Source organism: Pseudomonas abietaniphila (genome assembly GCF_900100795.1).
Classification (GTDB): domain Bacteria; phylum Pseudomonadota; class Gammaproteobacteria; order Pseudomonadales; family Pseudomonadaceae; genus Aquipseudomonas; species Aquipseudomonas abietaniphila.
Genome location: NZ_FNCO01000023.1, coordinates 1 through 53,727, shown reverse-complemented (window position 1 = coordinate 53,727; position 53,727 = coordinate 1). Strand labels below are relative to the sequence as shown.

The following is a 53,727-nucleotide window of genomic DNA, read 5'->3' as shown; positions in this document are numbered from 1 at the left end:
GGAAAGCGATTTGGTGAACTCTGGCTCAATGTTTTCCGCGAATGATGAACCATCCAACCCCGTCACCACACCAAAGGCATATGCCGAGGATACTGATAGCAATTGGCCAAGCATATCGGGTAGAGGTGACCGATTGGAATACGTGACCAGAGCTTTTTGAATGCTGACTGGGAATTTCCAACGTTTGAGGAGCTCCGCTCCAACCTCTGCATTATCAAATCCAAGGATGGATTGTTCTACGCTGCGACGGCCCGCAAAGTCGAAGACATCTACGGTTTGGACAACCTGGGCAGCTTCGTCGGGCATGATGAGGTGGATAAGCAGCACGCCTAAACCTTGCATCAAACCAGTGGTAAAAGCCTCTTCGCGATCATGCCCAACTTTTTCCGCTAACGCCGAAGCCATGAAAGCTGTGTGCATTCCCATTTTCCAGTAACTCGGCATCACAATGCCTGGTGCATCCGGAAGCGCTTTCAACAGACCGTTGGTGATGATCGTAGTTCTGAAGTTGTGAATGCCTATAGTAGAAATGGCATCCTCCAGGCTGGAGACCGTGCCGCTACGACCGAAATAAGCTGAGTTCGCGGTACGAAGCACCTTAGCCGCGAGCACTTGATCCAGGCTCACTGCTTTCGCGATGCTTGAGAGCTGAACGGACGGGTCCCTGGTCATCGCAAGCAATTCCATAACCACCGATGAAATCGTAGGCAACGCCGCGGGTTTATTGAATATTTTTGCCAGGGGTTTCATCTAGAAAACTCTCAAGAAGGTATGGTCAATCCATCACACAGAACCTGCCAAATTGTAACGATTTGATGTGGGCGGGTCATTAGCCATTCCGGCTTTGGCCAATGCCTACGGGCGTAGAGGTCTAACTGTATTCAGAACGAGGCCCATTTAACGACTCGGTTTACCTGTTCAGTATCTGTTCAATTCCCGCTGAATTCAGCCTTATGGGTGCATGTTTCCAGATTTTCTGGGAATTTTGTTCTTACACACTCGTGTGACACATCTCTCTTTGCAAGGCGGTTAGGCGAAAAGCCTTAACAGCATACTCTTTCAGGAGATTCACACATGATCCACCAACCACAGCTCACCCAGACCAATACTCGCGCACTACTTATCTCTGGCCTTTTCCCCAACGGGGAGATGTTCTCAGACGTCGTGCACGCTTCTACTTCCTATGAAGCTCAGATCCGCTTGATCGCTCAGTGTCGCTACAGTGACGCTGGTGGTGATTTGGAAGTGACCAGACTCGCTGACGCATCCACTGGATCGGCTGTTCCGGACGCTCTCCTTTCTGCTGATCAAGACCTGCTGACAGAGGTTGAAGCCGTCGAGTATGTGCTGTACACCGTTCAAAACTCCCTCGACACCGGGCGCAGAACCTCGACAGATCCAGCATCTGTCACACTGCGTTCGTACGTTGAGTTCTTCGATATCGTTCTGTCAGAAGCTCCTCAAGTCTTTGAGGCACTCAGCTCAGGAGATCCGCTTTCATCCGATGATGATATTGGCTTGATGTTCGAAGATTCCACAGGCTCTGAAAACGAGCTGGTGCCGGCGGATGCGTTATACGCATTGGCGATCGCTGCACTGGAGGAGGGGAGGGTGGCGGCGGCCTATCAGGTTTTGACGATGGCCAACGTCACCCGTGTTGCGTTGAGTAAAGCTTGCATCAAAGCTTTGACTTGAGAGAGAAGCCTTCTGGACCCTGGTGGTTCAGAAGGTTTTTTTTCGTCTACCAAATCATTGTCACAGGAACCAGCTCGCTGATTTGGGCTGTTACCCCTTGCTCATCATTCATGATCCGACCCTGTAAGTGCAGCCTCTGGGCTTTAAACATTTCCCCTTTTTGCCAACCAGCACGCTGCCTGGTGATGACGCAACGGATCGCGCCGGTGAGATCCGAAGCAACGAACTCGAAACATTCTTGATCGTCGACCAAGCAGGGGAGTGGGGCCTCTTTTATCAGGTATATCCCCTCGAAGTGATGTCCAGCTTCCAAAATAGCTACGTGATGGTGTCGACCGGTGGCCAAGTACTCATCGGCATTGCAAATCATGTTCGGCTCCTAGAGCGGGTTGGAAGATTTGAGTTCATCGAGCAACGAAGGATCAGGGCCACAAACCTCTGGAGGAATGGAGGCTCGATTGTTGATCCATGTGCTGCATCTCTTTGGGTAAGGCAAGCGCCTAAATTTATGGCCACCCATCCTGGAGTTAACGATGACCCCGATTTTGATTTCTATTGTCCTTTTCGTGATCGGATTTCCGTTTGCGGACAAAGCCTGCATTGGCACGCCAGCGCGCTAATGAACCACCCAAACCGACAGATCATCTGTCGGTTTTTTTTTGCTGAAAAAAAACCCGCATCTCTGCGGGCTTTTAAAGTTCTCGGTTACGAACGTTCGTCTGCGAGCCGCTGCTCAACGGCTTTCTCAATGCGACTTTGGAAGTCATCGATCCATTGCTCGTACCGGCCTAGAGCTGTGATGTCTGGCTTGGTATCGTCATTCCGCCACCGGTAGATGGTCATTTTGGTGACCCCGAGCAGCTTGGCCATTTGCTCATCACCTGTAGTTTGCAGCCGCTCCTCCCATTCCTTGAGGATTGCCGACATGGGACGTTTGAACCTGTCGAGACGAGATGTCATATGAGGTTCTTCAGCACGCAGATCTCGTGCTTTCTTCATGACTTCAGCAGGTACTGATGCGGTACGCCCGTAAATGTATGACGAGAGCCTCGGGAGGCCGATGCCAAGCGCAAAAGCATAATCCTGGTTGCGCAACCCCAGTTCTTCGCCGATTTTTACAAGTTCCGATTGATCGGAGGAGAGTTCTGCCCGACTGCCAGCCCGCGGGCGTTTTTGGGCTGGAGAGGAGTTTCCTGTCTGCCTCTGGGTAGCTGCGGCAGGCTCAACGTCGATATCGGACATTGGCTGTGTTTTTTTCATCGATACCATGGGGTCTTGGTCCATGTGGAAAATGCCCGAATTAGCCACTATTTGTTCTCCGTTGATCACCCGTTGAAGTGCTGCCGCCATTTTTCGTTTGGCAGCTTCAGTATCTATATCTCTGTCGTGGTCTTCTTCCACCTGTTCAGCCAAGGTAGCTTGCTCAAGCTCCTCTCCCATCTCAAGCATGTCTTCGATGGAGCGGTGGTTTGCTACCATTTTCTGCCGATCTCGATAGACCTCACGGCTGACGTTGCTGGCCACCGCATATACCACTGCGTACACAGCATCAGCGTCGACCGTCTTTGCCAGCATAGACTTGAAGAAAACCTCCAAAACGCGTTGCAAAACGTCTTCGAAGTCGTCCATGTCGCAATGATGTTTTTTGAGATTGACTCGGCAGATCTTCCGGACACGTTCGTCCCGGTTCATCTCGAACGCGATTCGATTAACAAATGCAGGGGATCGATCCGTGGCGGAGATGTATCTCTCGCACAGGAGTTCGAAAGTCGAGGGGGGGCCGCTTGGCTTGGATGAAGAAGAATCGACGGTGGTATTTTCTGCAAGCCTTGGAGGTTTCGCGGTCTCCAAGGCCTGAATCTGTTCTACTGCCATAAGGGGCTCGTTGGTTTACAAAATCCTACGAAGCCACGAAGTCCACAGAGCGATCGAGTCGGGGTAGAACAACGTCTCTAAAATGTCCGATGCTTGAGGACACCTTCAACAGAATCGACATTCCGGCAGCCAAGATCTCAATCTTGATCTCGGGATACGAAATCATCGCTTGTTCTATCCGCTCGCTAACGACTTGTTCCTGGCAAGCTTGGTCCTTTCCTTCGAGCTCAAACACAGCAAGAGGGTTTTGACCAGGTTCAATACCGAGAGCATCAAGGCCGATCTCGATTGGGGAGTATTCGTGGATCATGAAACATTACCTCTACTCGCAACCTGTTAGGTCGCTGATTTTGATTATACGTACGTGACAGACCACGTCAATCGAATCCATAACGCGTAACTGGAAGATCGCGACGATACTGTCAGTGTACTGTGCATTACGCAGGCGCTATTTTTGGTGGAGGCGAGTGGCCATCTTCAGAAGGTAGTGACCTGGATTGCTCTTTCAAAGCGGCCTAGTGCACTAATGACTTGAGCAGTATCAGATGCAAACCCGGACGCAATCTGGATACCCGCTAGAAGTATTTCAGCTTTCGCTTCAGGAAAATCGGTCATTGCTTTGATCATGCATTTTGTGGCGCAGGATACTGAGCAGTTCTTATTGAAGCGAGGGCAACGCGGACGGCCTTCAGTGGAGAGGCACCCCAGAGAGGACAGGCCAATTTCTGTTGCGCCTTGAGAGTTGTCTAAACCATATGACATGTAAGTATCCCTAATTCTCAATTCCGGTGATCGGATCCAAGAATCAAATTATAGGGACCTGTAGATAAACGGGTCAACAAACTGACGTCAAAAAAGTTCAACTTTTGTTACACTTTAGTGCCTGCAAAATTTGGTATGCAGAAATTTACGTATGCAAAAAATCGATTAGCTAAGTGCGCTCAGGATTGTAAGACAGTTTTCAGAAATAAAAAACCGCCGCTCATAAGGAGCGACGGTTTGTGTGATGCAGTTAAAGAAATACGTCCATCGGAGCGATGAGTTTATCTTCAAAGTCCGCTTCCTCTGATGAAGGCTTGCGTTGAGGCAAACCTTCGCAGGAGGGGACGGCAGCGCCCGTCGGGCCTGTGTGCGCCGGTGTTGAAGGCTTCCGTGAAAGGATTGCGCATTCTGGTGCTTTCAGTACATTGGATTTGGAAGTACCTAGCCCATTGCTGCTCGGCAGATTTGCCAATTGCTTGGTGACGCGTTTCGGCGGGTAAGGAATGTCATCCAGGTTGTAGGTCTTCTGTACGGTCACCTTGTTACCGATTTGGTTGTTCTCTCTTCGGAACGGTTTCTCCCGTACAGTTTTAAACTTCTCGATTGGAGCTGATTCAACCGCTGGCCAGTATGTGAAGTTACCAGTTTTGAACAGTGCCCAAATGGGCAGGTTAATAGCCACTCCCAAGATGAGCAAAGCAACCTTTCCCGCGTAGCCACTGCATATCAATGCAAGTGTGCCTATCAGGATAACTATCCATGCGATGTGATGCCCATTAATGCGCTGTCTCATGATTACCCCGTTGATGTCTTGATGCTCGGAGATGTCGAACACAGACCCCTAACTCTATTTTCGACGAAAAAAAACCTCCCCTTATGAGGGAGGTGGTTGAGCGTTTAGAAAATGAGATCGATTTTCAGATCTACGTCGACCATGGAATCGAACGGTTTTGATGACTTCGTCCCAGGATGAAGAGCCGGAGGAGTGGCACTGCTACCAGGCACGTTGGCTGACGGGATGTTTGAATTTCCTTGTGTGTCCCTGACAATCGCATTTTCCGTTGCTGGTTTGCGGTAACGGTCAATTTGATCTTCAGAGATTTTGATTCCTTTGTCAGCGAGCAGCTTTCGCCAGTCCACTTGCCCCTTGCGCTGTGATAGCAGTACAGAGACTCCATTCCCCTCATGTCGTTTTCGTCCGAGCGGCATCTGAGTAAGAAGTACGTTTCTCGCTTGCTCCTCACGAGCGAGGGCTTCTTGCAACTCGCGATGCGCAGACTGCCAAGCAGTTGCCGCCGCTACCCATTCATCAGAGGCCCATTTCCCTGTTTGCAGCCGGTGCCAGAATTCATGATCACCTCGTAGGATCTGATCGATCCGTTTCTGATTTCGAGGCACCTTCAGCAGTACTCCTTTCTCCCCATCAAACGAGTAGTAATGAGCGAACTGCGCCTCTGCCACAAAGATTTGTTGTTGGACCTGGTCAACGTACTCAGGTGGAACGATGCCTTTCATTGCCAGAGCATGAGCGGTATCTCCTGGGCACTTGATCTCGACAGGTATCGCATCAAACGCGTTGTAGCCGTCGAAAGAGGCACGGATGAACGGGTAGATGCTGCTCTCTGCAATGATTGGTGTAACGGTTGTCCCGGTATGCCTTTCATATGCTCGACGTGCAATGGGTTCCAACAGGTGGCCCCTCGCACGAATCCTGTCCAGAAAAGGGTTAGGTGGTGGGGGAGGGCCGATGCCCCTTCTAAGCCGAAACAGCTCGTAAGCGGTTCGGAACTTCGATGTGCCCATGATTGCAGGTGCTTCACTGGCGCCGATGCCGTTGGCACGCCACGCCAGCCATGCTGCGGTGTTTTGCTGCGTCGCAGGGCCTGTGATGATACGCATGGTCATTGGATACTCCACAAAGGCAGACCTCGCCGACAAGATGTCGGTGCTAGTCCTGATGAGTAGAGATGCGTAACGTCTCCAGTGAAATTCGTTTGTAAGGGCGTGTACGACATATCCCTCTGTCACGTCTAACACTGAAGGCCTACTGTATGAACGACCTAGAAAAACGAACCGCAAGCTTGTGCCGGCGTTTGGCAGAGATGGGGATACTGGCAATACCGGCCGCGCCTTCTGGCATGCAACGCTTCCACCTCTACGCAATGGAACCTGCATCCGCCCGCTCTTTGGCATTGCACTATGATCAGGACGAGTTTGAGTCCACGAATACTCGGCTGATCACCCTGTTTGAAAGCGAATCAGGCGACAACGAGGTTTGGCGATCAGAAGAAGCTGAAGTGCTGGTGCGTACCAGCCACCCTGCGTCTGCGCCTGGTCTTTTGTCAGCCCTGCCTTCGAGAACGTCAGTGCAGCAGCATGGCGCTGAACATCTGAGCGTAGAAGGGTACTGGGATAATGTTGGTGCTGACAGAATTCTGTTGACCCGATGCCCGCTGGCCGCAGACATAACCTCCCGAGCTTGGCGATCTGCCTGAGCTCACACCCGGCTACTTTGCGTAGCCGGGTTTTCTTTTGCCCTGATTATTCTCCCAGGCGCATCGTGATTGGAAATCCCCGCACGGCGTTCGCCGTTCGCAGATCATCCAGAGTTACGGATGGATCGGAGGACGCTGCTGCCGAGCTCGCACAACCCATTCCGGTCATGCAAATGCTGTGGATCACTAGGCTGACCGCTTTCAGGTCACTCACATTCTGACCATTTGAGTTTTGCGCTGCGTCAGAGGCAGACGTAACGCCTGATGTGACTGTGTTACCGACCACACCTGCATCATTGCATGAGCGAAGTAGTGCGCACGCCGCCACTGAAACACCCACCGATGCGCTTGTCGCCAAGACATTGCCTGTGGTGGTGTGTGCCTCCTTATAGTCGGACGCCGGCCCTGCATAGATTTCAGTGATGGAGTATGTGAGTTTCGCATCACCTGAGGTCAGGTTGTAGCCACCCTTTTTAAGCGATTGGTTGGCATAGTCGGCAAGTTCCTGATGCCCATCCTTGGATACAGCTTTCACGGTCCAGCCTTCTCGGATTCTGCCGTTAATCTGGGCGGACTGAATGCGAATTGGGCCGTCTTCGACCGTGATAGGTTTGGCAGCACAACCGGTGAGGGATGAGAGGGTGCAGGTAGCCGCGAAAATCGCAAACAGATGTTTGATCACGGGAAGGACTCTGGTGGATAACATGTAGCAATAATACTGGTTGGTCTGCGTGGTTGGCTACAGCAAATTTTCAGAAGCGATGGTCAAGCAGGCGGAAGAGCATAGAAAATGAGTGGAAGGCTGGTAGATCCGGAAGCACCGATGGAGGTCGGCTCAAGGTATAAAAAAACTGGGTCTCTTTTGACATGCAAAAGAGCCCAGTCCTGGTAACCACAGCTGCCGCGGCGCTGTAGGTGGAATCCACCGTTACCAAGACTGAGCTCACCTCTTTTGTCGCCATTAGGAGTATCGATAGCAATACGACTCCTGCTTGGCTAGCTTTGCGAATCCCCACCAGTTGCACCTGGTTGCTATGTAAAGGACGCGAGTCCGGGGAAGTCATTGGCGCTTGTTCACGTATTGGTGAACGACCTGAAGGTTTACCGCTGCGACCTAATCGTCCAGCTGCGTTGTCTGTTCCTGGGAGAAGCCCGGACACGACTATTGATCTGATCTCAAAACTGGCGGTGCATCACCGAGTCGAGAACACAGAGCAAACACAGGGGATGCATTAGGGAGCGGTAGTTTCAAGGGGTATTTGGGTAATGCGCTGACCCTTTACCGTGTTTCTGACTACAAAGGAGGCTTCGCGACCTCGGACCTAAACTGGCTTCTCCAGTAACAGTATCCGTTAACTTTGCAAGAGGTTATGGTCAACACGGGTTGATAATCATGATGAGAGAAAAAAAAACCGGCGCGGTGGCCGGTTCATAAGTGAGGGTGATTCAGGTCGTGCGTGGGATTACGGCGGTCGATGCCACAAAGTCGAACAGGGCTTGCGCTTTCACAGTGAAAATGGGCAGTGCTAGGAAGGCTAGAAGTGCCACCACCAGGATCAAGGGCTGTCCGATACTCAGAAGCAGGACGACGGACAAGATTTTCAACGTCGTGCGGAACAAACACTGCCAGATGGTTAACTGCCCGGATAATGAAGACGTGCGAAGCCGGAACAGGACTTTCCCAATCGTCGCACCGTTCCACGTTCGGGTCAGCCCTACCTCGTACACCAACCAGGCAAGTGGGAGGAGAGCAAGAAAGAAGGGTGCGAGGCTTAACGCTATACCCTCGAACCATCCCATAGTGCTACCGGGTACTGGCGCTAGACCAGTGGCTGCGATGGGGTTGAAAACTACAGTCAGGTAAGCAGTCAATGCCAGAATGCCTGAAAGGGTTGCGGCGATCACAATCAGGTCGATTGCCATCGCCCCAATCCTTTGAAGCAAGAAAGCAGATCGTCTGTAAATACTCATGCTCGATTGTCCTTCTGGTGTGACGCATGCCCGGCTCGACTTAACCGAACATCGCGCCCATGGAGTTCAGAACGGCCATTTGGTCCGCGTCCGGAATAGGTGATTCAGGAGGATTGGGTTGCGCCAACTCCTCTTCTCGATCTTGCAGTAACCCGGGTTGTGCGGCTGTAGGTCCAGCGTTTGTCGCCGCTTCGCCGATCGACGGGGGAAGAGGGGCGGCCACCACCTGATCGAGAACTGGAGAGTGCGCACTTTCAGTTGCCATGCTCCCCACGGTTTCAGCTGGATGGCTGTCACCACCTTTCGGCTCAAGGGCATCCAAACCTCTTCCGGTTGGTTGATGACCTGGTGATGTCTGGTCATCAGAGTGAACGCCAGCAGAGGGCGACGTACCGGTAAGTGCTCTTGCCGTCACCTCACGCTGCCGAGGCATACGTTTTTTTCTCGATGGTTGCGGAGCGGCTTCTCGACGGGATTGCCTTCCCGTTGGAATCAGCCCTCCCGGCCCCGCCAACACCTCATTCAGGGCTTCATCCAGAGTGCCCGCCTCAAGGTTGCGCAGATACCACTGGTAGAAAACGCCACGGATCAAGGGGGTATCATTTCCATACGGAAGTTCTGACATGAACTCCAGAAGGCCAGGGCATGCATCCTCGGGAATATTAAGATTTATTTTCCGCTCTTTTTCGTTCGGGTCATAAACCCGTATGAGCTTAGCCATTTACGGCGGCCTGGGAGTTTGCATTGACGGATGCCCGGATCAGTTGTCCGAGAGCATATCTGGCGAAGCCGTCCGCGACTGCCCATCGAGAGTTCGGTAGGAGGATGCTGTGTTTCCAGGTCTGGGAAGTGACATTGTAAATTGCACCAGCGCTACCGCCCGCGATAAGAATGCCGGTAAGCGAGCGTGCGTCATCCGCGAAGAGAGAATTCGCCTTTGCGATGATCTCCTGAATGACATGACCTTGTCCTTCGCCAATTTCTTCCTCAATGTTCAGTTCGGTACCGAACTGATACAAGCACTTAGAAGTGAAGGACTCTTCGCATTCGACAAGACTGGCCTGAATCTCTTTTTTCGCGAGAATATGGCGTAGTCGCTCAGCTGCGGTACTCATCCCAGAACAAGAGTCAGCACCCCGTTCGATATATTGCCCCTCTTTCATCAACAAAAAGTCGGTGGAGAAATGTCCACCTTCAATGACGCCATAGGATTTCAATTTCCCGCCTTGGCCCATTAACTTTTCTTTGATGGGCATTCCTGATTTATCAAGAATGTAGTCACAGTAAGCACCCATAGGCTGAGGAAGAGCTTTCAATTCAACCCCCGCAGGAAGAGCTTTACTTGTGCGGGCTACAAGACTTTCTTGGCGCGATCCGAACAGCCTGGCAGGAGTACCGATTACGATCAGTGCATCATCAAGACCGGGAACTCCTTGGTGCTTTAGTCGGGTGATCGCTGACTGAATCAGAGCAAGATATTCAGGCGTATCGGTCCAGTTGTCATTCAGCCCTACCGATGATGTGAGGTTGCCTTGCAGCCTGGCCGTGTCACCGGTGAAGAAGGCTTTGCCATCAACCGTTTCGGTTTCCAGTTTTGCCCGAGCAGCGGTCGTGGGGTCGCTCAATTCCACCGCAGCCACAACCAGGGTGGGGAAAATCACGTCGAATCTCTTTGACCCGTGGTATGCAACGACTTTCATGGCGCTACGGCCGGCATCAAGGCCTACAACGGTGCGAACTTTCATGAATTAACTTCCTACAGATCAATGGGTTACGTACTGGAAACGATGTGCACTCCACACTATTCACTTACTACAGTGGAATGCGTACTGCCTACTGTATGGTGCACATTGATGCGAGTTTAAGATACATAACACGTATTGACAATACCAACAGTAGCCGAACAAAATCCGCCCCGAACGCCTCTTTGGCGCGGCTATACACAACCCCCCGGCGAACGCTTAAACAATGGCTATACACAACCCCCCCTCGATCGACGATTTCGAAGAGCTCCGGCAGCGCGGCAGGGACGCAATTGACACCGCTATCGAGTACCTCATCCGCATCGACAATCTCCTGGTTCGGATGGGAGATCTGCTGTACGTGATGCAGCCGTTCCAGACAGGCCGAATCGCCATCGACTTCAACAGCCACCGTGGGCAGGCCAGACCATTCGTGCGCGTCTACCGCAAGCTGCGTGCGGGCAAAGGCAAATGGATGTCTACAAACATCAGCCACCAGGGCCTGACCAAAAGAGTGAAGAGGGCTCGGGAGTTTGAGCCCAACCACAAGCTCATGCTCGTGTTGTGCGAACGTATTTCTAAACTGTTTGAACTGCGGGCCCAGATGCAGGAACGTCTACGCAATATGATTCAGGGCGTGACGCTAACCAGCAGGACACGCGATGAAGTGCTCTCCGATCTTGAAACTCTTGTGGCGGGCATGCTGGATCAGGTTGAAGCCAAGTATGAGGGTGTGATTGATATCGACGAGTAGCCCAGCAACCAGCGTAATCGAGGCCTTGCCGATGAAAGTCGTCAGGGCCTTTTTGTTGCCGAGATGGACCAGAAACAGTTCGGTGACGGGCGGCGTGTGAACTTAGGCGTTGGTGAAGCAGATCATAAGCAAACCGGTGTTACGCGATGTGGGACCTTGCGGCTTTGGCGAAGCGATTCAGAAGCATAACGGTGGTGTGGCGGAGTCTGATCTGAGGCTTCTGGCGGGCCGAGTTTGAATCATTGGCGGAGAATTACTTTCAGCTGCCGATGACGGGCGTACGTTCATCTTGAGCGCTGGTTGAGTCTGACTCTTGGCGGGTCGCGCCCATCCCTTTAATTAATTTAATTTTCTTTTCTCCTTTCTCTCCTTCCACGAGCACGGCGGCAACTTCTCCCTCTTGTAGCGCACGCACTTGTGCTGAAATCACTTTTGATTCTGCGTCTTGTGCGGGTGCATTATCTGATTGTTTGGCCCTTCGCGGTAATCTCGCGGGCAGTTCTGTCTCGGGTACTTCTTGCATTCTTACTTGTCGCTCTCACCGCTGAAGTCATTGTCACCTTTGCAGCTGTCACTCTGAGCTCTTTTGCTGCTTTCATTTCTTCTCCTCACATGTTCCATACTTACTCGTGCATGCACAATTCTGGGTTTGTCTTCTGCAACTGTCCTTTCTTTCACTGCGTGTTGTGCCACCTCTAGTGTCGCGCTCAATCTCGCACAACCAGCATCAGCGTCTCTTGTTCAGATGGCTATTTCGATGTTGCGGCGGTACCCGCTTTTCTTCATGTCGGAGCATAACCATTTGTGCCTATACGGCCATCGCCCGAATCTCGATCCAGTGCGTCTGTCAGCCGACTGGCAGGCCGATCAGTCCAGAGGCTTCACGGTGGTGACCCCAGGAAGGATCTGACGGGGGGAGGGCAGAGCCGGCTGAGAAGGATGCGGCGGGGTGAAGGAGCGGCGGGCGGTGCAAAGGCGGCGGCGCAGACCTGGCGGGCGGGGTGAGGTCGGCGACGGTGGGTGGTGGCGGAGTGGGATCTGTCGTGGGTCGACGCAGATGGTTGGCGACGCGGTATTCGCCGGGGCTGGGCGTAGCGCTGTGCAGAGGGTAAGCCGGCGGTGGTGGCGGAGTTTGAGCCGTGGACTGCTGAGCGGAGAGGGATCCGTCTTCGTTTGCAGGTGGGCATGGTTTGATCCGAGTCAGCTTTTTCTGTTCAGTGCCTTTAGGGTTCCGGCGATCGATCCTGATGCGGAGTTTCAGAGTCGGGATTTGTCAGATCGGTTTCACCAAGGGTGCCTGGCTCGGGATGTAGCTCATGCGGCATCTATTCATCAGCGTGGAACACCCTGTATTGGCCTGCCGACTGACTCGCTTTTGGGGCCCGGCTCAATCATAAATGGTTGTGTTCTCGGATCCTGCTTTTGTGACTCCGTGGGCATAAATGGTTGCGTAGTCATACCGGGCTTTTGCATGCCTAGCGTCATAAATGGTTGTGTAGTTATTTATAACACGTACCTATAATTTGTGTTGCGCTGAACCAAATCTATAGGTAATCTTGAGTCATAAATGGTTGTGCTCAGGAGATGTCGCAATGACCAAGTACATGATTAAGCAGGTAGGGAAGGGGATCGGTTCTATAGCGCTGGCTTTAGCCGCCTTCGTTTGGGCCGCATATGCCTTCCGTGCATTTGGCGGTTGGGTATTTGGGTTGTCCTTCCTCTTTGCGATTGTTTGCTCCATCCCGATGGTCGTCTTCTTTAACCTCTTCCCTGGCGAGAACACCGCAGACCGCAAGAGCAGATCCCACAAGGTTCATTTAGACAAGGCTGACCAGTTCACAGACATGTTCGGCACGTTTTACCGCGACGATAAAGACGATTGATCACCCAAACCACAAGGAGGCCGGCTATGGCCGCACGAGCATTCACCCCTAACGTTGAGCAATCAGCTGCTCTGTCCAGCACGGCACGCCGCCTGCTGGTCCGCGCCAAGGCTGGTAATGGGAAAACATCACTGCTGATCGAGCACGCGCTTCGCAACCCCGACGACCAGATCCTGTATGTCACCTTTGGTAAGGCAAACAAGGACGATGCAGCGGCTCGCTTTCCATCGAATGTGACAACCAAGACCAGCCATGGTCTGGCGTGGGAAGTGGGTGGGCAGTTTAAAAAGACTGGCAAGCAGGGGGATCTCTATCCCTCGCAGTTGGCCAAGGCCTATTCGATCCCGATGGCGTTCGCCCGCCACCTTCTGGACACATTGCACAACTACATGGTGTCGGCGGACGCCGACATCTTGCCGGTGCACGTACCATCCATGCTTCAGGGGGATGACCGTCCGAAGATGGTCGAGTGGGCAGAGCATGTCTGGACAGATCTGTTGCGTTTGCGCCAGTGGTCTCGGGGCTGCGGTGAGACCCAAGCCGAACGTGCCGAATTCCTCGATACCACTCCACTGCGTATGCCGCACGATGGCTACCTGAAGCTGTGGAGTCTTGGTAACCCTGACCTCAGCTACCGATACAACCAAATCCTGCTGGACGAGTATCAAGACACCAATCCGGTCTTCGCCGCAGTGATCCTTCGCCAAACCTGCCCGGTTCGTCTTGCCGGTGATGAGTTCCAAGCGATCTTCGGTTTTCGCGGTGCCTACAGCACGTTCGATCCTGCACAGTTTGATGAAGTTGTTTCGCTTTCCGAAAGCCACCGCTTCGGTCCAGGCATTGCGAATCTGGCGACGATGCTTCTTCGCGAGTTCGCAGGCGAGCAGGTCCCTGTACGTTCCTCTCGGGATGATCTCGCCACTCAGTTCGTAGTCGATCGCACCCGTCCATACGCCGTCATTGGGCGCACTAATGCGAAGCTCTTTGCCAGCGCAGTCGGCTTGCTGGGTTCGCAGCGTTTGTACTTCGTGGGCGGGATCGATGAGTACCCGTTCGATAAGCTGGTTGAAGTACACCACCTGCGAGCCGGCACAGGCGTTCGTCTGCGTGATCCTCTGATCAGTGCTTTCAGTTCGTTTCAACAGCTGGAGCAGTATGCGAATGATACGGATGACAAAGAGGTGCATGCCCTCATCAGCGTTGCCAAGCAGTACGGTGACCAAGTGCCAATGCTGGTGGACCAGGTCAAGGCGGCATGCGTCAGCAAGATCGAGGACGCAACCGTTGTGCTGACCACCGCTCACCGCTGCAAAGGTTTTGAGTTTCCTCAAGTGGTGTTGCTGGGGGACTTCATCAACCTGATCACCGATGCTGGGCTTCCGCTGTCGCTCGATACACCTGAACTGCGTCAGGAGTTGCACCTGTTGTACGTCGCTCTGACTCGGACGATGCATTCCATTGAGCTGAATGAGCAAATTATGGCTGTGATCCGCTACTGCGAAACCATGGGGCTGACAGGCGAAGTGGTTCCGTCGGCTTTCAACACCACTGAACAAGCCGGGGGCCTTTCGCTGGTTCTGAGCCGTGAACAAGAGGGCGAAGGCTTTGCTTCTCTCAACGGTGTGGGAGCGCGGGCCACAATCGCCGAGCTGGTAGGTGCCGACGCTTCCCTGTTGTTCGAGGATGACGACGTTCAGTCCCGTATCGAGCTGGCTATCTTGCGTCAGGGCGCGTTGACTGCGCCGGCCATCGCGAATGCGATCGGCGGGCCAGTGGCACAGATTGCTGATCTGGTCGCGTCGATGGTTCGCCAGGGCCGACTCTCTGGCGGTCTGTTCATTGGCTGTCCGGCGATCACCCAGCGCCTGGTGTTTGACCTTCAACTGGAAGTCGCCTGATGCGCTTGCGCAAGGGCGGAGCGGGGGGCTGTCATGGCTGACGACTTCATCCGTATCACCTATCGGCGTGTCGTGGACGGCCAATTGAAACGCTCATCAGTGTCGATCGACCCTCTGATGTTCGAAATCTTCTGCAAGATCCGAGGCAGCATTTCCGGTGCACGGGAAACATTGCGCGAGTGGGCAAAAGCCGCAGACGTCCATCGGACCGAGGCGAACTGGAGCATGGGCAACTCTCGTATCGTTCAACAGCAGATGTCCCAGGAAATTCTAGAGCTGGTCAATGAGGGGATGTCATTCCGCGCCCAGAGAAAGACCAAGAAGGGCAAGGGGCTGGCCGTTGACGGGTCCGCGCAAGCGGGCATGGAGAGTGGCATCTCGCAGCAGCTACCGGCGGTAACCGGTCATCTGGAGGTGGCTGATGAGTAAGGATGAATCTGAAGTCCGGCCGGGGCATGCTTCGAGGCTGACTCCTGGTGAGTTCATCATGTTGCGCTCTCTGGGCAAGAGCGGTAGTTGGCGCGAGTGCGATGCGCCGCTCTGGAAAGTGGCTCGACATTGGTACCACAGCCGCGGTCACTGGATGTCTGCATCCGAGGCCTGCTGGTTGTTGGAGGACAAAGGACTGGTTTCACGCTCCCCGCTTTCGTGCTGTCAGCAACACGAGCACGCCAATGTGTACATCCTGACCGATCAAGGTGTACGGATGGTGGCGAGCATCAACCGTCAGTCACGGCAGATGCGAACCTCGGATCTCCTTTCCCTGGCACAGGCGTGCTCATTGGTTGCTGGTTCAGATCCAGTGGTGATTGCGGAATGGGTCTTGGGAGAGGCGAGGCAGGCGGGCGGGATGGACAGTGAGCGATTGATGCGGTTGGTCAAGTCGGCACGAAAAATGGCGGCGGCTCGATCCGCGCACGCCCTGGCCAAACTGGATGACGAGCTGGTGAAGCTGTGCACCGTTGGTACCGCTTTGGCAGACCTTATCCGGTCAGTGCTTCGGGAGCAACCCTGCTCAGGAAATCCAGACGTATTGCCGTCGATGGTGCCCCTGAGCTCTTACCCTCGACTGGGATCGCCGATTGCGCCGATAGCCGGCTGACTTGTCAAACTGCACGGGCGAACTAACGCCTTTTTTGTTGGTTTTCGCGTATAGGTACGCGTCCTGAATCTGTAAGGTAATCCCATGTATTTTGCTGAATTGCTGAAATCGAACCTGTGGATCATCGTCGCCTGCCTGTTGGCGGTTGTGCTGTATCGCCTGTTGGGCAGCCGCAAGCGGTACTCGACGAAACACTACCAGTGCATACCGCTACTCACCGAGCGCGAACAGGATTTCTTCTGGCGGCTCAAAGAGGCGGTTCGTGATGACCTGGTCATCGCCCCCCAGGTGGTGTTTGGCGCTTTCATCAAAGTGAAGGCCACGGCCTTGACCGACAAGAACCATGCCCGGCATGTCGTCGCCCATAACCGTTGCGATTTCCTGTTGTGCGACAAGAAGCTCAAACCGGTGGCATTAGTCGAGGTTGATGACTCCACTCACAACAATGCCAAGGCCAGATCCAAAGATCGGCGTCGTGACGAGCTGATGAAAGCTGTGGGTGTATCCGTCGTTCGGTACCGAGCAATGCCAGCCCCTGCGCAGATCCGCAAAGATCTCAAACTCTGAGACTCGCTTTTGCTCTGCGGGGGCGATCGCATTCCTTCTAACAGCAATACCGAAGCGGGAGAGATGAGATGGTTGCAGTGTTCGACTTACAACTTGAGGCGCGTGCGAATTGGGCGCTTTTCGAAACTTGTGGTGATACAGCGTACAGCGAAGTTGCGCTGAGCCTGGCCGAGCAGTCTGGCTTCAGCGGGGATGAAAAGACTGGGTTCATGAAATCCCAGCCAGCTCTCAGCGAAGCCTTTGACCGTGGGGCGCAGAGCAGCCTCGACGAGTGGGAGGAACGCCGCCCATATTCAAATAAAGGTTTTCGACGGTTACGCCATGAGTGGGCAATGCCTGGCCAGTGTTACTTAGGGCCCATTGTGGACGTAACCGAGGACAAGATTTTCCAAACAGTCGAAGTCGGTGGACGAGCTCTGTTGATACTCCACTGGCGTAACGATCTGAGCTCATCCGAAAGCGCGGTGTTCAGTTCCAGTGGATCGGATGTCCGCGTCCACTACGTAAGACCGGGCATGGGTGTAGTGAAGATGGCACGCCCGTCGGAAACGCCGGGAGCAGCTGTATTGAGGTCGTTCCCGCCGACCCGGGAGATCGTCGGGATCATTGATGAAATGTACGGCGATTCGTGTAAACGGTTTCCAACCTACGACGGAGTCGTTTTCACCGACTTTTGCTCCAACATGCTTGACCAGTTCGGTGATGACGAGCTGTCACCATCCGCCCTTGCAGCGTTCAGTTATGCCCGAGCGGCCTACGGCTACATGTCTCCGTGCGAATTGCACACCCATCAGGAGGAGCAACGCGCTATCGGAATTTGTCGTCACGGCTTGGATACCTGGTGTTGTCCTGCTGGGTGCGGCGAATGACGGTTGGACCTCTGCACAGCCCTCCAAACTTGACCAATTACACAGACAGACCACCCGTTCGAAGCACTGATCAGCGACCCGCTAGCAGGTCACTGCAATCCGATCGATAACAAGGCGATGAGAATGAGCGAACAGACCAAAATTGAGTGGGCGGATTCCACCTTCAACCCCTGGATAGGCTGCACCCAAGTGAGCCCGGCGTGCGATGACTGCTATGCAGCCCGTAGCACACCAGCGCGGACCCTCGGGGTGGCCTGGGGCGTGGGGCAGTCAAGGCGCCGCACGAGCGCCGGCAACTGGCAGCAGCCCCGTAAGTGGGATGCGGCAGCAGAGAGCTTCCAGGCTGATCACGGGCGCCGTCGGCGTGTCTTCTGTGCAAGCCTTGCCGACGTTTTCGACAACGAGGTTCCATCGGAGTGGCGTGAGGCTCTGTGGCAACTGATTGCAGATACGCCGAATCTGGATTGGCTGCTGCTGACCAAACGGATCGGGAATGTGAATCACATGCTCCCCCAGGCGGAGGACTTTGCAGCCCAGTACCCAAATGTCTGGATCGGTGCCACGGTTTGCAATCAGGCAGAGGCCGATCGCGACTTGCCGAAACTGATGGCGGCACCCGCTCGAATCAGATTTCTCAGCATCGAGCCACTGATTGGGCCCATCAGGTTGTTATCGAAGAGCGTTAACGGGGATCTGAGCGGGCTCCATTGGGTCATCGTCGGCGGGGAAAGCGGTAGCTCTGCACGGCCCATGTCGCCGGACTGGGTACGCGGCCTTCGTGATCAATGTGCCGTGAATCAAATCCCCTTCATGCTGAAACAGTGGGGTGAATGGATACCCATGTTGGGCCAGGCGGAAGGCGTACCTGTTCAACCGAACAAGGTAACCACCGAAGATGGCTGGGTAATGGGGTGGGCTGGGAAGAAGGCCTCCGGGCGTTCGCTCGATGGCCAGGTGCACAACGGCTACCCGTCACAGGTACTGGTTCAGGTAAGCGGCTCGACCTCAAGGGCGACTGACCAGACAAAATACAGATCGTGTATCGCAAAACGCTGAATACGTATTGCTACGTGTTTTGATTTGAAAGCAAGATGGCATACAATTTACCAGCGCCGCCTATGTCCGGGGCCCAGCCCCGGATTCGGCGAGTATCGAGGTCACCAGTGATGGACGACGTTGGCCACGGTGAACCCACACCCGACGACGGCCACCAGTAAACTGAGTAGTTGGAGTAGTGGGCCGAAGGGTTTGGCTTGGTCGGCCCAGTTGAGGGCCAGGAGTGGCAGGGACAGGGCGATAAAAGAGAGAGAGTCGAACATTTTGGTTTTTTCGATTGGTCTCTGTATTTATGGTCCCGGCGGTCTGCCTGACCAATTTTTGAGTCAAAACTGCGAAAAAAAAAGACCATTAAGCGGGAAGCGCCGATGGACGAAGCTCAGTTTCGAAAATGGTTGAAGCAGAAATGCGCCAGCGCAGATCCGGACGAAGCGTTTGACGACATCAAGCGGACTGGCAGGATCAGCTTCAGCGACAAAGCCGGCAGGGTGCACAACGTCGTTTACGCATCAGTTCATGAGTTGTTTGTAGTGCAGTGGTAGCGCTGCTGAACAACAGAACCCATTCCATACCCGAATAGACCGAGAGCTCTATGAAAACTGCACACGCACTATGTAAATACGGCCGCTGGCGATTGTTCAGATTCGCTGAACAAGACGAGCTTTTCGCTACTAAAGCTGAAGGCCTGTCCCGGCTGGAGGGGCTTCAACAGGGGGGCCTGAGTTTCGCTAGGCTATCCCACCCGCTTACGCTGGATGAGTACCGAATTGATGGCGATCGCATCGTTTGCGTGAGAAATCATGACGGACTCGCCGGATTTATCCTTGAGCAAACTATTGCCTACTCGCTGCTGCTTCTGGGGGTTGGTATCGCTTTTTGGCTTTCGACGCTAAACCCCAAATGGGCCTGGTGGTTCATCTCAATTGTGGGAATGGCAGGTGGTTTGGTCGGAGTCACCATGTTGATGGTAGGACTGGCTCACCAGAGCAACAAACGGTTCCTACTGCTCGGTGTAGTGGTCTATTTTCTCCCGGCGCTTGGGTCCTTTGTCGTCGAAACGAATCAGATTTTGTAGCATGAAGGGAAACTTGACCAACCGCACGAGAGACTCAAGTATCTAGAAATTGGCTACAAACGTATAGGTACGCGTGATGTATCTGGTAGCATATGCGTTGGGCAATTCCTGCTCGCGATAAGTGAGGCAATCATGAATGTTATCAGTGCCAAGGCTTTAAACCTAAGCAGCAACATCTGGCAATTGTATTCAGCCGTATCATTGGTTCTGACTCGGCTCTGGATTTGGGCGTTCGCACTTCCCGCCGGACTCGTGCTCAGCGTACTGCTCGTCGCCAATGATTTTTCGGCTGCAAAGGTCATATCGAGCATTCTCGTTTCGAGCCATGAATCTGTTTCGTTCCTCCAGCCAGGCTCAACCGCTGGAACCTATCAGTGGAAGCAGTGCGCTGATTCCGTCCCAAGCAAACTCACCCGGCCGGCGGTGCTGTCCTGCAAAGACCCGATCATTCGCGAGGGCACGCTGGCCGAGGCGATCGCACCTGGTGCAGCGGCTCTGGCACAACTCTATGTGGCCCTGGCATTGACCTGCCTGATGTTCATGACGTGGGTCATGCCGAGATCGTCATACGCTCTGCGATACAAACTGGCGTGTGCGCTGCGTCTTCGCAAGCCTGAATAAGCCATCACTCATAGCGTCAACAGTGTTCAGCCCCCTTCCAGATAAGGGGTTTTTTTTTGCCCGCCGTCTATGAGTGGCCCATGGGTTGCTGGTCGAGCATCCAAGGTGATTGATGCTGGAGTGAGCGGGGAGAAAGGGCGGGGATTTGATTTTTGACTTGAGGCACATTGGCGGGAGGATTAGTATTCGCTTAGGTTCTTGTCGCGCACCTTCCGCCCGCACCGGAAAAACAGCCATAGCGACTCTGCACTTCGTCTACTTCCTAATGATTTCTCTCTACAGGCGTAGATCTAGCGGGCTGATCTTTTATTTCCGCCGACGTGGAGAGCTTCATGTCCAGTTCTATCAACGGATACGATTCGTTCGTTTTGTTGGCTGACCAGCTAGAAATCGACTCGATTGATTATTGGCTGCGTGAGAATCCTTTTGGTGTAGTCAGGCATCTCTTTGACCGAATAAAATTTGGGGCGAAGGTTTTGGCCCGCGCTTCGGGTGCCACCCATTCAACTGCGTTAAACCATATGGCTGAGGCGCTTGGCTTTGCCACTTGGCACAGCTTGAACGCTCACCTGATTGGCATTTCTTCCTCGCCCCCCGATTCCGTTTCCCTTGAGAGCTTAACCCGGCTCAGTCAATCGTTGGTGCTCCTCATCAGATCCCGCCCTGACAAAGCCCTGTCCGAAGACCAGGTTCTGGCTTTTCAAGAATTCGGGACAAAGCTCGCCAAGGCAAGCGGTCTACCCCTTGAAAAATTGATGGACACCGTTTGCTCAGCCTTTTGCGGGGGTAAGTCATGGATGGAAGTGAACAGCCGTACGCCTATGAACACCACAGTACCGCTGTACAAGTTCGAAATTGACAACGAGAAACACGGGCGATTCATCTGGTCTGAAGCGTGCGATGAGCTTGTTGACTCTTTGGATGAGGTTTACCAAGACAGCGACACGCCCGAGCAAGTCTCAAACGCCAAACGGTGGATCGAAGACGCGCTTGCTCACCAGCCTGGCTTCCTTGAAGCTGGGCTTTGCCTGGCACAGATATACTACGATGAAGGCGACCTGAATGAAGCTCTTAGAATCGTCTACGGGTATATAACGCGCACCGAAAACCTAATTCCGAAGGGCTACCGTGGAAAGATCGAGTGGGGATTCCACACGAATCGCTTCTACCACAGGCTGCTTTGGCTACGAATGTCCATCTACCACGATGCACAATGGATGAGGTATTGCTTAAGAGATGCACGGAAGCAACTGCGCCTCAACCCATCTGACAATCTAGGGGTCAGGTACATTTATCCTCTGATGCTGCTGGAAGCAGGGGAGTATGAGAAGGCAGCCAAAGCAGCCAGATTCCCCAAACAGGACGGGTACGAGGTTTCGCTTATTCGAGCGTTCACCCGATTTGCTGTTGGCGATCGACCAGGGTTTCTTCACAACTATATAACGGCTCTGTTCGACGTACCCGCCATGCGATATTTGTTTTTAGATTCGCTGCCTGAATTGCCTGAACGGGGTGACCTTTTTCGCACGATCGAACCAGACATGGAGACCCTAGAGCAATACGCATGGCCAGCGTACATTGCTGTTCCAGGATTGGAACAGGCCTGCACCAAAATTCTCTCCGATCCAACTGTTATCGAGGCAGAGGCTCAGCTGCGAACTTGCTGGAATGGGCTTAGGCATGAAGGTCTACCCACGGACGGTGAATTCAACGGCTGGGAAGCACTTAACGTCAAGCTTAAAAATTCTATCCCCCTGCTACTCGCTGAGGAGTTCACCTAGCCATCCAGTCTCGCTCTGGAATTGTTGCCGACACGCAGCGTGCAAGCCATGTCAAGGGCGAACCACGGCGCTCTGGGGCCCAAGCGACTTTTCTGGTTTGCCATCACCCCTCGCAGTTCCTACGAGTGCGCGTGGGATGTGAATAGCGTTCTGTAGCGCATCACCCACCCTGGCCATCTCTTCGGCCGGGGTTTTTTCTTTCTGGTACCGCGCTAACAAGGAAGTCGCTGTACCCACGTTCTTCCTGACGGATGTTGGACATCTCTCTGCACTACGCCAACTACCTCAGGAGCTCCACCATGCAAGCTGTACAAATCATACCCGCAAGAGAGCTTCATCCAGTTCCAACAACGACCCGTGCTGGTCGATTCGCCAAGATCGTTGAGCGGGCGGAAGCTTGCATCGAGCGAATTGGCGAGCTGATAGACCAGGGTTACACCTGCTGTGCGGCCACGAGCTTCGGAAAAGATTCGACAACCGTATTGATTCTGATGTTGGAAGCTATACGGCGTCGCGTTGAGGCTGGGATATATGTGCCGCCGGCATACGTGTCCACGGCAGATTCGGGAACTGAGAATCCGGCCATGGCCACATACGCCGACGCAATGATCTCGGAACTGGAGATGTACTGTGCCCGGCACAACCTGCCCATTACTGTGATCAAGGTTCAGCCTTCGATGACGTCATCGTTTGCCTACGCCACCATTGGCCGGGGAAAGCTCCCAGTGTTCGCCGGCGCATCACGAAGCTGCTCTGTGGACTGGAAGCTGCGTCCGCAGCAGAAAGCCCTCAAGCAGCTGCTCGCAACGCTTCAGAACCCTGGTGAGATGGTGACGTTCGTGGGCACCCGCCTCTCGGAGTCGGCAATCCGCGCAAGCAATATGCGTGTGCGAGGCGAAGATGAGTCAGGGCGGTTGGCGCTCAATGAGCACGGTTCCTACAACTGCTCAATTATCGCTGACTGGGAGATGGAGGAGGTCTGGCAGCTGCTAATGGCCTGCGACGCGAAGCGCAATGGCCCGTACAGGACATACGTCGACAACTTCGACTGGTGTCTTGAGCTTTACAAAGAGGCGAATGAAGGGACTTGCGCGATCATCACCGGCGACGGTGGTAACAAGGCGGCATGCGGGTCTCGCTTCGGCTGTGCCTGGTGCACGGTCACCGGTGAGCGGGACAAATCCATGGAAGCTCTGATTGCCTCGGCACCCGAGAAACACGGACATATGACTGGCATCAACCGCTTCAGGAATCACCTCATCAACACCCGCTGGGACATGGGGCGTCGTGATTGGATCGGGAGAACCTACTCTGAAGCCGGATACGTCAACGTCACAGGGACGGCTTACAACGCAGAGATGCGCCGTGAGCTGTTGCGGTACCTGCTGACCCTGGATGTGCTGGAAGAGGAGCGAGCGGAGGAGCACGATGCGCGAATGTTCCTCGGCGAACTGGAAAAGACGGAATCCAACGAGACACTTCGTGGGATCACCTTCCAATTCATCACGCCGAAGAACCTTCTGGCCATAGATTTTGCCTGGTCACTGAGTTACGGGTTCGATCACGCCTTCCCGGCGCTGACGGAGTGGTATGAGATTCGTGTGCTTGGTAAGCGCTATCTGATCGAGGATGTTGCTGCTGTTGAGAAAAGCATCATTCCCGAGCAGAGATGGTTCAAGCTTGATGACTGGCAAAGCCCTGCGCTGGAACAGGGGCTGCAAGACGAATACCTCGAAGCCACCAACAAGCACCGCTACCCTGAGCGGCCGGCGATGCGAACGATCCGTGACCGTTTTGAAGGCAAGGAGCGCAACATCGTTTACTTCGAAGAAGCCGACGAGATGGATATCGACTCGGCAGACGCCGTTTGTTTCGTGGACGAGTTTGATGAAGCGTTTTACGAGATGGCTAAAAGCCTCGCTCCAACTGACAGCGCCAAGTTCTACTTGAACAAGGGAATGGTCAAGTTGGCAAAGGGCAAGGGTGCTGACTACGACGAGATGGCACGCCGGGCTCAGTTCTGGCAGCGCATGCAACGAGATCTGGGCTGTACCGATCTGCGTTCGTACATTCGTCACCTGTCGATCAGCAACACTGAGCATGATGCGATTCTGGAGTCGCTGAAAGCTGAGGCCCCAAAAGCTGAAACTCCAGGCAGCACTTTGGATCTGTTTAGTTGAATGATGTGAACCACCCCTCGGGGTGGTTTTTTTTGGCCCGTCGGGCACGGTATGTCGCTCGTAAACGCATACAGCTTTGCTGTGGTGCCTTTCAGACACCGCGACATCAACCCTCGGCAATGCTGGACGTTTTTACTTGTTTGGAGTTCAGATTAGGCGGCTCAATCATGTCGATCAAAGTGAGTGAGCAGCTACATTCGATCTATAACATGCAGGCACGGCAGTTTCCGTGAACAGTTTGGCTTTGGAACATGCAGGTCTAGGTTCAAGTCCTTGGCGGATTTTCATTCCTCCATCAAGGAGGAGCTAAAGCCCGAATGATGCCCGGGGGAACCCAGCCTCACTCGGGAAGCCCATGGCCACATAGGTGCAACCAGGCATGTTAGGTTTACGGTCGATGAGGGCTGCAACGTCCTCAATCCAGGATGACCCTGGCGCAATTCTACTTAGCAGGTACCAGATAACAGAAATCAAACCGTAGAGACGCTTAAGCGCATCGTTATTCAGTTGAAGCTTTTGAAAGTATGGCTCAGTGTGTGGGACCGACAGAGCGTTCGGAGACACCTGGTTCCATACCCTGGTGTGATGAGCGGACCGATTGCGAAGGTAGCTGATCTGCTGCACCCATCGACTGAAAACCTTGGCGTCCGAAAGGCCTAAGCGGTTCAGAATTAGGTTCTGATACTTACCTGTGAGCAGCTCGAAAAATTCCGAGAGATCACCGAAGTCCCAAGCTTCAACCGCCACCCAGATCGGAATCGATTTGCCTGCCCGGAAATGCCACTGAATGCAGTCTTCCTGACTGCGTGCGATGTGGGATTGTTGCTTTTGGCTCCATTCAACCCACTTGTTACGCTGCTTTCCACGACTGTCAACGTACGGGCGAGTCCATTTCTGGAGAATGAAGCTCGCGTTCGTATAGGCCATCGGATCATGATAACCAACCTCATGAGCGATCACTGTTTTCAGATTAACCTCTAAGCGTTCAATCGCGTCCAGCATGAGCATTCGAAGGTCTTTGTCGAACCGATAAAGAGCGACCACCTCATCGAACTTGGTACCTGCTGCGAAGGCATCAAGTCGTAAAGGTTTCTTCGTGATATGACAAAGCTGACGCTGATGCTGGTCATCGAGCTGAAACTGACGGGCAGGGTACCAGTAGCCGCTAAGCCGGTAATATCCTAGCTGAGCCAGCTTTCGCTCCGCACGCTGGGCATCGTCGATCTGCAATCCGCGGGCTGCCAAGATACTAACCAGGTCAGAATAGGTACGAAATGGTTTTGGAGGGGTCAGCACCGGCACTTTCCATGTCCCAGAAACGAGAAGGCCCGAACGTAATGCCGGACTTAGCCAGCACCAGAGGATCGGGCGCGATTGGGTTAATTTTTTCGTAAACGCCCCTAAACGTCAATAGGTTTCCGAATAATTTTTCGTGATCCGCTCAAGACTCATCATTGTCGTTCAAATAGGGCGGTTTCCTACCGCGTATGTAGGCGACTCCGACAGTGTTCGCAGTTGGTCTAATGCGATCCTAACGGCCCATTTCAGGAGTATCAAAATGAGTGTTACAACCAACATGACCATGCTGGAAAAAGCGATCATCGAACAGGCCAAGGCCGCTTTACACCGGCTCCAGAGCTTAGGCACAGTCGCCCTGAGTGATGAGGATCGCTGTGAGGCCGCAGATCTGGCTGCGGAAGCGAACGCGATGATCAAGCTCGCCTTGTTCAACAGCGGTCTGGGCCGCGACGCTGCCCAGGTGCTTCGGCAGATGGAGCCGACCGTTGCCAGAGCACTGGCAGCGATCCGCAAGGAGTCCCCGGAGGCTCTGCACTGACATCGGATTTTCCGTGAACATGAGAAACACCAACAGGCCGGGGCTATCTCCGGCCTTTTTGTTGCCGTACTATGTCAGGATTGATGGTAAATAAGCATTTAGAGTGAGATATGCCCAAGGCGATTGTTATCGAAGATGAGCAGCTTGAGCACGCTGTGAGAGTCGCCAAAGTGAGCAGCCCGGAAAATGGCAGTCGTGACGCAGCGCTGCTGCTTACCTGCTTCGGCACCGGCATGACTGTGACGGAGATTTGCCGCTTGCGCGTGAGCGACTACCTCACAGAGTCAGGTGCTGTGCTGATCGACTCCCAGGTACGACCGGAGATTGCCTATAACCATCGTTCTAGGCCGTTGTGCTGGACCAGCAAGAAGTTGACCAATGCCATAGACGCGCACCTTGCAGAACGCCTTACACGCGGTCATGGCGTTTCAACCAGGGTGATGGCGTTTCGTGGGCTTGATCCTGATTCGCCGTTGTTCGTGTCCGGTCGAACTGGCGAAGGGTTGAAGATCAGCGCTCAGCGACGCGACGGTAAAACGTACTACAGCGCAAACCAACTCAGCCGACTGTATACACGGTTGTTCGGTCTTGCTGGGATCGAGGGGGCCAGCGCGCAGTCCGGGCGTCGGACGCTTGCGGTCAAGCTCAAGCGTCGGGGCATCGACTTGCGGCACATCAGCGAGATACTGGGCATCGAGAGCTTGGAAGCGGTCAAGAAGCTCTGTGCGAGCGATCCAGCTCGTTTAGGTGACATAGTTCGGAGAATCATTTGATGGGTGTTTATGACTTGGTGCCGGGTAACGTCCCAGCGGAGCAATTTGATTTGCTGCTGGCTGGCACTGACATTCGAGGGCCGAAGGTTCGTGAAGCTCTACGGCAGCACCTCGTAAACGGTTTAACGCCAAGGGAAGCATGCGAGCAAACAGGGGCCAATCGAGGGCAATTCTCCCTGCGTTTCAAGGCCATCCAGGACGAAAACGGAAGAGTCGTTAACCTGTTAAAATTTTACGGTATACCGTAAATAATACTATGCAGATTATACGCTATACCGTAAAATACCCTCATTGAATCGATTCACTGAGGAATGATCATGACCACCGCTACCAAGGCACAGCTTGACCTTATCTATCGCAACACGCACAGCGACTATAAGGGTGTTTTTTCGGATGGTGTTCGCATGATTATGGTTTGCCGTGGCGCGACATGCCTTGTGCCCTTGGAAGAGTTGACTGCCGAAGAAGTTGCCAAGCGCCTGCCAAAGTCGAAGAAGTGAGGAAATCGCGGCGGATCTGCCGCCCAGGTACACCACAAGCCCAGCCCTAAAAAGCTGGGCCGAGCCAGTAGAGAGGCGCGATTCCAGCGCCGAGGATCGAGCAGGGGAAACAATGCCATGACGTTGCAGAAACTGAAAACCGCACTCGATCATGCCCGCGCTTACAAGCGTCTAGGAGACGCCGTGCAGCGTCGTCAGGCGGTTGAGGATGCGTTGTTTTACCGGCATGTTCACCGGTTGGATCAGCTTGGCTCGGCGGATTACGTCGACCCAACAACATGCAGGCCCGCCAAGCGGCCTGAATAGCAAGGAAAACAAGTTGAAATTAATCACAGTCACGTACTCCTTTTGCATCACTGCATGTGTAGGAGGCTTCATCGTTTTTCCGGTAGACCAGGACCTAACGAATGGTTACTGGACTGCTGCGAAAGTCGCCGTTCTTGCGTGTGGGATTGCAGGCGTGGTGTGTACGGCAGTCTGGTATGAAAAAACGCGGAGCGCTCAGCGAGAGCGTGAACACGAGTTGTGATAGGAAAACGGTCATGAGCGAAGTTTTTGTCAGTGCTGTTCATCCGTCTCTTGGAAGGTTGTACTGGGTATTCACATCAAACGCTGACTGCAACGCTCCAGATCATTACACCCTCACTGACTGGAGCGAGCTAGCCACGCGGTTCCCGAAAGGGTGGCGTGATCACGACTACCTTCACTGGCTATACAAATCGCACATCTACAAGGTGTTCGACCCAGATGATGGTTACTCCGACTATGAAGTGGTCGACGATGAAGAAAATGAGATCCATGAGCAGCGCCTCTCAGGATTGCTTGCGGGGTTGCACGCCAAAAGCGGGCAGACCGTTGAAGATTTCAGGCTCTGGATGTTCCGGGCATCGTGGGTAGACGTGCCTGCATTGCAAGCCGTCGAAAGTTAGAGGAAATCGACATGGCAAGCAAATCATTGGTGCGACTGGCTAAAGCTGCCGCTAAGGCGAGCGCCAAGGCCAATTCCGCGCAGAAGGCTTGGGTAGAAGCATTCGAGGCAGAGTACGGTCACAACGACATATCGGATGTGCTGGTCAGTGTCATTGATTACGCGAGTGGTGAAGGCGACCACGGCGACGAGTTGACAGCCGAATTCATCGACGCGCATTCCGCGCCCGGCATGTCCTAATTGTTGAAGGATAAGAAACATGAAAGATCCTTGGTACATGGGTATCCCAACCTATTGCAGCGCTTTGGTAAATGGTCGAAATAGCTCAAGATTGCTGCTCGCACTTCTGACATTTTCAATTGTGAGCTGCCTTGCTAATCGTTGGCTGTATGAGGACTTTCCAGCGATGGGTCTTGCCATCAAAATTCCGGTCGGCGTCCTGATTGCAGCAGGAGGCGTGGCGGGCCTGTATGTATTCGGCGTGCTGAGTTACCGCTTTAACCGGTTGAAGCATGTAGCTTTCGGAGTGATTCAACTGGTAGTGCTTATGGTCGCGGCGCGGAATGCCATGGCCCTTTTGAAAGTGCAGGGGTTGGAGCCTGTGAGCGGCCCACCAGTCTTCGGCGGTCTTATTGCCGCTGTCGTTTTGGGCTGGATCTTCGGCGTTCTTTTAGCAGGCTTTGATCGTTGCGATTCGGACAGCCCTCCGCCAGGTAATTAAGTGGCAGGCGCTCATCAGTCGAATACGATACGCAAAACAGGTAGGAAATCCCGATGAACCTCATGAAGAACTCAGCTGCATTGCTCTTGGTCATCGCTGTTGGCTCGGGGTTGGCCTGCTCGACAGCGCTTGCCACGACGGTGCTTGCAGAGGTGCCAGTGACCCCCGCAACAGCACGCGACAGATGCTTTGATCAGCTTCGCGGTACTGCTGAAAGCTCGGCGCGACGCCAAGAAATGAATGTCGTCGAAATGTTGGAAGGATATGCGGTGGAGCTTGGCGATGGTTCCGTGCAATGCAAAGCACGGTTCTTGTTGCTCGCTCGCGACAACCAGCGCGCTGACACCGGACACTGGTTTCAGGCGTCCGCCAAGTAATCAAGGAAATCGACGATGCCCACCAAAGCGCCTGTGAAGCCGCTAGACCAGCGCGCTCTTGAAGCCGAAACCCGTGCAAGCCTATGGCTTGCAGACGGCAACCAGGCGCGTGAGGCGGGCCGTACCGTGAAAGCAGAGCGTTGCTTTCAAAAGGCACAATTCTGGTTGGACCGGGCAAACCTGCTTTCGGACCAGGCCGAGCGCCCAGGTCCAGCACAATAGGAAAAAGAAATGAGCATGAAGCCGTTACAGATCAATTGTGGGTTGACCAGGCAGATCATCAGTGAATGCAAAGCTCATGGCTTTGAAATCTCGCTACTTGATAAAGATCAAGATATTTCTGGTGCTTCTGATTTGATCGACATCAGTAAGTCTGAGACTCATGTCAAATTGCGTGTCGTAGCAATGAGTTCAGGCCCTTACCGTGTGACTCATTTCAAGGGCAATGTTGAAGATACGTTCATTATCCTGGACGAGCCGGGTTGTTCTGATTTTTGTACAGCTGCCGAATATGTAGAAAAAATTATTTTACCTGAGTTTGCCATCAGCTAACGGAAAGCAGCATGCAAATCAAAGTGAGAGAGGGGGACGTGTTCCCGCTGAATCGGTCGCAACAGGTCTGGTGGGGAGATAATCCGGAGGTAATGCAGGTAGCTCGTTTTGCGGGTCAGGAAATGATGGCCATCACCGATGATGCAGGGGCTTTCGAGCTGGAGTACTTGGGCCATATCGGCAGCGGATTTGCCAGCATCGAGGACGCAAAAGCAGCCGCGCCGGAGTTCGCTCGCGCTGTGCTGGAGCGCCTGCGCAATCTCATTCAGGACGTGTAGGAAAACGCTCAGCTGCACCCCAAGCCTCGGCCTAAGAAACCGGGGCCGAGGACGTACAAAGAGGCGCGATTCCCGCGCCCGGATCGAGCAGGGTAATCAGAGCATGCAAATCCAAGCTAATCAGTTTGTAACGGGTGCCGATGAGCGAGTGCTGACCGATGACGGCCAACCGGGAATGCGCGGGAAAGCGGGCATCGGCTCAACAACAGAAGGGCATCAGGGCCTAGTCGCAGCTGCGATCTACGCGAACTGCGCTCACCTGGATAACCGTCAGCTTGATGAGATTATCGAGTGGGTTCGCCTCTACAAGAAATGATCCGGGAAAAGAGTCATGAACCATAAATTTAAGTTTGATCGCCGCCTGTTTTTTTATGTTCTGCCAGTGCTCGCATTGGCGTGCTATCTACCGACCGTTATCCAGGACACCGTGACGTATCGCAGTGTCGTAGCCGAGCAGCTTGCGTGCTGTGGCTTTGTGTCTGAAAACTGGATGGCGCGGCCAGTGACCTATGCGCTGGTCGATGAGTGGACTATGCCAGTCTGGAAAGAAAACGCCATCAAAAGCGAACGCTTTTTGACCTCAGACGGAATCGTCAACGGTCAGACGAAGTTTTGGCGACTGCTGGAGCGTAAACCTTTGGCCGACGCGCCGGAATAACGGAAAACGCTGCACACCACCGGCCATTGATTGGGCCTTTGGCAGTGCCAGGATGCGGGTTCCGCACCCTCAACCAACGAGAGGAATCGCCATGGATATTCGTAGCTCAGACGAAGTGGCAGAAGACATTGCCGTAACGATCCGCAAGCTCCGTCAGTACGGTTTCAGAATCGTTCGCGATGAAGCTGGCTCTGTGAATGAGCAGCAGCTTCAGGAAGACGCGGCGGCTGTCGGTTGTTCAATGCTCGGGTTGGAGGACACCCGCGATAACAAAAACAAACTGCCGGTGAACGTGATTGCTCGGGCCATCACTCGGAACCTCGCTCAACCGTCGAACTGATCGCGGAAAACGACATGGCAAGCAAATCATTGGTGCGACTGGCGAAAGCCGCCGCTAAGGCCAGCGCTAAGGCCACTGCCGCGCAGCAGGCTTGGGTTGATGCGTTTGAGAAAGAGTACGGACACAACGACATTTCGGATGTGCTGGTCAGTGTCATTGATTACGCGAGTGGTGAAGGCGACCACGGCGACGAGTTGACTGCCGAATTCATCGACGCGCACTCAGCCCCCGGCATGTCCTAGAAGGAAAACGCCAGTGATCGCAAATCCACGTCCCCGTCGACGCAAGCCTACCGAGCGACAAGTTGGTATCAACCAAGGTTTTCTATACGCCGCTGCCGATCTGACGCGCTACATCTATGACCGTGGAGATGCGGCTGATCTGCTGCGTCGTGCTGGGCTCTCCGATGCAGATTGTGCATGGATGGATGAGGTGGATAAGGAGCAATTACGCATCCTGCGTGATGATTACGGCTTGCGAGATCTGCGCGGCCTCGACTGACCCAATATAGAACCGTTGAAACGGCCATGCCCAACCGTGAAACGTAGGGCTAGACCCGTAGGAAAGGGACGCTTTTACGTTTTAGGATCGAGAAGGAAAGAACATGGTGGTTTTGAACAATAAAGATTGACACAAAACAATAAAGTTTGACACTCATGAACATAGATTGACACAAGGCTCAAACCCCCGTATCTACGGGGGTTTTCCTTTCCAGGCTTTCCCTTTGGTCTGGATTCTTCGCTTCAACTTTCAGCGGGTGTAGTCTGGAAAATGTTTTGAATACGGCCGCTTTGGCAGTCGTGTGTATCCGTCCGGCCAAGTCATCTACCCAGCGCTGCAAAGCCAAGACATGGTGTGCACTTAATTTAAGTGGACACCAGTTCTAGCCTTTTAAGCGGGTATTTCATGCAGCCACAACGCCGTTCCTACTCCAACTCCTTCAAAGTCCAGGTCATCCAAGAGTGCGCCCAGCCTCGTGCCTCGATTGCCAGCGTCGCCCTCAGCCATAGCCTCAACGCAAACCTCGTCCACAAATGGATTCGGGTTCATGCGCAGAAAAGCACGGCGCTGCAACCTGCATTCATTCCGTTACCCATCCAGTTGGCCGGAGCAAATTCGCAAGCGGCATCCTCGAACATCTGCGTTGAGATCCAGCACCCGAGCGGCACCGTCAAAGTGAACTGGCCAAGCGAAAATGCTGCTGCCTGCGCGACCTTTCTTCGAGACCTGCTGCGATGATCCGCATCGACTTCATCTGGCTCGCTACTGAGCCGATGGACATGCGAGCGGGCACCGAAACCGCGTTAGCCAGGGTGATCGCGGTGTTCGGTGCGGCGAAGCCGCACTGTGCTTATCTGTTCGCCAACCGCCGGGCCACTCGGATGAAAGTTCTGGTGCATGACGGCTTCGGGATCTGGCTGGCGGCTCGCCGTTTGAATCAAGGCAAGTTCCACTGGCCAGGCATTCGCCAGGGTTCTGAAATGCAGTTGGGTACCGAGCAACTCCAGGCGTTGGTGTTGGGCCTGCCATGGCAGCGCGCGGGCTCCGGCGGCGCAATCACACTGCTTTAACAGCTGCCATTAGCCTATCGATCTATCGCCGTGAATTGTCTGGTCTGGCAAAATCGGCACCATGACTTCGCTCCCCAATCCCGACCACCTTACCCCTGAACAACTGCGCGCTTTGGCGGCGCAGTTGATACAGCGTGTCGAGACGCTCGACCAGCAAATCGAGACCATGGGCAAGAAGATCAACCGCGATCAAACGGTGATCGAGAAGCTGACCCACGAGATCGCCCAACTCAAGCGATTGAAGTTTGCCAAGCGTAGCGAGCAGATGAATCCGCAGCAGGCCAGCTTGCTCGATGACCTGATCGATACCGATATCGCGGCAATTGAAGCAGAGCTTCAGGCGTTGCAAACAGCTCCGACGCCGACCGAGAAAAAGCAAAAGCCCAAGCGCACTGCATTGCCAGCAGAGTTTCCACGCACGTTGATCCATCACGAACCGGACAACACTCACTGCCCCTGTGGCTGCGCCCTCAAGCGCATCGGTGAAGACGTCAGCGAGAAGCTGGACTACACGCCGGGCATATTCACTGTCGAGCGCCATGTGCGCGGAAAATGGGTCTGTGATGACTGCGAAACGCTGATCCAGGCGCCGGTTCCGGCGCAGATCATCGACAAGGGCATCCCGACCGCCGGACTGCTGGCCCACGTCATGATCGCCAAGTTTGCCGACCACTTGCCGCTTTACCGCCAAGAGTCGATTTTCGGTCGAGCCGGCTTGGCGATTCCACGTTCAACGTTGGCTCAATGGGTTGGCGTGACGGGCGTGCAGTTACAGCCGCTGGTCGACGCGCTGCGCGACGTGGTACTTGGGCAGCAAGTCATCCATGCTGATGAAACACCGGTGCAGATGCTCGCTCCAGGCTCGAAGAAAACTCACCGCTCTTATGTGTGGGCCTACGCCACCAGCCAGTTCTGTGAAACAGCGGCTGTCGTTTATGACTTCAGTCCCAGTCGCGCTGGTGAGCATGCTCGCAAGTTCCTGCAAGGCTGGAAGGGCAAGCTGGTCTGTGATGATTTTGGCGGTTACAAGGCCAGCTTCGAACTCGGCGTGACCGAGATCGGCTGCATGGCCCATGCGCGGCGTAAGTTCTTCGAACTGCACGCCACTAACAAGAGCATGCTCGCCGAGCAGGCCCTGCGCTATATCCAGTTACTGTACGAAATCGAACGTGACGCCCGCGATCTGGAGCCGGATTTACGACGCCGAATACGGCAAGAAAAAGCCGTACCGGTGATGGATGTGCTGCATACCTGGATGATCACCCAGCGTGATCTCGTGCCTGAAGGTTCGGCTATCAGCAGAGCCCTGGATTACAGCCTCAAACGCTGGGCAGCGCTGTCGCGCTATCTCGATGACGGAGCCGTACCCATTGACAACAACTGGGCAGAGAACCAGATCCGACCGTGGGCTCTTGGGCGCAAGAACTGGCTCTTTGCAGGGTCGTTGCGCAGCGGCAAACGGGCCGCAGCGATCATGAGTTTGATCCAGTCGGCGCGGCTGAATGGGCATGATCCGTATGCCTATTTAAAGGATGTTCTCAAGCGGCTGCCGACGCAGCGAGCAAGCGAGATCGGACAACTGCTGCCGCATCAGTGGACGGGGCCTAGCTTAGGCATGGTGCCTTCGGCAGACGCTTTTGCGTGTATCAACTCTCACTCAGGCTAATAGGCCCGCAACCAGTCGACCAAACGCAGCGGGATGTTGCAACATCATTAGGTGTCCAACGTCTGGCATGATGGTGAGACTCGTCGCTCCCTTATTTGCCCAGTCAGGAACATCCCAACCTCCGACTGAGTGCTCACCCGCCAACAAATGCACCGGTACCGAAGCGAACACGCTCCTTAAGATTGTTTGATAGTCAGGGCGCCCTGTGACCGCCACTACTGATTGGGCGATAGCTTGCAAGGTTGAAGCAGGTTGGTGGGCAAGCCAGGTCTTCGCGGTTTCTGTTTGGCCAGCGGGCTCCAGTATTCCGGATCGCTCCAGCCAGGCCTCGGGATCGGCCCGGAACCCCTCCAGCATGGTTTCTGCTTGCTCTACTGACATGTTCGCGACGGACGATGACCAGAAGGCATCCTTCAGGGTGAAGTTACCTTCAACACTGACAAGGCTCTTCACGCGCTCTGGGTAGCGGTGGGCAAATGCATAGGCCACCACTCCACCGACCGAATGCCCAACAAGATTCACTGCACATTCATTGAACTCGGCTTCGACCACCTCGCGTATTCGTTCGACCTGTCCCTGAATATTGATATTCCCTACAGGCGTACCTTGATGGTTTCCATAGCCGTAAAGATCAGGTGCAAGGAAGGGTCGATCACCGAGCTGTCTATGAATCTCAGGATCATTCAACGTACCGATAAGGCCGTTGATGAATACAACAGGGGCGTTGGATGCGTTATTCATTTGGCTTTCCTTGCGAACAATGAAGTGAGTTCTTTTCTTTAGCGTCGTGAACGGTTGAGCGAACATCTGGTACGGGTCTCACAGACATTGCGACGAGATCTTCCAGCAACGCTCTCCCCTGAAGCCAATCACCAAGTCCGCTGGCCGAATTAATGTGCCCTTGGGGCCCGATGTTCACCAGGCGGCTGCCCCAGGCTTCTGCACATCGCTGGCTATAATCCATATCTGCATATGGGTCGTTGCAGCTTGCGACAACGGTACTTGGAAATGCAAAACGCTTCAGGCCAAGTGGACTAAATCCTAGCGCCTCGTTCGGAAAAGTGGAGCGGTCGGGGTCTGGTACGGCAACCAGCAAAGCGGCCCTAACCAATGTGCGACTACATTGCGCCCAGTGGGCGACTTGCAGGCAGCCAAGGCTGTGGGCTACCAACACGATGTCGGGCCCCGCTCGGCTAATAGCGGCCTCCAGATTCTCGACCCACTTTGTGCAAACTGGTCGATTCCAGTCTTGCCCCCCAATGCTCTCCATGGAAGCGTCGGTGTGTGCCCATATCGTCTGCCAGTGACCTGGGCCGGAATTGCCAATGCCCGGGAGGAGCAATATCGAAGGTGTCATTTCTTGTTTCTCAGAAGGGGTGTCCGCAGAATGTAGCGAATGACACATCGACCTTGGATGGCAAATCATCCGAAAGAAGCGTCGTCAACCGATGATTCATCGGATTACTCAGTAGAGGAAAAGCATGGGGCTGGACAGCAAAGATTGGCAGATTCTGGAGGCACTGCAAAAGAATGCACGGCAAAGCCTGGCATCCTTGGGCAAGCGCATTGGGCTTTCCCAACCGGCTATGAGCGAGCGAGTTCAGAAACTCGAAGCTGCGGGTGTCATAGAGGGTTACAGCGCGCGGGTAAGTTTGCGTGAGGTAGGGTTGGGGTTGCAGGCGATTCTGCGCATTCGCACAACTCACCAGCACATCAAGCGCTATCTGGAGTTGTTTAACAACATACCTGAAGTGCTAGAAGCTGACAGGATCACGGGAGAAGACTGCTTCATAGTCCGTTGCGCGTTTTCTCAGCCTGCTGATTTGGAGACTATAGTCGATGCGCTGGCTGCCCATGGTTCGGTCACGACATCGTTGGTTCTGTCCAATGCCGTGCGCAAACAGGTACCTGTACGTCCGAGAAGTGACCCAGACAATTAACTGCTCGCAAGACGTGATTGCCAGACGCTTACTCTTGTCGCTCCTGACTTGCTGAGTAAAACCCTTCTTTCCACATTCGTCTAGTCTCAGTGCATCAGTTACACGACCGGGAGCGGCGATGCTCCGGCGCCCGTTTGAACACCGAGGATCTCCATGGACAGTGAACCGTTCATCTTCAGCAGCTCCGATCGGGCACTGCAATGGGTGGACTTGTGCTCGAAGGCACTTGCTGCACCACGCGAAGATGTGGCCACGATGCTTGCGAACCTGTGCTGCTTTGGCTCATGGGATGTCATGATCTATGCAATCGAATCATTGCCGCCCTCGTCAACAGACGAAGAACTTGATTTGCCAGGTGTCGTTGCCCGGCTAAAGCACCAGATGCTGGTGCTCACCAATGAGTACGGACTTGACGAGCTTCTTGCGTCCTTTCTACTGGCCCACCTTTCACCAACTTCCAACCGTCAATACAAAGCATTTACTGCTGAAGACGATCCTGAATTGACGCCGCAATCACGGGCCGCCTTTCACGCGGTATTCAGTCGCGAGGAAGACGGTGGAGGCGAGTCAGGGGATGGGAAAATAGACGTGTCCGTCATCCCGTTCATGACTCATCCTGATCCTTATCGTTGCTCAGTTGTCATGGACCTGTGTGGGGAGACCTCCCCTCCGAATTGGGAGTGGATCTTTGACCGGCTGGGTTGGGATTTCGACTTCTGTGACGAAGAACATCCAGACCTGGATGAGCCGGCATGTTTGATTTTTGACGATGAACTGGGCGATGTGCCCATTTATTTCACCGGCCTGTACGGGCCTCCGCTGGATTGCGCAACGTTGGAGAGCGATCGAGCAAACCGCCTCCAGCGGGCAATGTGCGTGGGGGATTTTCTCACCTACAGACAGGACTGTGCAGGCGTAGCGCTTTTACTCAAGCGGTGGCCGCAGGCAAAACAGATTGGCGATCAGGTTTTCTGTCATATCGGCAGTGCTTACGAGCGCGAGTCCAACAGCTGGCGTGACCTGCTGTGCAACATGCGCTGTACCAGCATCTCCAGGTTGCTTGAGTTGAACAAGGCTGTGGTCGACATCAACGCAGGGCACAACGCGATCGCCGATGGGCATGGTCATTTTCTGCAACTGTCGTCGGTGAGCTTGTCAGGCATTGATCCAGAGGATCTAGAGGTATTGATTGAAGAGGGGCGAATTACGCTTGTGCAGTCGACGCACCAGGACTCCGGGTGGACATTACAGCGTTACCTGATTGATGGAATCGACTTGTAGGCGCTTACGAGTCATGCAGAAGCTCGCCATTACTCCGCTTGACCAAAGTCGCAGACGAACCACAAATCAGATTTATCGTCATTGACGTATAGATACGTGTACAGAATCGTAAGCGGCCACTATTATGACCTCTCAATGACGCCCTCCAGTATTCACGGTTCGGGGCGCCGCTCTGGAAATGTGCCTCGGGTCCGGGAGGAGGGGTTATGGCGAGCCAAGACGTTTTGACGAACAGGTCAATCGCGATACTGATCAATCTGTCAGCTGGGCTTGATGAAGCGGGGCATGAAAGCACTGACGAAAGGGTGCAACTGACGGCGAACACGCGTTTGGCCGCCGCCGCAGGTGCCGCGGCATTGTCACAAAGGGCAAAGCGCTCCTCACCCTATTCCAACCAGAGCAACAGTCCTCATGTGCAGATGGTCAAGTCTGCCGCCAACTGGTTGGACCAGCTAAAACAGGCCAAAGGTTTTCACGGCGACGTTTCCGCTGCCGAGTTTCTGGGGGTCAGCCCCACACAGTTTTCCCGCTGGCGAACCGGAAAAGACCTACTGGACAACTATCACGCCTGGCAGATTGCGGCTGCATTGAATCTGAACCCAATGATCATTATCGGATCGGTAAGTTTCCACCACGCCAGAGACACTGAACGAACGCGCTGGCTGACAATGCTGGCAACCGTGATCGATTCAGAGTTACCAGCAGTTCCAGTGAAGGCAGCACCGACTGCTTCATCGGCAGGCGCACCGCCCTCTGCGATCTGCACTGAGCAGGTGCCAGTAGCTGAAGCCTCAGAACCTGGTGAATCCAGCGCTCAAGGCAGCAAATGGACCGACGAGGAGGATAAGCGGCTCGTGGAGGCATACCTGGACGGTACATCTGTCGACATCCTTGCCAACGTGCATCGCCGGACACCTAAAGCAATCCTGTTGCGACTGAGCAACACCCACAGCCTGATCGGATCCGAGCATTTATCCAGCCTGTGCGAGCTGTACGGGGTCGACATGAAAAACCCGAATCGAGACCGGAAAACCGAACGTAAGAAGGTGCCCAGAGCAAAGAAGAAGCAGACTCCAAATACATCGGTGTTTCTGTAAATCGTATAAACCAGATGGCTCCGCATGGGGTGGAGTACAAATGTACTCCTCAGCGTGCCTTCGTGACTTGACCAATTGTGCCATCCGAACCACCACCCCTGACGGTGGCACATTTCGTTTATGTACGAACCCCTGGCTACGGGCGTTTGCGCTATCTGGCGAGGTTAAAACTAGCAATGGCACATTTCATTACCCCATTGACCCACCCACCGATCTGCCTGTGAAGATCGTCAAGTCATCAACAAGCGAGCCCATCAATGCATCCCACTGAAACGCAGAATCTCTTTTGCCCCGACGACGTTAAAGGGCATCCATATTCAGTCGAGGTAGAAATGCTCTTGGGCGGCATCGCCAGGGCGATGTTCGAGGACGGCACGATGCAGTTCATGGATCAAGACACAGAGCCATCGACTGCATTTTCCCCACGGCTTGATCCCGAAGCGCTCGAAGCATTCTGCCGGGAGCACATAGATAAGTATCGCGAACATCATGACCTGCACCGACAGTCGATTGCTGACTATGAAACGCCTGCGATCGACCAGTTCTGGTCCTGATGTATAACCGTTCGTTTTTCTCCGATCGGTAGCGTTCGGACAGCGCGGTGACGGCTACCGTTTAAGACTAAAGGTTGAGGTGTTTCGATGGGCATGGCAACAGCGCTGGAAAGATTGTCGTATGGCATCCGGTACCGGTCCTACGCCATACAGCTGCTCCTAACCCGCCAGATCTGCTGGCGTTGCTACCAGCATGCCGTGCGCTCGCAGCCGGTTGTTGTTGCATGTGTGCGAGGGCAGCTCGTCGTCTGTCCTGACTTCAAGCCTTGAGCCCTAACGGTGGCACAACCGGAATTTCACATGCGAGTACTGATTCAGCGATCAACCCTATGCCAGTTAGCAGTCGGTGTTTTTCATTGCTGGGTATCCGGCTCGACAACAGCGCACCAGCCGCTGCAAGCCAGGGAACATTACCAACGGATCAGGAGAGACAAGCAATGTGTGCCAATCAACAAATGGAACAATCCAAATGTGCATTTCAGCCGGCAGGTTCTGCGTGCGTAATTGCTGATCGGGACAAAAAGTTTGAGGAGCTCGAAAAGGTCGACGGTATCGGTTGGGGCCAGGATTTTGAGAATGCATTTCGACGTCTGTATCCAGAAGACTGGGAAGCTTACGTACTAGCCGCCGAGACGAGGGGATTGCATTTTGGGGTGATTGGGAAGTGGGTTGATGACAAACCCACCTGGCTGAACGTTGAACCATCAGGGTCGAGCCTTCTTCACGCTCAATACTGCGATTTCTTGCACAACGGAGGAGCAGGCGGGTTTTGAACAACGCTTGCCGTCGATCACCGCCATGAACGTTGCATACACTCCGGCCTACAGGTCGGAGTTTTTTGCCTTGAAAAAGGTCCGGCGGCCTGCCTTGAATAGGCAACGTCTACTGGTGGCGATGGTCGGTTTGCATCTCGGGCCACAATGACATTACCGCCAAGGTTCAATGCGCAACAGGCTGACGGCATTTAAAGCCTGTACCAGCGAGCTTTGATCGACATTTAGGTGACCTTTCTGCTTTTCTCAGAATCAACAGATTACTACTCTTGCGAGTGTACTCTGATGGCTGCCCCGAACCTTCCTTGTCCCGAGCGTATCAAGCCTCAACTGTTGACGATGGCCAGTCGTCCGCCCGCTAGCGGTGACTGGCTGTACGAAATCAAGTTCGACGGTTATCGGATGATGGTGCGCATCGATCAGGGGCGCGTCACGCTCTTCACCAAAAATGGATACGACTGGACAAAGCGAATGCCGATCCTCGCCAAGGAGCTATTAGCGTTGCCGGTGCGCACCGCTTGGTTGGATGCCGAGGTCGTCATGCAGGACGCTGACGGCAGACCGCGGTTTGCTGCACTGCAATCTGCTTTCAATACCGGCAGGACCAGTGCCTTGTGCCTGTTTGCGTTTGACCTGCTTTTTGAAAATGGCCGAGATCTTCGTTGTCTACCGATCGAGAAGCGGCGGGCAAGGCTCACCAGGCTTTTAGGTCGGGTAGAACTGGAGCACATCCGATTGTCCGACGCTTTTGACGTAGATCCCGGAGACCTGCTCCACAATATTTGCGCTATTGAGATGGAAGGTCTCGTCTGTAAGAGGAAGGGCAGCGCCTACACATCCGAACGAGACGGAAACTGGATAAAGGTCAAATGTTCGCCTCGGCAGGAGTTCATTGTCATTGGTTACACCAAAGCTGCGGGTGGAATAGGGTCGCTGCTGCTCGGCCTGTACGACGCCGCCGGCCGACTGACCTACGCAGGTCGCGTACGATCAGGTTTTGACAGCCGTACGCTCCAGCGCTTAAGCGAGGAGCTCGCACCATTGAAGCGATCGGATTCACCCCTTAACGTTGCCCCAAAGCTGGCAAAGGGGATTGTTGTCAGGTGGGTTGAGCCCGAATGCGTTGTAGAGGTCAAATACACCGAGATCCTCCCCAGTGGAAAGGTGCGTCACGCTGTCTTTCTTGGGATTCGGGAGGACAAGATGGCTTCTGAAGTCAACCTTGAAACAGATTCATCAGACGAACCATAAGGTCGTCCACGGCATTGCGGCAGCAAGAAATTCACCCTCGCAAGGGATTACAACGGCTTGTGGTAGAATGTGTGCATACAGAGGAACACCCGATGATCAAGCCCGCCCAACCAAAACCTAGCCAGCCTGTTGGAAAGAAAATCAGAATTGTCCTTCACAATGGTGATGGCAAGGTTACTGCGTTTCTGTCTCACGCTGATGACGTTGTTGAACGTGTAGCTACCAGAGCACTCTCTGGCAATGCTTTGCGCCAGCCATCTCTCAAGGCGCGCTCTGCGCGTGCACCGCACTTGTTGACAGTTGAGCGCGAACTCAGCGAGCTGAAGAAGGTTGTTGAAGCTTTGGCTGTGCGGTCAGTCGCCAAGGATCAGCCGGAGTACTCCTTCGACGTCGAGGGCATGACGGTGCTGGATGCTGATGTGGCCTACCGCCTTCTGGACAATCCTCCAGAGCCCAATGACGCCCTCCGCAACCTCCTGGCACTCCGCTAAGGGCTCTCGATGGACTTCATTACCATCGACTTCGACAAGTCGATAGATCGCACTGTGTTCAACTGCGGCGTGCATCCTGCTCTCAACGCGTATATTGCTCAAAACGCAGGGCAGGATGAGAAGCGCAACGTCTCTCGCACTTTTATGTATGTGCAAGATGGGCAACTTCTCGGCTATTACACCTTGGCCAACGCTTCTGTTGCCCTCGATGAGCTAAGCGAGGAACAGGCAAAGAAAATGCCTCGGTATCCGATGCCAGCGGTACTCCTCAGCCGCCTTGCGGTCGACAGAACGTGCCAGGGTCAAGGACTGGGCAAGCGCTTGATGGCGGACTTCTTGCGGCGTGTTTACGCTGTTTCAAAGCACTCGGGGGTCGCCTTTATCGTCGTTGACGCCAAGGATCAAGAGGCCGCCGATTATTATAAAGGGCTGTTGTTTGTGCCATCCAAGGGCAACCCTTTACGACTAGTACTCTCGACCGCAACGATCATCCAAGGGCTGCGCGCTCAAGAGAAGGCTTAGTCCACGCTAGGTTCCAAAGCGACCTTCATCTGATTGCACAGACCGGTTGGCAGGCTGGGGAAAAATTACCAAGACTGGGTCTATTTTTACGCTTGAAGTTCGGGGCAGATCATCAGTCGAGCTGGAGCAAAAATGCTCCTGACCCAGCAACTGACCAAACCGGTATGAAATCTTGCGCGTTGGTCAGCACGGGACGGTGCTAAACAAGTTGGCTTGGGGTCTGATCCTCAAACTCCTCTCCGAAAGGAAATACCCAATGCCTACGGAAACCCCTGATGATCGTCGTGTCCGGGCGCTGGCCGACTGGCAAGCAGCGATAGGTGACCAGGACGCATTGCTCAAATCTCCCGAGACATATACGAGTACTCTGGTTGGCCGAGCCAAACTGGCTATGTCCCAAGGTGTAATAACCGCGGAGGATCTGGGCGAGCTGTTGGAGCTGGCGGATGCGGCCTACGAGTGGGCGGTCGAAGAACGTATCACCCGAGGTCTGGTAGATGATTGAGGACATTCCGGACGCTGATGCCCTGTCGCTGGATGCGCTGCTGAGCATCCGCGCACCCGGCACCTATCTGGTCAAGGTCGTGGGTGACAGCATGCATGGGGCCGGTATCTTTTCCGGTGACCTGCTGGTCGTCGACCGCTCCCGTGATCCTGTTCGCGGCAACATCGTGATTGCAGTGATCAACGGTGAGCCGATGTGCAAACGTCTGGACTATGCCGGGCTCGACCCAGTGCTACGCTCAGAAAACCCAAAGTACCCGCCACGCTACATTCTGGAGGGCGATCATTTCGAAGTTTGGGGGGTTGTGCGTCACAGCCTGCGGGACCACGACCGCCGATAGCAACCAGGAAAACCGAACATGAATCACGCCGACACTCTGGGCCGTGCCCGCCAACAGCTTCAATCAATTCTGGTCGCGACGTCGCACGGTGCCGCTGAGATTGCATACGATTCTGCCTCCGGCTGGTTCGGCGCGCTTCTCGCCGAGCAGCTGATCGATTCAGAGCATCACGCCGTGCTGGTTGAAGAATTAAAGGCGGCGCAGGCAAAGTGTGATAAGCGTCTCCAGGCGGCTGAGGCGACCAGTCGCGCAGCCCATCAGCATGCCCCTGAAAGTGAGCTGTAATCAGTGATAATCTGCTCGTAACGATAGGAAGTCCTGCTATGACGAATCGCCCCGTTGCCCGCCTGACCGATGCGCGCCATCCGGTCACCGCCTATCTAGCGATGCATATTAGCCTGATCAGTGATGCCGAAGACGGTCAGGCCTTGTATCTGCGCACCTCGCACGCTACGGGATACTTGCAGGCGCTGTACGACACCCATCAGATTGGTGAGGACGCCGTTGAGCGCTTGCGGCACCTGATCGAGTGGACGCGCAATAATCGCGCCCAGAAATTGGCCGGATTGCCGGTCCACCCGTGGCCTGGTAGCCCGATCTAGTAGAGCCCAGCCGTCTTTAAGTATGACCCCCGCAGACAACGTGACGCCTATGCCGACGTTCGAGCGTCGCTTGAGAATGAAGGCTTTACCTCCGGCACTATTCAGCGTCGACCGATATCCGTGAGGCGGTGGCATTGATGGCGGCATAGGGTTGATCGCCTGTACACAGAATCTGGCAGCTGCGCGTAACGGTAATCCGATGGGTTGATCCCCTGACTTTTGGCGAAGTCAGGGTTTTTAATGGCTGATCGTTACTGAATTACGGTAAATTGGTAGCGGAATTACCGTAATTCGGTTCAACACGACTTTCCCACTGATTCACACAGGAACGGCCATGACACGCGAACGGTTGCTATATGAAGTCGACGCATGCGCCAAGGCACTGACCGAGGCAGAAATAAGCCTGCGCCTGGCGATCAAGTCTGCGTACCCGTTGGGTTGCGAAGTGGTAGCCAAGGTAGGAGGGCGCAACATCATCGTCCGAGTGGATGGTTACGGCACCACATCCGGCCCGTACGACCTTCGAGGCACCAACGTGGCGACTGACAGACACCGCCGGTTTCATTACTCGGCCATTCTCGGACTGGCCGAAGACTAAGCGAGTAACGGATTAATCAAGGAGTCAGGCATGCCCCGCTATCACATCTGCTTTTCCGCCAGCCGCGACCACTTCCCGCAGGCCACCGAGCACACCCGCGTGCTGTTTCTGGAGCACCCGATCGAATACGACAGCGACATCATCCGCGTGCAGGATTGGGCCGCCAAGCAGGTCGAGGCCGGGTCCACCATGCTCACCAGCTGGAGGGAGCTGAAGGGTTCGTACCGCCCGGGCGCTTATCATTGTCCGACGTGCCGATTGGAACTACCGGAGGACCGTGTTTGCGACGTGTGCGGTGGGCGGTGCAACACCGGCGAGTTGCCGGCGGCGAATGTGGAGGTGGCCGATGGCGGTCAGTAAACGTGCTCAGCCGCCTAGACTGAATTGGACCGGTGGGCAGGAGGCTTATCTGCGCGCCAGTTATCCCGATGTGCCGATGGTCAAGCTGATGGCCGTCCTCCGCCGCTCCGCCACGGCCATTCAGGCGCGGGCCAAGGTGCTTGGCCTCAAACGAAGTGCGGCTTTTCTGGCAGGCGATCACGGAGGGCGCATGCGTCCTGGTGATGCACGCGGCCTATCCACGCGCTTTGGTGCCCGGGATGTTCGACCTGGCGACAGACAAATCGAATGCTGAGTATGAGTGCAGTCGCCGTGCCGGGTAAAATGCCGCATTATCGGTAACGCTTCAGATCCAAAGGAGGGCTCAGCATGCGCGAAGATGCCTACGAAAACAGGCCAATTGACGATGATGAAATTAGCATTCCGGCAGTGGCCTGGGTCACGCTGGCAATGGAGGGATGGGCCGCTCGCTGGATGATGCTTGGAGATGGCCGTGTGGGCTGTGTGGCCTGCGGCGCCGGGCAGTGCGCTGGTGACGCTTGGGCACCGTTTGAACACATTGAAGGCTGCAACAACACGGGTGACTTTGTGCAGCAACCCTGGTTGTTCCTACGCGAGAACCTGTGCCGCCTGCCTCCAGAGCCTGTGCGATGAGTCAACGCTCTCAAGTCGATGTCGAGTTGTTTGCCGGGGAGCAGCGCACGCTGCTGGCGGGCGTGCCGGTTCTGTTCGAACAACGAACCATTTGGGCCTACGCGGTACTGTTCGAGAACGACCGTAGTGATCGCCACGGTACCACGCACGTGCGGGTAACTCTGCCCGGCGGTGAAGTGATCGGCGGCGAGGTGAGCTATGCAAAACCCGGCACGCTGATATTCAGGACTCACAACGAGTTCGGCGACGCCGTTCGGATGCCCGACGATGCATGACGCAATAGACGAAAAGCTGCTGAAACATCTGATCTACGGGCGTGGGGTGAGTGATTTTCTAATCACGCAGCACGTAGATGGTCAGTTCATGCTAAGCGTGCGCTACGCCGAAGTAAGCGACTGGGTACCGGTGCGATCGAGGGAAAAGAACCCCCGCACATGGGCGAGGCTGGACACGCTCGCAAGCCAGCTGTGGAAATTGGGCGTGCGCAAGTGGTACACCGAGCTGACTCAGGAAGTTGTGACCAGTCACGCGCACAAATTACGGCCGAAAAAGAACCTGCCGGAGTAGGGCGGTCAGCCTGGATGTTATGCCGACTGCTGCCGAGCCCGCGGAGCTTTCACGCTCAACTCTTCGCATTTGGAAAACGATATGGAAACGGGACAAGAAGTAATTGCTTGGAAAGTCGTTTTTGAAGACGGCTCTGTGGAATACCACCCTGCTGAGTCAATCTCGGGTGAGCCCACTTTCGGGCGTTGGATAACGCCTATGGTCGCCGGTGGTGAAACTATCGACATTGCTCCGGAAAACGATGAAGCCCCTGTCAGCGCTAGGGCAGCAAGCTAACTGATAAGGGAGAGCCGGTCATGCCGACAATAAGTTCCACTCCCGTTCTGTATGTGTACCGGTGCAACGCGTGCGGCCATGCGGGCGAGCTCCGGCTACTGGAGCAGCAAGAAGAAATCACATCGGCCTGCACTTCCTGCGGTGCTGAGGTCGTCGCCGAATGGGACGGTGGTGTTGAATTTACCCAGGCCGAATGAAAGGTTCCCACCACTTAGCACCACGCTGTGGCGCTTTATGTCGAAAATCCCGATTCCTGCTCAGCCAATGAGGCCCGCTCAGTTTCGCCGTTTCCTTATAGTTACGTGTGATGTATCATCAAATCCATACGATGACTCTTTGGCTGATGTTGTTGTAAGCGGACAGCGGGAAGGGCGGCAAATCCGTTTAAAAAAAGATGAGCTCAACCATAAGCCCGCATTGCGGGCTAAGCCAGTGAAAGCACACCACATGCTCAACGAACTGGCTCCACCACGGCCATCTCAAAAATTATTTGATAGGAAATGATTGATGGAAAAGGCCGTAGGAAACAGCTCTAAACCGACGCTCGTGTCACTGGTTCAGTTGTTCATTTGCTCTGGGGCATTAATGAGCTGTGCTGGTCACCTGTATGTCTGGATGCAAGACTTCACCTCTCAAGATTCGCGGTTTTTCACGTCATCGGTGACAGCGCTGTCTGCGCCATTCGGCTTACTGGTAGCGCTGTTTTGGCGCACGTTCCATGTACCTGCGAAACGTGCCATATCGAGCACCTATCAGCTTGCTCGGCCTATTCTTCAGCGTCTGTGGAACTCACGGTGGTACCACTTTGCCGTGTTTGTCTTGTGTTCATATACGGCATGTGCCTCCACGTCCCTAAGCCCGAAAATTATCGCGGTGCTTGGGGTAATCACATCGCTGTTGCAACTGTTCAAGATGTATCGCGGTAGCACAACGAAGATTGAAAACTGACCGCATGCCGGTGAATGTCCAGCCGCCTGGGACTCTGGAGAAATGAACACCTGCCTCGGCTTGAAAACCGGGGCTGGGTCAGTAGAAGAGGGCCGTTCTTGGCTCCCCAAGACTCACAGGAAGTATCGCATGCTAGTTCTATTCATCATCGTGGCCGTGGTTGCCATCGTGGTTTATTCCGCAGAACACAACCTTGCCACCCTCGGGCAGTTCGTTGATTACGTCCAGCACGACACGTTGACCGTCATGATGGTTTTGAACAATAAAGATTGACACAAAACAATAAAGTTTGACACTCATGAACATAGATTGACACAAGGCCCAAACCCCCGTATCTATGGGGGTTTTTCCTTTCCAGGCTTTCCCTTTGGTCTGGATTCATCGCTTCAACTCTCCGCGGGTGTAGTCTAGAAAACGCTTTGAAATATGGCCGCTACGGCGGTCATGTCCTTCTACGACTTTTTCTCGGCGTGAGGTGAAGCGGTCCGCATCGACTGAGGAGGCGTGGGTTGCGAGGTCGTAAGTTTGCATCACAGCAAGACATTGAACGGCATATTGCAAATGGATTTGGCGAAGGCGCCGGGGCAAGCTACGTGCCTTGGCTGCGGGTACAAGATGTCCCGTCGATAGGTCGTTCGCACAAGATCCAAGGTGTGAAGATCGAGAGGATTCATCACCTACTGTCAGATCTCGAGCGTTCGTACTTCCTTGTGTGTGAATTTTCTGAAAACGTCGTGGATATCCGTGAGCAATATCCGTTACTACCTACAGAGCGTGCGCAAGCGATAGCGTCGGCAATAGATGTACGTTATCCCAGATACCCTAGAACGACACTGCCCTATGTAATGACAACAGATTTCCTGCTAACTGTTAAGGACTTGAACGGAAACTTTAAGTCGGTAGCTAGAACTGTGAAGTATCGATCCGACCTAGTTGGCAAAGGAAGTAACCGCACGCTTGAAAAACTTGAGATTGAAAAGCGCTTTTGGCATAGCCAAGGTGTTGATTGGAAGATCGTCACAGATGAGTTTTTTACACGAGATTTGATAAAAAATCTTGGACTAATCAGAAAATACTCGAAGCTGCATCGCGATTTAATGAAAGTCCCGTTGCATTCGAATTTTATCGACTGCCTAGCAAACAGCCGGGAATATTCGTGGACCTTGGCCACCTGTCTAAGAAAAATAGCATGCCTTCTGTCCATTTCCTATATAGATGCTCAAGCAATTTTCTTCCATCTGGTTTGGAACAAGATACTGAAAATAGATTTGGTTAACACTCCTCTCCACCTTACTGGTCTAGTTCCTGACTTCGAAGTTTTCCAGATCCCTGCCCAAGTATCGTTGATGGAGAAAATGTCATGACTGTTCTCGTTAATGACGTTTTCGAGCCTGTTACCGATCTGTCGGTCATCTCTACGATAGCCAGGCTCATTTACCAGGATGAAACGCATGACTTAGCAGTTGTGATAGATCTAGCTGACCCTCCCCGGCAGCCGTACGCTGTTGGTCTTGATGAGCTGCGTCGCTCGCTAGCGTCTGGTCACACCAAACCAGCAGCCATCACCACGCCCGAGTTTATGCTTGTGCTTGAGGAGCAGTTGGATGAGAGAGCCAAGCAAGGCCGGGACGAAAAGTGGGCCGTCATCGCCCCTCTGCTAGATCCTGAATATCCAGGACAAATATTTGTACGGGGGGAGTTAGGCCGGCTTGTTAGCAAACGGGCGTCAGAGCTCGGAATCCAGCGAAAAACTATCTATCGGCTTCTTTACCGATATTGGTTTTATGGTCAAGTTCGAAACTCATTGCTTAATAATTACTCGGCGGTAGGTGTTGCCGATAGAAAATATGATCCAAGTAGGCCTCCAGGGCGAAAGCCTAAGTTTCAAGGCGTTCTTACTGCGCCTTCCAAGATGCTCGGTGCGGTTGATAAACGATGCATCCGAGTTGGGTATTCCCTTTATGTAAAAGATAAAAAGTCTTCTATTTCGAGCGCATATGACGAAATGTTGAGAAGATTCTACTCGGTTCGAGACATCTCTAAAAACAGTGAAGAAGAGCTTCGTTTGCTGCCTAGCTTAGAGCTGCCCAGCCTGAGGCAGTTCAGATATTGGGGACAGATTTTTTTCGACGAAATTGAAACCGAGCGTGGCCGTAAAGGGTTGAGGAAGTGGTTAAAGGACTGCCGTCCGCTTTCAGGTACCGTTCGCGATTGGCTGCGTGGACCGTGTCATCAGTTCGAAATCGACGCAACTATTGCCGATATTTATTTGGTCAACAGCTACTCTAGACGGATGCTCATTGGCCGGCCCGTAGTTTATATCGTTGTGGATAGTTTCTCCGGAATGATTGTTGGCCTCTATGTAGGATTGGAAGGTCCCAGTTGGAACGGGGCGAGGCAAGCGCTGTTCAACGCGTTTACCTCCAAAGTCGAGTTCTGCGCTCAGAACGGCGTTGAAATCAATTCAGATGATTGGAATTGTCACCACCTGCCCCACCAGATTTACGCCGACAGGGGAGAGATGTTGTCACTGGCAGCAGAGGGGCTATCGTCAGGCTTGGGAATTGAGATGGGCACTGCTCCGCCTTATCGGCCTGATTGGAAGCCTATGGTAGAAAGTCGGTTTGGCATTTTGAATGATTTGACGGGTATCAGATGGCTACCTGGCGGGGTAGCTGCGCGAGACAAAGAGCGAGGCGAGCGAGATTACCGGCTCGATGCCACGCTGAACCTCAAAGAGTTCACCCAGATACTCATCAATTGCGTGCTCCACTATAACCGGCACCATCGACAGCCTGACCGACTGACTCAGGCGATGATGAATGACGGCGTTGAACCTACGCCCAACGGGATATGGAATTGGGCCTGCGAAAACGACCTGATCGAATCCAACAAACGTCCCGACGAGCTGGTTTACCTCCATCTCTTGCCGCGCGAGCGCGCGACCGTTCAAAAGGGCGGGGTGATGTTTCGCGGCATGCACTACGTGTGTGATATGGCCATAGAGAAAGATTGGTTTGCCAAGGCTCGCAAAGGGGGCGTTTGGTCAATAGAGTGTTGGTTCGATCCGAACTCTGCGGCGCACATCTGGATCCAGGGAGAGGCCAAGCAGTTTATCCGCTGTGATCTTCGACGATCGGATGCCGGTTACGCGAATTACCGCTCGGACGAGATTTTTGATCTGCTCGAAGCCTATCGCCAAAAACCGCCTACTCGCCGGCGAGCCGAGCTGGAAAGCCGTGTCCAGCTTAGCGATCAGGTCCACCAGATCATCAGTCATGCGCTCGCAGAACGAAAATTGGAACCTGCTCCGCCCACCAAGGCAGAGGCCACTGGGAACATCCGCGAGAACCGCGCAGAAGAACGTCTCCGTGAGCGTGAAAATGCGGTTGTTCCTGAAGGCGTCAGGGCGGAGCCAGCTTCACTTCAATCTGAATTGACACCGAAAGCGCATGACTCATATGCCGGCGAGCGAACTGCGCAGGTTATCGATTTGCTCAAAAGAATTCGGCCAGGACAGGCAAAATGAAAGGTGCGCAGACGTTTGCCAATTACGTCAAACAGGACATAAGTGAGTATGCGGGCAATCCGCTTATCGAAGCTTTGCCTCCGATATTGTCGGAGGCGGCGGCTATTGAGCTGATCTCGAATTTTCCTCAGCCGGTGGATCCGAAAGAGCTGACCCTCGAAGGATCCACTCGAATTCACTGTATCGACCGGTTGAGAACCGTGGTGCAGCCGTTTTTGTTACACCTGGAACTGGAGGCCCTGTTTTCACTGCTCATCCGTCGAGGGTATGTTGGGCGTAACCCGATGTCGCCCGCTACCGTCCGGCATTTGCATTCTTTATCGGGGGCTCAGCGTTACCACGATGCGTTCAAGTCCACTGCAGAAACGTTCACCGTCGTCGGCCTGAGCGGCATTGGCAAGTCGACGGCACTCCACGCCATTTTGAGCCTTTATCCACAGACAATCCGTCATGAGCGTTATGAGGGAAAGCAGTTTGTTCATACCCAAATCACTTGGCTGAAGCTTGACTGCCCTCGGGATGGATCGCTGGCTGGATTTTGCCAGCAGTTTTTTTATGCAGTTGGTGACGCTCTAGGAGACAAGGACTATCACAAGCGCTACAGGCATCGAAACATCAATGATGCGCTGCAACAGATGGAGCAGGTGGCCAGCACGTTTTTCATCGGCGCCTTGTTAATCGACGAGCTGCAAAACCTCCACTTGGCGAAAACCGGTGGTAAGGAGAGCATGCTGAATTTCTTTCTGCACTTGGTTAACAACATTGGTATCCCGGTCGTTTTCAGTGGCACGAACTCTACGATTAGCCTGTTCTCAGAAGTCATGCGGACTGCCCGCCGAGTCTGTGGTGCCGGTACGCTGGAATTCAAACGATTCGAGAAAGATGATGAGGAGTGGCGGTTGTTAGTCGAAAATCTCTGGAGCTATCAGTGGTGCAAACAGACTGCTGAGCTGACCGACGAGATTTTCGACACGCTGTATGAGCACACTCAAGGCGTCACAGATTTCCTGGTCAAGCTGCTGGTATTGAGTCAGCGTTATGCGGTCCAGAGTGGCTCGGAGTGTTTGACTGCCGAGGTCCTGGTGAAGGTAAGCAACTCAAAAATGCAGATTCTAAAGCCAGCCCTTTCAGCTCTGCGTAGCCGAGATCCGAAGCGGATGCGACAGTTCGACGATTTGCTGCCGATTGAGGATCAGCTGAGCGAAATGATGGTCTTCGATGGTTTGGCACGAGAGGATCGCCTTGCCTTGCTTCGAAGTGTTGTATCCCGTGAGAAGCCGGTAGACCCATCTCCAACCATTCTTGCGAAAGGCCACCCATCGCCAATTGCTACTGCAGTGGAAAACTCAGAGGCTACAGCGCTAAGCGAACATGACGCTCCCCTCGATGCTCTGCGCGCTGCGGGCTGGCTCAACGAGGACCTGTTTGAGTTCTCACCGATGTACCACAAAGCGTGAGTCGGGAGGTGGCGAAGTGCACCTTAAACTCCATTTCTTCCCCGCCGCGTTTCCCGACGAGACGCTGCACAGCGTGATTTCTCGCTATGCCCGTCTTTGCGGTGTTCGTAATTGCCAAGAAGCATTTGCCGGACTGAAATCGGCGGCAGCATTTTCGCAAAATGTGGCATTCCCAAGTCATTTAGGGGAGTTTGTCGACGCGCTACCCAGCGGTACCGAGCTATCGATAGCCGAGGTCCTCATGCGTCACACGCTATTACCCTACTATGCGCCGTTTTTGAGTATGAGCCAGGTAGAACACGCTCGGACGCTGATGACTGCCGATGGGAAGGGCTTGATGTTGAAGCTGGGCGTCAACGCGAGCCGTATTGGATTCGCCTCCCGAGTGCGGTTATGCCCAGAATGTATCGCCCAAGATCAGGCCCAACGGGGAGTTGCTTACTGGCACAGGGTCCACATGCTTCCAGGCGTGCTGGTATGTCCGCATCACGGCACGTCACTTAGGATCCTTGATCCTCGCTGGTCCAGCCGTAGCTCTCGACAACTCAATCTGCCGAGTGATGAGAATGTGCAAGCACACACGGTACTTCTCGATACCCCGTTGCTGCGCATGCCGCCGCTTCACGAAATAGCGTTGCGATCACTTCAGGTCATCGAGTCTGAAGTCAGTGCTTTGTCGGCGGAGGCGGTGCGCTACACGCTTTTACAAAGGGCAACGCAGCTTAACCTTGCCTCTGATAACCATCGCTTGCACCTGCACATGCTGGCGCAGCACATGGCCGATTTTTTTGCTGCACTCCCGCGAGAATGGGAATTTTCTATACTCGGAGAAGTTCGTGCAGGTACACCCGCCTCATGGGTCATGAAGCTGCTTCGTACGCCAATAACCTCCCACCATCCGCTCAAATACATTTTATTGGCCGGTGCTCTGGGCATTGACATGGTGAGCTTGCTGCATGGTCAACGCCCAATGAAACAGGCGGTGGCGTGTGGTCCGAAAGCTCACATTCGACTTCACACGCGCCTTTCTCCGGTGATGCCTAGTAAAGGCCTGGACTGTTCGTCAGCCGCTGTGTGGAAACATGCTCTTGAAGGAGCTGATGCCAAAAAGATCGCTGCCGTTCTAGGCGTTTCATCAGCGTATGTCTATCGTCACATCCGAAATGTACCCGGTGGGCAAGATGCTTGGAGGGAGGCACGATTTCACATTGAGCTATGCGCAAGACGCGCGGCTTTCGAGGCTGATTATCGATGTTACAAAGCACATGCATGCAGGGGGTATGCATGGCTGTATCGTCACGATAGACAGTGGCTTTCGGAGTCAACTGCAAACCCAAGCCCACATCGTACGCCTCGTCTAAATAGCACCGAAATGTTCGCTGCCCTCGATGCGAGACTGGCCGGCGAAGTCCGTCAGTGTGCCGACACGCTTTATGCTCTCGCGGGTAAGCCTGTCCGCATTTCGCGTACCAGGAT

Annotated in this window: 74 protein-coding genes (1 of these 74 only partly in view); 59 read left to right on the top strand and 15 right to left on the bottom strand. The window is 54.0% G+C overall.

Annotated features, from left to right (window positions below):
* A protein-coding gene (locus BLS87_RS30330; RefSeq protein WP_074758656.1) for an HDOD domain-containing protein crosses the window boundary here: on the bottom strand, positions 1-750 show its 5' portion. 69 nt of this gene lie to the left of the window's left edge; only the first 750 of its 819 coding nucleotides appear in the window; it begins with the start codon at positions 748-750; its stop codon lies beyond the left edge, outside the window.
* A 324-nt stretch (positions 751-1,074) separates the two neighbouring features.
* Here BLS87_RS30330 and BLS87_RS30325 point away from each other — a divergent pair, with 324 nt between their 5' ends.
* Positions 1,075-1,695 carry a hypothetical protein gene (locus BLS87_RS30325; RefSeq protein ID WP_074758654.1) on the top strand — a complete coding sequence of 207 codons (621 nt, stop codon included), beginning with the start codon at positions 1,075-1,077 and terminating at the stop codon, positions 1,693-1,695.
* Positions 1,696-1,741: 46 nt separating this feature from the next.
* Here the strand turns inward: BLS87_RS30325 and BLS87_RS30320 are convergent, their stop codons facing one another.
* From BLS87_RS30320 to BLS87_RS30300, 6 genes are all read right to left on the bottom strand, one after another.
* Positions 1,742-2,065, bottom strand: a complete 324-nt coding sequence (locus BLS87_RS30320; protein WP_074758652.1) for a hypothetical protein — start codon at positions 2,063-2,065, stop codon at positions 1,742-1,744.
* 335 nt (positions 2,066-2,400) lie between these two features.
* Positions 2,401-3,570 (bottom strand): hypothetical protein, encoded by a 1,170-nt coding sequence (locus BLS87_RS30315; protein ID WP_074758650.1) that lies wholly within the window; start codon positions 3,568-3,570, stop codon positions 2,401-2,403.
* Positions 3,571-3,595: 25 nt separating this feature from the next.
* Complete coding sequence (locus tag BLS87_RS30310) at positions 3,596-3,880, bottom strand: hypothetical protein (protein ID WP_074758648.1); 285 nt, start codon at positions 3,878-3,880, stop codon at positions 3,596-3,598.
* 167 nt (positions 3,881-4,047) lie between these two features.
* Positions 4,048-4,332 carry a hypothetical protein gene (locus BLS87_RS33970; RefSeq protein WP_143024521.1) on the bottom strand — a complete coding sequence of 95 codons (285 nt, stop codon included), beginning with the start codon at positions 4,330-4,332 and terminating at the stop codon, positions 4,048-4,050.
* A 250-nt stretch (positions 4,333-4,582) separates the two neighbouring features.
* Positions 4,583-5,167 carry a hypothetical protein gene (locus tag BLS87_RS30305; RefSeq protein WP_074758646.1) on the bottom strand — a complete coding sequence of 195 codons (585 nt, stop codon included), beginning with the start codon at positions 5,165-5,167 and terminating at the stop codon, positions 4,583-4,585.
* A gap of 62 nt (positions 5,168-5,229) precedes the next feature.
* On the bottom strand, positions 5,230-6,237 hold the full coding sequence (locus tag BLS87_RS30300) for a lambda-exonuclease family protein (RefSeq protein WP_083370798.1): 1,008 nt from the start codon (positions 6,235-6,237) through the stop codon (positions 5,230-5,232).
* A gap of 146 nt (positions 6,238-6,383) precedes the next feature.
* Here BLS87_RS30300 and BLS87_RS33965 point away from each other — a divergent pair, with 146 nt between their 5' ends.
* The gene (locus tag BLS87_RS33965) at positions 6,384-6,827 is read left to right on the top strand and encodes a hypothetical protein (protein ID WP_143024520.1); all 444 of its coding nucleotides are present in this window, start codon (positions 6,384-6,386) and stop codon (positions 6,825-6,827) included.
* A gap of 46 nt (positions 6,828-6,873) precedes the next feature.
* On the opposite strand, the gene BLS87_RS30295 is transcribed toward BLS87_RS33965, so the two are convergent.
* From BLS87_RS30295 to BLS87_RS30275, 4 genes are all read right to left on the bottom strand, one after another.
* Positions 6,874-7,509 carry a hypothetical protein gene (locus BLS87_RS30295; protein ID WP_208605227.1) on the bottom strand — a complete coding sequence of 212 codons (636 nt, stop codon included), beginning with the start codon at positions 7,507-7,509 and terminating at the stop codon, positions 6,874-6,876.
* 764 nt (positions 7,510-8,273) lie between these two features.
* Positions 8,274-8,798, bottom strand: coding sequence for an RDD family protein (locus tag BLS87_RS30285; protein WP_074758640.1), 525 nt, complete (start codon positions 8,796-8,798; stop codon positions 8,274-8,276).
* A gap of 40 nt (positions 8,799-8,838) precedes the next feature.
* Positions 8,839-9,519, bottom strand: a complete 681-nt coding sequence (locus BLS87_RS34490; RefSeq protein ID WP_208605225.1) for a hypothetical protein — start codon at positions 9,517-9,519, stop codon at positions 8,839-8,841.
* Positions 9,512-10,543 (bottom strand): ParM/StbA family protein, encoded by a 1,032-nt coding sequence (locus BLS87_RS30275; RefSeq protein WP_074758638.1) that lies wholly within the window; start codon positions 10,541-10,543, stop codon positions 9,512-9,514. The genes BLS87_RS34490 and BLS87_RS30275 overlap by 8 nt, the downstream gene beginning before the upstream one ends.
* A 223-nt stretch (positions 10,544-10,766) precedes the next feature.
* Between BLS87_RS30275 and BLS87_RS30270 the strand changes: the two genes are divergently transcribed.
* Positions 10,767-11,294: a hypothetical protein gene (locus BLS87_RS30270; RefSeq protein ID WP_074758636.1), complete on the top strand. Its 528-nt coding sequence runs from the start codon at positions 10,767-10,769 to the stop codon at positions 11,292-11,294.
* Between the two features lie 259 nt (positions 11,295-11,553).
* Here BLS87_RS30270 and BLS87_RS33960 read toward each other — a convergent pair whose 3' ends face one another.
* On the bottom strand, positions 11,554-11,817 hold the full coding sequence (locus BLS87_RS33960) for a hypothetical protein (protein WP_143024519.1): 264 nt from the start codon (positions 11,815-11,817) through the stop codon (positions 11,554-11,556).
* A gap of 1,069 nt (positions 11,818-12,886) precedes the next feature.
* On the opposite strand from BLS87_RS33960, the gene BLS87_RS30265 reads away from it, so the two are divergent.
* From BLS87_RS30265 to BLS87_RS30215, 12 genes are all read left to right on the top strand, one after another.
* Positions 12,887-13,177: a hypothetical protein gene (locus BLS87_RS30265; RefSeq protein ID WP_074758634.1), complete on the top strand. Its 291-nt coding sequence runs from the start codon at positions 12,887-12,889 to the stop codon at positions 13,175-13,177.
* Positions 13,174-15,075, top strand: coding sequence for a UvrD-helicase domain-containing protein (locus BLS87_RS30260; RefSeq protein ID WP_208605224.1), 1,902 nt, complete (start codon positions 13,174-13,176; stop codon positions 15,073-15,075). Before BLS87_RS30265 ends, BLS87_RS30260 begins: the two co-directional genes overlap by 4 nt.
* A gap of 33 nt (positions 15,076-15,108) precedes the next feature.
* Positions 15,109-15,504, top strand: coding sequence for a hypothetical protein (locus BLS87_RS30255; RefSeq protein ID WP_074758630.1), 396 nt, complete (start codon positions 15,109-15,111; stop codon positions 15,502-15,504).
* Positions 15,497-16,177 (top strand): hypothetical protein, encoded by a 681-nt coding sequence (locus BLS87_RS30250; RefSeq protein ID WP_074758628.1) that lies wholly within the window; start codon positions 15,497-15,499, stop codon positions 16,175-16,177. Before BLS87_RS30255 ends, BLS87_RS30250 begins: the two co-directional genes overlap by 8 nt.
* Before the next feature lie 84 nt (positions 16,178-16,261).
* On the top strand, positions 16,262-16,744 hold the full coding sequence (locus tag BLS87_RS30245) for a DUF2726 domain-containing protein (RefSeq protein WP_074758626.1): 483 nt from the start codon (positions 16,262-16,264) through the stop codon (positions 16,742-16,744).
* A 68-nt stretch (positions 16,745-16,812) separates the two neighbouring features.
* Complete coding sequence (locus BLS87_RS30240) at positions 16,813-17,613, top strand: hypothetical protein (RefSeq protein WP_074758624.1); 801 nt, start codon at positions 16,813-16,815, stop codon at positions 17,611-17,613.
* Between the two features lie 123 nt (positions 17,614-17,736).
* Positions 17,737-18,669 (top strand): phage Gp37/Gp68 family protein, encoded by a 933-nt coding sequence (locus BLS87_RS30235; RefSeq protein ID WP_074758622.1) that lies wholly within the window; start codon positions 17,737-17,739, stop codon positions 18,667-18,669.
* A 368-nt stretch (positions 18,670-19,037) separates the two neighbouring features.
* Positions 19,038-19,211, top strand: coding sequence for a hypothetical protein (locus BLS87_RS34325; protein ID WP_167362127.1), 174 nt, complete (start codon positions 19,038-19,040; stop codon positions 19,209-19,211).
* A 50-nt stretch (positions 19,212-19,261) separates the two neighbouring features.
* The gene (locus BLS87_RS30230) at positions 19,262-19,744 is read left to right on the top strand and encodes a hypothetical protein (RefSeq protein ID WP_074758620.1); all 483 of its coding nucleotides are present in this window, start codon (positions 19,262-19,264) and stop codon (positions 19,742-19,744) included.
* A 132-nt stretch (positions 19,745-19,876) separates the two neighbouring features.
* A complete protein-coding gene (locus BLS87_RS30225; RefSeq protein WP_074758618.1) occupies positions 19,877-20,365 on the top strand; it encodes a hypothetical protein in 489 nt (162 codons plus the stop codon).
* Between the two features lie 332 nt (positions 20,366-20,697).
* A complete protein-coding gene (locus BLS87_RS30220; protein WP_074758616.1) occupies positions 20,698-22,146 on the top strand; it encodes a hypothetical protein in 1,449 nt (482 codons plus the stop codon).
* Positions 22,147-22,445: 299 nt separating this feature from the next.
* A complete protein-coding gene (locus tag BLS87_RS30215; RefSeq protein ID WP_074758698.1) occupies positions 22,446-24,326 on the top strand; it encodes a phosphoadenosine phosphosulfate reductase domain-containing protein in 1,881 nt (626 codons plus the stop codon).
* Between the two features lie 306 nt (positions 24,327-24,632).
* On the opposite strand, the gene BLS87_RS30210 is transcribed toward BLS87_RS30215, so the two are convergent.
* The gene (locus BLS87_RS30210; protein WP_244165922.1) at positions 24,633-25,622 is read right to left on the bottom strand and encodes an Abi family protein; all 990 of its coding nucleotides are present in this window, start codon (positions 25,620-25,622) and stop codon (positions 24,633-24,635) included.
* A gap of 262 nt (positions 25,623-25,884) precedes the next feature.
* Here BLS87_RS30210 and BLS87_RS30205 point away from each other — a divergent pair, with 262 nt between their 5' ends.
* The 19 genes from BLS87_RS30205 (at position 25,885) to tnpC (ending at position 34,527) form a co-directional block, all read left to right on the top strand.
* A complete protein-coding gene (locus tag BLS87_RS30205; protein WP_074758614.1) occupies positions 25,885-26,163 on the top strand; it encodes a hypothetical protein in 279 nt (92 codons plus the stop codon).
* Between the two features lie 110 nt (positions 26,164-26,273).
* Positions 26,274-26,936: a tyrosine-type recombinase/integrase gene (locus tag BLS87_RS30200; RefSeq protein ID WP_074758612.1), complete on the top strand. Its 663-nt coding sequence runs from the start codon at positions 26,274-26,276 to the stop codon at positions 26,934-26,936.
* Positions 26,936-27,184 (top strand): PapB/FocB family fimbrial expression transcriptional regulator, encoded by a 249-nt coding sequence (locus tag BLS87_RS30195; protein ID WP_074758610.1) that lies wholly within the window; start codon positions 26,936-26,938, stop codon positions 27,182-27,184. The genes BLS87_RS30200 and BLS87_RS30195 overlap by 1 nt, the downstream gene beginning before the upstream one ends.
* Before the next feature lie 69 nt (positions 27,185-27,253).
* Complete coding sequence (locus BLS87_RS30190) at positions 27,254-27,436, top strand: hypothetical protein (protein ID WP_074758608.1); 183 nt, start codon at positions 27,254-27,256, stop codon at positions 27,434-27,436.
* A 117-nt stretch (positions 27,437-27,553) separates the two neighbouring features.
* Positions 27,554-27,742 carry a hypothetical protein gene (locus BLS87_RS33955; protein ID WP_143024518.1) on the top strand — a complete coding sequence of 63 codons (189 nt, stop codon included), beginning with the start codon at positions 27,554-27,556 and terminating at the stop codon, positions 27,740-27,742.
* Between the two features lie 236 nt (positions 27,743-27,978).
* Positions 27,979-28,365, top strand: coding sequence for a hypothetical protein (locus BLS87_RS30180; protein WP_074758694.1), 387 nt, complete (start codon positions 27,979-27,981; stop codon positions 28,363-28,365).
* 11 nt (positions 28,366-28,376) lie between these two features.
* Entirely contained in the window at positions 28,377-28,604 is a 228-nt protein-coding gene (locus BLS87_RS30175; RefSeq protein ID WP_074758604.1) for a hypothetical protein, read from the top strand.
* 19 nt (positions 28,605-28,623) lie between these two features.
* Positions 28,624-29,085, top strand: coding sequence for a hypothetical protein (locus tag BLS87_RS30170; protein ID WP_074758602.1), 462 nt, complete (start codon positions 28,624-28,626; stop codon positions 29,083-29,085).
* A gap of 53 nt (positions 29,086-29,138) precedes the next feature.
* Complete coding sequence (locus BLS87_RS30165; protein ID WP_074758600.1) at positions 29,139-29,462, top strand: hypothetical protein; 324 nt, start codon at positions 29,139-29,141, stop codon at positions 29,460-29,462.
* A 237-nt stretch (positions 29,463-29,699) separates the two neighbouring features.
* Positions 29,700-30,014, top strand: coding sequence for a hypothetical protein (locus BLS87_RS30155; protein ID WP_143024517.1), 315 nt, complete (start codon positions 29,700-29,702; stop codon positions 30,012-30,014).
* Positions 30,015-30,025: 11 nt separating this feature from the next.
* Positions 30,026-30,292, top strand: a complete 267-nt coding sequence (locus tag BLS87_RS30150; protein WP_074758595.1) for a hypothetical protein — start codon at positions 30,026-30,028, stop codon at positions 30,290-30,292.
* A 103-nt stretch (positions 30,293-30,395) separates the two neighbouring features.
* Positions 30,396-30,608, top strand: a complete 213-nt coding sequence (locus BLS87_RS30145; protein ID WP_074758593.1) for a hypothetical protein — start codon at positions 30,396-30,398, stop codon at positions 30,606-30,608.
* A 15-nt stretch (positions 30,609-30,623) separates the two neighbouring features.
* Positions 30,624-30,950 carry a hypothetical protein gene (locus tag BLS87_RS30140; RefSeq protein ID WP_074758591.1) on the top strand — a complete coding sequence of 109 codons (327 nt, stop codon included), beginning with the start codon at positions 30,624-30,626 and terminating at the stop codon, positions 30,948-30,950.
* A 91-nt stretch (positions 30,951-31,041) separates the two neighbouring features.
* On the top strand, positions 31,042-31,290 hold the full coding sequence (locus tag BLS87_RS30135) for a hypothetical protein (RefSeq protein WP_074758589.1): 249 nt from the start codon (positions 31,042-31,044) through the stop codon (positions 31,288-31,290).
* Positions 31,291-31,304: 14 nt separating this feature from the next.
* Positions 31,305-31,532 carry a hypothetical protein gene (locus BLS87_RS30130; RefSeq protein WP_074758587.1) on the top strand — a complete coding sequence of 76 codons (228 nt, stop codon included), beginning with the start codon at positions 31,305-31,307 and terminating at the stop codon, positions 31,530-31,532.
* A 13-nt stretch (positions 31,533-31,545) separates the two neighbouring features.
* Positions 31,546-31,791, top strand: coding sequence for a hypothetical protein (locus tag BLS87_RS30125; RefSeq protein WP_074758585.1), 246 nt, complete (start codon positions 31,546-31,548; stop codon positions 31,789-31,791).
* Between the two features lie 405 nt (positions 31,792-32,196).
* Positions 32,197-32,529 carry an IS66-like element accessory protein TnpA gene (gene tnpA / locus BLS87_RS30120; protein WP_074758583.1) on the top strand — a complete coding sequence of 111 codons (333 nt, stop codon included), beginning with the start codon at positions 32,197-32,199 and terminating at the stop codon, positions 32,527-32,529.
* On the top strand, positions 32,526-32,861 hold the full coding sequence (gene tnpB, locus BLS87_RS34810) for an IS66 family insertion sequence element accessory protein TnpB (protein WP_074758581.1): 336 nt from the start codon (positions 32,526-32,528) through the stop codon (positions 32,859-32,861). The genes tnpA and tnpB overlap by 4 nt, the downstream gene beginning before the upstream one ends.
* 61 nt (positions 32,862-32,922) lie before the next feature.
* On the top strand, positions 32,923-34,527 hold the full coding sequence (gene tnpC, locus BLS87_RS30110) for an IS66 family transposase (protein WP_074758579.1): 1,605 nt from the start codon (positions 32,923-32,925) through the stop codon (positions 34,525-34,527).
* Here tnpC and BLS87_RS30105 read toward each other — a convergent pair.
* Together BLS87_RS30105 and BLS87_RS30100 are read right to left on the bottom strand one after the other, a co-directional pair.
* Positions 34,519-35,268, bottom strand: coding sequence for an alpha/beta fold hydrolase (locus BLS87_RS30105; RefSeq protein ID WP_074758577.1), 750 nt, complete (start codon positions 35,266-35,268; stop codon positions 34,519-34,521). The genes tnpC and BLS87_RS30105 overlap by 9 nt on opposite strands.
* Entirely contained in the window at positions 35,261-35,884 is a 624-nt protein-coding gene (locus BLS87_RS30100) for an RBBP9/YdeN family alpha/beta hydrolase (RefSeq protein ID WP_074758575.1), read from the bottom strand. Before BLS87_RS30100 ends, BLS87_RS30105 begins: the two co-directional genes overlap by 8 nt.
* Before the next feature lie 124 nt (positions 35,885-36,008).
* Here BLS87_RS30100 and BLS87_RS30095 point away from each other — a divergent pair, with 124 nt between their 5' ends.
* From BLS87_RS30095 to BLS87_RS29980, 25 genes are all read left to right on the top strand, one after another.
* Complete coding sequence (locus BLS87_RS30095; RefSeq protein WP_074758573.1) at positions 36,009-36,467, top strand: Lrp/AsnC family transcriptional regulator; 459 nt, start codon at positions 36,009-36,011, stop codon at positions 36,465-36,467.
* 153 nt (positions 36,468-36,620) lie between these two features.
* Positions 36,621-37,748, top strand: a complete 1,128-nt coding sequence (locus BLS87_RS30090; protein ID WP_074758571.1) for a hypothetical protein — start codon at positions 36,621-36,623, stop codon at positions 37,746-37,748.
* 206 nt (positions 37,749-37,954) lie between these two features.
* Positions 37,955-38,845 (top strand): transcriptional regulator, encoded by an 891-nt coding sequence (locus BLS87_RS30085; RefSeq protein WP_074758569.1) that lies wholly within the window; start codon positions 37,955-37,957, stop codon positions 38,843-38,845.
* A 257-nt stretch (positions 38,846-39,102) separates the two neighbouring features.
* Positions 39,103-39,399, top strand: coding sequence for a hypothetical protein (locus tag BLS87_RS30080; protein WP_074758567.1), 297 nt, complete (start codon positions 39,103-39,105; stop codon positions 39,397-39,399).
* A gap of 437 nt (positions 39,400-39,836) precedes the next feature.
* Positions 39,837-40,172: a hypothetical protein gene (locus BLS87_RS30075; RefSeq protein WP_083370796.1), complete on the top strand. Its 336-nt coding sequence runs from the start codon at positions 39,837-39,839 to the stop codon at positions 40,170-40,172.
* Positions 40,173-40,457: 285 nt separating this feature from the next.
* Positions 40,458-41,423, top strand: coding sequence for a non-homologous end-joining DNA ligase (ligD, locus tag BLS87_RS30070; RefSeq protein WP_074758565.1), 966 nt, complete (start codon positions 40,458-40,460; stop codon positions 41,421-41,423).
* Between the two features lie 92 nt (positions 41,424-41,515).
* Entirely contained in the window at positions 41,516-41,914 is a 399-nt protein-coding gene (locus BLS87_RS30065; RefSeq protein WP_074758563.1) for a hypothetical protein, read from the top strand.
* 9 nt (positions 41,915-41,923) lie between these two features.
* On the top strand, positions 41,924-42,436 hold the full coding sequence (locus BLS87_RS30060) for a GNAT family N-acetyltransferase (RefSeq protein ID WP_074758561.1): 513 nt from the start codon (positions 41,924-41,926) through the stop codon (positions 42,434-42,436).
* A 256-nt stretch (positions 42,437-42,692) separates the two neighbouring features.
* Positions 42,693-42,941, top strand: a complete 249-nt coding sequence (locus tag BLS87_RS30055) for a hypothetical protein (protein ID WP_244165921.1) — start codon at positions 42,693-42,695, stop codon at positions 42,939-42,941.
* Complete coding sequence (locus tag BLS87_RS30050) at positions 42,934-43,281, top strand: LexA family protein (RefSeq protein WP_074758559.1); 348 nt, start codon at positions 42,934-42,936, stop codon at positions 43,279-43,281. Before BLS87_RS30055 ends, BLS87_RS30050 begins: the two co-directional genes overlap by 8 nt.
* 18 nt (positions 43,282-43,299) lie before the next feature.
* On the top strand, positions 43,300-43,566 hold the full coding sequence (locus BLS87_RS30045) for a hypothetical protein (RefSeq protein WP_074758557.1): 267 nt from the start codon (positions 43,300-43,302) through the stop codon (positions 43,564-43,566).
* 38 nt (positions 43,567-43,604) lie between these two features.
* Complete coding sequence (locus BLS87_RS30040) at positions 43,605-43,883, top strand: hypothetical protein (RefSeq protein WP_074758555.1); 279 nt, start codon at positions 43,605-43,607, stop codon at positions 43,881-43,883.
* 334 nt (positions 43,884-44,217) lie between these two features.
* On the top strand, positions 44,218-44,481 hold the full coding sequence (locus BLS87_RS30035; protein WP_074758553.1) for a hypothetical protein: 264 nt from the start codon (positions 44,218-44,220) through the stop codon (positions 44,479-44,481).
* 30 nt (positions 44,482-44,511) lie between these two features.
* Positions 44,512-44,841 (top strand): hypothetical protein, encoded by a 330-nt coding sequence (locus tag BLS87_RS34480; RefSeq protein ID WP_074758551.1) that lies wholly within the window; start codon positions 44,512-44,514, stop codon positions 44,839-44,841.
* Complete coding sequence (locus BLS87_RS30025) at positions 44,828-45,115, top strand: hypothetical protein (protein WP_074758549.1); 288 nt, start codon at positions 44,828-44,830, stop codon at positions 45,113-45,115. The genes BLS87_RS34480 and BLS87_RS30025 overlap by 14 nt, the downstream gene beginning before the upstream one ends.
* Before the next feature lie 74 nt (positions 45,116-45,189).
* A complete protein-coding gene (locus BLS87_RS30020) occupies positions 45,190-45,474 on the top strand; it encodes a hypothetical protein (RefSeq protein ID WP_074758547.1) in 285 nt (94 codons plus the stop codon).
* Positions 45,471-45,749, top strand: coding sequence for a hypothetical protein (locus tag BLS87_RS30015; RefSeq protein ID WP_074758545.1), 279 nt, complete (start codon positions 45,471-45,473; stop codon positions 45,747-45,749). Before BLS87_RS30020 ends, BLS87_RS30015 begins: the two co-directional genes overlap by 4 nt.
* Entirely contained in the window at positions 45,742-46,041 is a 300-nt protein-coding gene (locus BLS87_RS30010) for a hypothetical protein (RefSeq protein ID WP_074758543.1), read from the top strand. The genes BLS87_RS30015 and BLS87_RS30010 overlap by 8 nt, the downstream gene beginning before the upstream one ends.
* An 81-nt stretch (positions 46,042-46,122) precedes the next feature.
* Entirely contained in the window at positions 46,123-46,317 is a 195-nt protein-coding gene (locus BLS87_RS30005; RefSeq protein WP_074758541.1) for a hypothetical protein, read from the top strand.
* 507 nt (positions 46,318-46,824) lie between these two features.
* The gene (locus tag BLS87_RS30000; protein WP_074758539.1) at positions 46,825-47,265 is read left to right on the top strand and encodes a hypothetical protein; all 441 of its coding nucleotides are present in this window, start codon (positions 46,825-46,827) and stop codon (positions 47,263-47,265) included.
* Positions 47,266-47,394: 129 nt separating this feature from the next.
* The gene (locus tag BLS87_RS34320) at positions 47,395-47,538 is read left to right on the top strand and encodes a hypothetical protein (protein ID WP_167362125.1); all 144 of its coding nucleotides are present in this window, start codon (positions 47,395-47,397) and stop codon (positions 47,536-47,538) included.
* 236 nt (positions 47,539-47,774) lie between these two features.
* A complete protein-coding gene (locus BLS87_RS29995) occupies positions 47,775-48,629 on the top strand; it encodes a TnsA endonuclease N-terminal domain-containing protein (RefSeq protein WP_019821338.1) in 855 nt (284 codons plus the stop codon).
* Positions 48,626-50,794: a Mu transposase C-terminal domain-containing protein gene (locus BLS87_RS29990; protein ID WP_019821340.1), complete on the top strand. Its 2,169-nt coding sequence runs from the start codon at positions 48,626-48,628 to the stop codon at positions 50,792-50,794. The genes BLS87_RS29995 and BLS87_RS29990 overlap by 4 nt, the downstream gene beginning before the upstream one ends.
* Positions 50,791-52,251, top strand: a complete 1,461-nt coding sequence (locus BLS87_RS29985; protein WP_019821342.1) for an ATP-binding protein — start codon at positions 50,791-50,793, stop codon at positions 52,249-52,251. The genes BLS87_RS29990 and BLS87_RS29985 overlap by 4 nt, the downstream gene beginning before the upstream one ends.
* A gap of 16 nt (positions 52,252-52,267) precedes the next feature.
* Positions 52,268-53,727: TnsD family Tn7-like transposition protein (locus BLS87_RS29980; RefSeq protein WP_074758688.1), on the top strand; the 1,460-nt coding region annotated here is incomplete at its 3' end.

Bases quoted from the DNA above. Each gene is read 5' to 3' on its own strand.
- BLS87_RS30325 (WP_074758654.1), top strand. From the start codon at position 1,075: ATGATCCACCAACCACAGCTCACCCAGACCAATACTCGCGCACTACTT.
- BLS87_RS30320 (WP_074758652.1), bottom strand. From the start codon at position 2,065: ATGATTTGCAATGCCGATGAGTACTTGGCCACCGGTCGACACCATCAC.
- BLS87_RS30315 (WP_074758650.1), bottom strand. From the start codon at position 3,570: ATGGCAGTAGAACAGATTCAGGCCTTGGAGACCGCGAAACCTCCAAGG.
- BLS87_RS30310 (WP_074758648.1), bottom strand. From the start codon at position 3,880: ATGATCCACGAATACTCCCCAATCGAGATCGGCCTTGATGCTCTCGGT.
- BLS87_RS33970 (WP_143024521.1), bottom strand. From the start codon at position 4,332: ATGTCATATGGTTTAGACAACTCTCAAGGCGCAACAGAAATTGGCCTG.
- BLS87_RS30300 (WP_083370798.1), bottom strand. From the start codon at position 6,237: ATGACCATGCGTATCATCACAGGCCCTGCGACGCAGCAAAACACCGCA.
- BLS87_RS33965 (WP_143024520.1), top strand. From the start codon at position 6,384: ATGAACGACCTAGAAAAACGAACCGCAAGCTTGTGCCGGCGTTTGGCA.
- BLS87_RS30285 (WP_074758640.1), bottom strand. From the start codon at position 8,798: ATGAGTATTTACAGACGATCTGCTTTCTTGCTTCAAAGGATTGGGGCG.
- BLS87_RS34490 (WP_208605225.1), bottom strand. From the start codon at position 9,519: ATGGCTAAGCTCATACGGGTTTATGACCCGAACGAAAAAGAGCGGAAA.
- BLS87_RS30275 (WP_074758638.1), bottom strand. From the start codon at position 10,543: ATGAAAGTTCGCACCGTTGTAGGCCTTGATGCCGGCCGTAGCGCCATG.
- BLS87_RS30270 (WP_074758636.1), top strand. From the start codon at position 10,767: ATGGCTATACACAACCCCCCCTCGATCGACGATTTCGAAGAGCTCCGG.
- BLS87_RS33960 (WP_143024519.1), bottom strand. From the start codon at position 11,817: ATGCAAGAAGTACCCGAGACAGAACTGCCCGCGAGATTACCGCGAAGG.
- BLS87_RS30265 (WP_074758634.1), top strand. From the start codon at position 12,887: ATGACCAAGTACATGATTAAGCAGGTAGGGAAGGGGATCGGTTCTATA.
- BLS87_RS30255 (WP_074758630.1), top strand. From the start codon at position 15,109: ATGGCTGACGACTTCATCCGTATCACCTATCGGCGTGTCGTGGACGGC.
- BLS87_RS30250 (WP_074758628.1), top strand. From the start codon at position 15,497: ATGAGTAAGGATGAATCTGAAGTCCGGCCGGGGCATGCTTCGAGGCTG.
- BLS87_RS30245 (WP_074758626.1), top strand. From the start codon at position 16,262: ATGTATTTTGCTGAATTGCTGAAATCGAACCTGTGGATCATCGTCGCC.
- BLS87_RS30240 (WP_074758624.1), top strand. From the start codon at position 16,813: ATGGTTGCAGTGTTCGACTTACAACTTGAGGCGCGTGCGAATTGGGCG.
- BLS87_RS30235 (WP_074758622.1), top strand. From the start codon at position 17,737: ATGAGCGAACAGACCAAAATTGAGTGGGCGGATTCCACCTTCAACCCC.
- BLS87_RS34325 (WP_167362127.1), top strand. From the start codon at position 19,038: ATGGACGAAGCTCAGTTTCGAAAATGGTTGAAGCAGAAATGCGCCAGC.
- BLS87_RS30230 (WP_074758620.1), top strand. From the start codon at position 19,262: ATGAAAACTGCACACGCACTATGTAAATACGGCCGCTGGCGATTGTTC.
- BLS87_RS30225 (WP_074758618.1), top strand. From the start codon at position 19,877: ATGAATGTTATCAGTGCCAAGGCTTTAAACCTAAGCAGCAACATCTGG.
- BLS87_RS30220 (WP_074758616.1), top strand. From the start codon at position 20,698: ATGTCCAGTTCTATCAACGGATACGATTCGTTCGTTTTGTTGGCTGAC.
- BLS87_RS30215 (WP_074758698.1), top strand. From the start codon at position 22,446: ATGCAAGCTGTACAAATCATACCCGCAAGAGAGCTTCATCCAGTTCCA.
- BLS87_RS30205 (WP_074758614.1), top strand. From the start codon at position 25,885: ATGAGTGTTACAACCAACATGACCATGCTGGAAAAAGCGATCATCGAA.
- BLS87_RS30200 (WP_074758612.1), top strand. From the start codon at position 26,274: ATGCCCAAGGCGATTGTTATCGAAGATGAGCAGCTTGAGCACGCTGTG.
- BLS87_RS30195 (WP_074758610.1), top strand. From the start codon at position 26,936: ATGGGTGTTTATGACTTGGTGCCGGGTAACGTCCCAGCGGAGCAATTT.
- BLS87_RS30190 (WP_074758608.1), top strand. From the start codon at position 27,254: ATGACCACCGCTACCAAGGCACAGCTTGACCTTATCTATCGCAACACG.
- BLS87_RS33955 (WP_143024518.1), top strand. From the start codon at position 27,554: ATGACGTTGCAGAAACTGAAAACCGCACTCGATCATGCCCGCGCTTAC.
- BLS87_RS30180 (WP_074758694.1), top strand. From the start codon at position 27,979: ATGAGCGAAGTTTTTGTCAGTGCTGTTCATCCGTCTCTTGGAAGGTTG.
- BLS87_RS30175 (WP_074758604.1), top strand. From the start codon at position 28,377: ATGGCAAGCAAATCATTGGTGCGACTGGCTAAAGCTGCCGCTAAGGCG.
- BLS87_RS30170 (WP_074758602.1), top strand. From the start codon at position 28,624: ATGAAAGATCCTTGGTACATGGGTATCCCAACCTATTGCAGCGCTTTG.
- BLS87_RS30165 (WP_074758600.1), top strand. From the start codon at position 29,139: ATGAACCTCATGAAGAACTCAGCTGCATTGCTCTTGGTCATCGCTGTT.
- BLS87_RS30155 (WP_143024517.1), top strand. From the start codon at position 29,700: ATGAAGCCGTTACAGATCAATTGTGGGTTGACCAGGCAGATCATCAGT.
- BLS87_RS30150 (WP_074758595.1), top strand. From the start codon at position 30,026: ATGCAAATCAAAGTGAGAGAGGGGGACGTGTTCCCGCTGAATCGGTCG.
- BLS87_RS30145 (WP_074758593.1), top strand. From the start codon at position 30,396: ATGCAAATCCAAGCTAATCAGTTTGTAACGGGTGCCGATGAGCGAGTG.
- BLS87_RS30140 (WP_074758591.1), top strand. From the start codon at position 30,624: ATGAACCATAAATTTAAGTTTGATCGCCGCCTGTTTTTTTATGTTCTG.
- BLS87_RS30135 (WP_074758589.1), top strand. From the start codon at position 31,042: ATGGATATTCGTAGCTCAGACGAAGTGGCAGAAGACATTGCCGTAACG.
- BLS87_RS30130 (WP_074758587.1), top strand. From the start codon at position 31,305: ATGGCAAGCAAATCATTGGTGCGACTGGCGAAAGCCGCCGCTAAGGCC.
- tnpA (WP_074758583.1), top strand. From the start codon at position 32,197: ATGCAGCCACAACGCCGTTCCTACTCCAACTCCTTCAAAGTCCAGGTC.
- tnpB (WP_074758581.1), top strand. From the start codon at position 32,526: ATGATCCGCATCGACTTCATCTGGCTCGCTACTGAGCCGATGGACATG.
- tnpC (WP_074758579.1), top strand. From the start codon at position 32,923: ATGACTTCGCTCCCCAATCCCGACCACCTTACCCCTGAACAACTGCGC.
- BLS87_RS30105 (WP_074758577.1), bottom strand. From the start codon at position 35,268: ATGAATAACGCATCCAACGCCCCTGTTGTATTCATCAACGGCCTTATC.
- BLS87_RS30100 (WP_074758575.1), bottom strand. From the start codon at position 35,884: ATGACACCTTCGATATTGCTCCTCCCGGGCATTGGCAATTCCGGCCCA.
- BLS87_RS30095 (WP_074758573.1), top strand. From the start codon at position 36,009: ATGGGGCTGGACAGCAAAGATTGGCAGATTCTGGAGGCACTGCAAAAG.
- BLS87_RS30090 (WP_074758571.1), top strand. From the start codon at position 36,621: ATGGACAGTGAACCGTTCATCTTCAGCAGCTCCGATCGGGCACTGCAA.
- BLS87_RS30085 (WP_074758569.1), top strand. From the start codon at position 37,955: ATGGCGAGCCAAGACGTTTTGACGAACAGGTCAATCGCGATACTGATC.
- BLS87_RS30080 (WP_074758567.1), top strand. From the start codon at position 39,103: ATGCATCCCACTGAAACGCAGAATCTCTTTTGCCCCGACGACGTTAAA.
- BLS87_RS30075 (WP_083370796.1), top strand. From the start codon at position 39,837: ATGTGTGCCAATCAACAAATGGAACAATCCAAATGTGCATTTCAGCCG.
- ligD (WP_074758565.1), top strand. From the start codon at position 40,458: ATGGCTGCCCCGAACCTTCCTTGTCCCGAGCGTATCAAGCCTCAACTG.
- BLS87_RS30065 (WP_074758563.1), top strand. From the start codon at position 41,516: ATGATCAAGCCCGCCCAACCAAAACCTAGCCAGCCTGTTGGAAAGAAA.
- BLS87_RS30060 (WP_074758561.1), top strand. From the start codon at position 41,924: ATGGACTTCATTACCATCGACTTCGACAAGTCGATAGATCGCACTGTG.
- BLS87_RS30055 (WP_244165921.1), top strand. From the start codon at position 42,693: ATGCCTACGGAAACCCCTGATGATCGTCGTGTCCGGGCGCTGGCCGAC.
- BLS87_RS30050 (WP_074758559.1), top strand. From the start codon at position 42,934: ATGATTGAGGACATTCCGGACGCTGATGCCCTGTCGCTGGATGCGCTG.
- BLS87_RS30045 (WP_074758557.1), top strand. From the start codon at position 43,300: ATGAATCACGCCGACACTCTGGGCCGTGCCCGCCAACAGCTTCAATCA.
- BLS87_RS30040 (WP_074758555.1), top strand. From the start codon at position 43,605: ATGACGAATCGCCCCGTTGCCCGCCTGACCGATGCGCGCCATCCGGTC.
- BLS87_RS30035 (WP_074758553.1), top strand. From the start codon at position 44,218: ATGACACGCGAACGGTTGCTATATGAAGTCGACGCATGCGCCAAGGCA.
- BLS87_RS34480 (WP_074758551.1), top strand. From the start codon at position 44,512: ATGCCCCGCTATCACATCTGCTTTTCCGCCAGCCGCGACCACTTCCCG.
- BLS87_RS30025 (WP_074758549.1), top strand. From the start codon at position 44,828: ATGGCGGTCAGTAAACGTGCTCAGCCGCCTAGACTGAATTGGACCGGT.
- BLS87_RS30020 (WP_074758547.1), top strand. From the start codon at position 45,190: ATGCGCGAAGATGCCTACGAAAACAGGCCAATTGACGATGATGAAATT.
- BLS87_RS30015 (WP_074758545.1), top strand. From the start codon at position 45,471: ATGAGTCAACGCTCTCAAGTCGATGTCGAGTTGTTTGCCGGGGAGCAG.
- BLS87_RS30010 (WP_074758543.1), top strand. From the start codon at position 45,742: ATGCATGACGCAATAGACGAAAAGCTGCTGAAACATCTGATCTACGGG.
- BLS87_RS30005 (WP_074758541.1), top strand. From the start codon at position 46,123: ATGGAAACGGGACAAGAAGTAATTGCTTGGAAAGTCGTTTTTGAAGAC.
- BLS87_RS30000 (WP_074758539.1), top strand. From the start codon at position 46,825: ATGGAAAAGGCCGTAGGAAACAGCTCTAAACCGACGCTCGTGTCACTG.
- BLS87_RS34320 (WP_167362125.1), top strand. From the start codon at position 47,395: ATGCTAGTTCTATTCATCATCGTGGCCGTGGTTGCCATCGTGGTTTAT.
- BLS87_RS29990 (WP_019821340.1), top strand. From the start codon at position 48,626: ATGACTGTTCTCGTTAATGACGTTTTCGAGCCTGTTACCGATCTGTCG.
- BLS87_RS29985 (WP_019821342.1), top strand. From the start codon at position 50,791: ATGAAAGGTGCGCAGACGTTTGCCAATTACGTCAAACAGGACATAAGT.